The organism is Massilia psychrophila, assembly GCF_002760665.1.
Classification (GTDB): domain Bacteria; phylum Pseudomonadota; class Gammaproteobacteria; order Burkholderiales; family Burkholderiaceae_D; genus JAFCUW01.
In genome coordinates this window covers 337,819-394,580 of record NZ_PDOB01000001.1, presented here as the reverse complement: position 1 = coordinate 394,580, position 56,762 = coordinate 337,819, and the positions used below count along the sequence as shown (strand labels likewise).

General features: G+C 64.0%; 52 protein-coding genes and 1 pseudogene (2 of these 53 only partly in view). 17 read left to right on the top strand and 36 right to left on the bottom strand.

Annotated elements, in window-relative coordinates:
- The 4 genes in view from glyS to CR103_RS01850 are tightly spaced (at most 60 nt apart) and all read left to right on the top strand, a layout consistent with a single transcriptional unit that may run on beyond the window.
- Positions 1–458, top strand: partial view of a glycine--tRNA ligase subunit beta gene (gene glyS / locus CR103_RS01865; protein ID WP_099914274.1) — the 3' portion only. Its footprint begins 1,630 nt before the window's first position; the window shows 458 of its 2,088 coding nt (coding positions 1,631–2,088); the start codon falls outside the window, past its left edge; it ends in the stop codon at positions 456–458.
- A 60-nt stretch (positions 459–518) separates the two neighbouring features.
- Positions 519–1,070 (top strand): D-glycero-beta-D-manno-heptose 1,7-bisphosphate 7-phosphatase, encoded by a 552-nt coding sequence (gene gmhB / locus CR103_RS01860; protein WP_099914273.1) that lies wholly within the window; start codon positions 519–521, stop codon positions 1,068–1,070.
- Between the two features lie 45 nt (positions 1,071–1,115).
- A complete protein-coding gene (locus tag CR103_RS01855) occupies positions 1,116–1,856 on the top strand; it encodes a lysophospholipid acyltransferase family protein (protein ID WP_099914272.1) in 741 nt (246 codons plus the stop codon).
- Positions 1,857–1,900: 44 nt separating this feature from the next.
- On the top strand, positions 1,901–2,818 hold the full coding sequence (locus tag CR103_RS01850; RefSeq protein WP_099914335.1) for a M48 family metallopeptidase: 918 nt from the start codon (positions 1,901–1,903) through the stop codon (positions 2,816–2,818).
- Between the two features lie 14 nt (positions 2,819–2,832).
- Here CR103_RS01850 and CR103_RS01845 read toward each other — a convergent pair whose 3' ends face one another.
- The 7 genes and pseudogenes from CR103_RS01845 to rfbC all read right to left on the bottom strand — a co-directional run bounded on the left by CR103_RS01845 (position 2,833) and on the right by rfbC (position 9,752).
- Complete coding sequence (locus tag CR103_RS01845) at positions 2,833–3,399, bottom strand: YcxB family protein (RefSeq protein ID WP_099914271.1); 567 nt, start codon at positions 3,397–3,399, stop codon at positions 2,833–2,835.
- A 56-nt stretch (positions 3,400–3,455) separates the two neighbouring features.
- Entirely contained in the window at positions 3,456–4,736 is a 1,281-nt protein-coding gene (gene waaA, locus CR103_RS01840) for a lipid IV(A) 3-deoxy-D-manno-octulosonic acid transferase (protein WP_099914270.1), read from the bottom strand.
- The gene (gene waaC / locus CR103_RS01835; protein WP_099914334.1) at positions 4,733–5,743 is read right to left on the bottom strand and encodes a lipopolysaccharide heptosyltransferase I; all 1,011 of its coding nucleotides are present in this window, start codon (positions 5,741–5,743) and stop codon (positions 4,733–4,735) included. The genes waaA and waaC overlap by 4 nt, the downstream gene beginning before the upstream one ends.
- Before the next feature lie 75 nt (positions 5,744–5,818).
- Positions 5,819–7,210 carry a phosphomannomutase/phosphoglucomutase gene (locus CR103_RS01830; RefSeq protein ID WP_099914269.1) on the bottom strand — a complete coding sequence of 464 codons (1,392 nt, stop codon included), beginning with the start codon at positions 7,208–7,210 and terminating at the stop codon, positions 5,819–5,821.
- A gap of 199 nt (positions 7,211–7,409) precedes the next feature.
- Positions 7,410–7,718, bottom strand: coding sequence for an H-NS histone family protein (locus CR103_RS01825; protein ID WP_099914268.1), 309 nt, complete (start codon positions 7,716–7,718; stop codon positions 7,410–7,412).
- Between the two features lie 83 nt (positions 7,719–7,801).
- The gene (locus tag CR103_RS01820; protein ID WP_099914267.1) at positions 7,802–8,896 is read right to left on the bottom strand and encodes a glycosyltransferase family 4 protein; all 1,095 of its coding nucleotides are present in this window, start codon (positions 8,894–8,896) and stop codon (positions 7,802–7,804) included.
- 322 nt (positions 8,897–9,218) lie between these two features.
- A pseudogene (rfbC, locus tag CR103_RS01815) lies at positions 9,219–9,752 on the bottom strand (dTDP-4-dehydrorhamnose 3,5-epimerase).
- Positions 9,753–9,877: 125 nt separating this feature from the next.
- Here rfbC and CR103_RS01810 point away from each other — a divergent pair.
- Positions 9,878–10,750: a symmetrical bis(5'-nucleosyl)-tetraphosphatase gene (locus tag CR103_RS01810; protein ID WP_099914266.1), complete on the top strand. Its 873-nt coding sequence runs from the start codon at positions 9,878–9,880 to the stop codon at positions 10,748–10,750.
- 2 nt (positions 10,751–10,752) lie between these two features.
- Here the strand turns inward: CR103_RS01810 and CR103_RS01805 are convergent, their stop codons facing one another.
- The 6 genes from CR103_RS01805 to CR103_RS01780 form a co-directional block, all read right to left on the bottom strand.
- Positions 10,753–11,478, bottom strand: coding sequence for a lysophospholipid acyltransferase family protein (locus CR103_RS01805; protein WP_099914265.1), 726 nt, complete (start codon positions 11,476–11,478; stop codon positions 10,753–10,755).
- A gap of 121 nt (positions 11,479–11,599) precedes the next feature.
- Positions 11,600–12,928: a dihydroorotase gene (locus tag CR103_RS01800; RefSeq protein ID WP_099914264.1), complete on the bottom strand. Its 1,329-nt coding sequence runs from the start codon at positions 12,926–12,928 to the stop codon at positions 11,600–11,602.
- Positions 12,925–13,890 carry an aspartate carbamoyltransferase catalytic subunit gene (locus CR103_RS01795; RefSeq protein WP_099914333.1) on the bottom strand — a complete coding sequence of 322 codons (966 nt, stop codon included), beginning with the start codon at positions 13,888–13,890 and terminating at the stop codon, positions 12,925–12,927. The genes CR103_RS01800 and CR103_RS01795 overlap by 4 nt, the downstream gene beginning before the upstream one ends.
- Positions 13,883–14,425 carry a bifunctional pyr operon transcriptional regulator/uracil phosphoribosyltransferase PyrR gene (gene pyrR, locus CR103_RS01790; RefSeq protein WP_099914263.1) on the bottom strand — a complete coding sequence of 181 codons (543 nt, stop codon included), beginning with the start codon at positions 14,423–14,425 and terminating at the stop codon, positions 13,883–13,885. Before pyrR ends, CR103_RS01795 begins: the two co-directional genes overlap by 8 nt.
- A complete protein-coding gene (gene ruvX / locus CR103_RS01785; protein ID WP_099914262.1) occupies positions 14,409–14,804 on the bottom strand; it encodes a Holliday junction resolvase RuvX in 396 nt (131 codons plus the stop codon). The genes pyrR and ruvX overlap by 17 nt, the downstream gene beginning before the upstream one ends.
- Entirely contained in the window at positions 14,804–15,463 is a 660-nt protein-coding gene (locus tag CR103_RS01780; RefSeq protein WP_099914261.1) for a YqgE/AlgH family protein, read from the bottom strand. The genes ruvX and CR103_RS01780 overlap by 1 nt, the downstream gene beginning before the upstream one ends.
- Positions 15,464–15,670: 207 nt before the next feature.
- On the opposite strand from CR103_RS01780, the gene CR103_RS01775 reads away from it, so the two are divergent.
- A complete protein-coding gene (locus CR103_RS01775) occupies positions 15,671–17,140 on the top strand; it encodes a cryptochrome/photolyase family protein (RefSeq protein WP_099914260.1) in 1,470 nt (489 codons plus the stop codon).
- Here CR103_RS01775 and CR103_RS01770 read toward each other — a convergent pair.
- The 6 genes from CR103_RS01770 to CR103_RS01745 all read right to left on the bottom strand — a co-directional run bounded on the left by CR103_RS01770 (position 17,137) and on the right by CR103_RS01745 (position 26,576).
- On the bottom strand, positions 17,137–22,527 hold the full coding sequence (locus CR103_RS01770; RefSeq protein WP_099914259.1) for a hybrid sensor histidine kinase/response regulator: 5,391 nt from the start codon (positions 22,525–22,527) through the stop codon (positions 17,137–17,139). The two genes, CR103_RS01775 and CR103_RS01770, sit on opposite strands and share 4 nt — an antisense overlap.
- Positions 22,528–22,541: 14 nt before the next feature.
- Positions 22,542–24,893, bottom strand: a complete 2,352-nt coding sequence (locus tag CR103_RS01765; RefSeq protein ID WP_229442601.1) for a methyl-accepting chemotaxis protein — start codon at positions 24,891–24,893, stop codon at positions 22,542–22,544.
- A gap of 75 nt (positions 24,894–24,968) precedes the next feature.
- Positions 24,969–25,523 carry a chemotaxis protein CheW gene (locus tag CR103_RS01760; RefSeq protein ID WP_099914257.1) on the bottom strand — a complete coding sequence of 185 codons (555 nt, stop codon included), beginning with the start codon at positions 25,521–25,523 and terminating at the stop codon, positions 24,969–24,971.
- Between the two features lies 1 nt (position 25,524).
- Positions 25,525–25,896 (bottom strand): response regulator, encoded by a 372-nt coding sequence (locus CR103_RS01755; protein WP_099914256.1) that lies wholly within the window; start codon positions 25,894–25,896, stop codon positions 25,525–25,527.
- A 25-nt stretch (positions 25,897–25,921) separates the two neighbouring features.
- Positions 25,922–26,317, bottom strand: a complete 396-nt coding sequence (locus CR103_RS01750) for a response regulator (RefSeq protein WP_099914255.1) — start codon at positions 26,315–26,317, stop codon at positions 25,922–25,924.
- 106 nt (positions 26,318–26,423) lie between these two features.
- Entirely contained in the window at positions 26,424–26,576 is a 153-nt protein-coding gene (locus tag CR103_RS01745; protein ID WP_099914332.1) for a rubredoxin, read from the bottom strand.
- Between the two features lie 95 nt (positions 26,577–26,671).
- Between CR103_RS01745 and thiD the strand changes: the two genes are divergently transcribed.
- Together thiD and hemL are read left to right on the top strand one after the other, a co-directional pair.
- On the top strand, positions 26,672–27,502 hold the full coding sequence (gene thiD, locus CR103_RS01740) for a bifunctional hydroxymethylpyrimidine kinase/phosphomethylpyrimidine kinase (RefSeq protein ID WP_099914254.1): 831 nt from the start codon (positions 26,672–26,674) through the stop codon (positions 27,500–27,502).
- Between the two features lie 33 nt (positions 27,503–27,535).
- Positions 27,536–28,831 (top strand): glutamate-1-semialdehyde 2,1-aminomutase, encoded by a 1,296-nt coding sequence (hemL, locus tag CR103_RS01735; RefSeq protein WP_099914253.1) that lies wholly within the window; start codon positions 27,536–27,538, stop codon positions 28,829–28,831.
- 50 nt (positions 28,832–28,881) lie between these two features.
- On the opposite strand, the gene corA is transcribed toward hemL, so the two are convergent.
- From corA to mpl, 8 genes are all read right to left on the bottom strand, one after another.
- Positions 28,882–29,850 carry a magnesium/cobalt transporter CorA gene (gene corA / locus CR103_RS01730; protein WP_099914252.1) on the bottom strand — a complete coding sequence of 323 codons (969 nt, stop codon included), beginning with the start codon at positions 29,848–29,850 and terminating at the stop codon, positions 28,882–28,884.
- A gap of 193 nt (positions 29,851–30,043) precedes the next feature.
- Positions 30,044–30,787: a monofunctional biosynthetic peptidoglycan transglycosylase gene (gene mtgA / locus CR103_RS01725; RefSeq protein WP_099914331.1), complete on the bottom strand. Its 744-nt coding sequence runs from the start codon at positions 30,785–30,787 to the stop codon at positions 30,044–30,046.
- On the bottom strand, positions 30,784–31,617 hold the full coding sequence (aroE, locus tag CR103_RS01720) for a shikimate dehydrogenase (protein WP_099914251.1): 834 nt from the start codon (positions 31,615–31,617) through the stop codon (positions 30,784–30,786). Before aroE ends, mtgA begins: the two co-directional genes overlap by 4 nt.
- Positions 31,614–32,468 carry an energy transducer TonB gene (locus CR103_RS01715; RefSeq protein ID WP_099914330.1) on the bottom strand — a complete coding sequence of 285 codons (855 nt, stop codon included), beginning with the start codon at positions 32,466–32,468 and terminating at the stop codon, positions 31,614–31,616. The genes aroE and CR103_RS01715 overlap by 4 nt, the downstream gene beginning before the upstream one ends.
- 154 nt (positions 32,469–32,622) lie before the next feature.
- Positions 32,623–34,683: a ribonuclease catalytic domain-containing protein gene (locus CR103_RS01710; RefSeq protein ID WP_099914250.1), complete on the bottom strand. Its 2,061-nt coding sequence runs from the start codon at positions 34,681–34,683 to the stop codon at positions 32,623–32,625.
- A 3-nt stretch (positions 34,684–34,686) separates the two neighbouring features.
- Complete coding sequence (locus CR103_RS01705) at positions 34,687–35,280, bottom strand: chorismate--pyruvate lyase family protein (protein WP_099914249.1); 594 nt, start codon at positions 35,278–35,280, stop codon at positions 34,687–34,689.
- Positions 35,277–35,858 carry a YqiA/YcfP family alpha/beta fold hydrolase gene (locus CR103_RS01700; RefSeq protein WP_099914248.1) on the bottom strand — a complete coding sequence of 194 codons (582 nt, stop codon included), beginning with the start codon at positions 35,856–35,858 and terminating at the stop codon, positions 35,277–35,279. Before CR103_RS01700 ends, CR103_RS01705 begins: the two co-directional genes overlap by 4 nt.
- On the bottom strand, positions 35,855–37,243 hold the full coding sequence (gene mpl, locus CR103_RS01695) for a UDP-N-acetylmuramate:L-alanyl-gamma-D-glutamyl-meso-diaminopimelate ligase (protein ID WP_099914247.1): 1,389 nt from the start codon (positions 37,241–37,243) through the stop codon (positions 35,855–35,857). Before mpl ends, CR103_RS01700 begins: the two co-directional genes overlap by 4 nt.
- Positions 37,244–37,350: 107 nt before the next feature.
- Between mpl and CR103_RS01690 the strand changes: the two genes are divergently transcribed.
- From CR103_RS01690 to CR103_RS01655, 8 genes are all read left to right on the top strand, one after another.
- The gene (locus CR103_RS01690; protein ID WP_099914246.1) at positions 37,351–37,989 is read left to right on the top strand and encodes a hypothetical protein; all 639 of its coding nucleotides are present in this window, start codon (positions 37,351–37,353) and stop codon (positions 37,987–37,989) included.
- Positions 37,986–38,561, top strand: a complete 576-nt coding sequence (locus CR103_RS01685) for a TlpA family protein disulfide reductase (protein ID WP_099914245.1) — start codon at positions 37,986–37,988, stop codon at positions 38,559–38,561. The genes CR103_RS01690 and CR103_RS01685 overlap by 4 nt, the downstream gene beginning before the upstream one ends.
- A 128-nt stretch (positions 38,562–38,689) precedes the next feature.
- Positions 38,690–39,127 (top strand): type II 3-dehydroquinate dehydratase, encoded by a 438-nt coding sequence (aroQ, locus tag CR103_RS01680; RefSeq protein ID WP_099914244.1) that lies wholly within the window; start codon positions 38,690–38,692, stop codon positions 39,125–39,127.
- A gap of 89 nt (positions 39,128–39,216) precedes the next feature.
- Positions 39,217–39,675: an acetyl-CoA carboxylase biotin carboxyl carrier protein gene (accB, locus tag CR103_RS01675; RefSeq protein WP_099914243.1), complete on the top strand. Its 459-nt coding sequence runs from the start codon at positions 39,217–39,219 to the stop codon at positions 39,673–39,675.
- A gap of 122 nt (positions 39,676–39,797) precedes the next feature.
- Positions 39,798–41,198, top strand: coding sequence for an acetyl-CoA carboxylase biotin carboxylase subunit (gene accC / locus CR103_RS01670; RefSeq protein ID WP_099914242.1), 1,401 nt, complete (start codon positions 39,798–39,800; stop codon positions 41,196–41,198).
- The gene (gene prmA / locus CR103_RS01665) at positions 41,195–42,151 is read left to right on the top strand and encodes a 50S ribosomal protein L11 methyltransferase (protein WP_099914241.1); all 957 of its coding nucleotides are present in this window, start codon (positions 41,195–41,197) and stop codon (positions 42,149–42,151) included. The genes accC and prmA overlap by 4 nt, the downstream gene beginning before the upstream one ends.
- Positions 42,152–42,156: 5 nt before the next feature.
- On the top strand, positions 42,157–43,440 hold the full coding sequence (locus CR103_RS01660; protein ID WP_099914240.1) for a DUF3426 domain-containing protein: 1,284 nt from the start codon (positions 42,157–42,159) through the stop codon (positions 43,438–43,440).
- A 10-nt stretch (positions 43,441–43,450) separates the two neighbouring features.
- Positions 43,451–44,389 carry a carbohydrate kinase family protein gene (locus CR103_RS01655; RefSeq protein WP_099914239.1) on the top strand — a complete coding sequence of 313 codons (939 nt, stop codon included), beginning with the start codon at positions 43,451–43,453 and terminating at the stop codon, positions 44,387–44,389.
- Positions 44,390–44,436: 47 nt separating this feature from the next.
- On the opposite strand, the gene CR103_RS01650 is transcribed toward CR103_RS01655, so the two are convergent.
- Positions 44,437–44,736 carry a DUF167 domain-containing protein gene (locus CR103_RS01650; protein WP_099914238.1) on the bottom strand — a complete coding sequence of 100 codons (300 nt, stop codon included), beginning with the start codon at positions 44,734–44,736 and terminating at the stop codon, positions 44,437–44,439.
- A 28-nt stretch (positions 44,737–44,764) separates the two neighbouring features.
- The gene (locus CR103_RS01645; RefSeq protein ID WP_267873958.1) at positions 44,765–45,295 is read right to left on the bottom strand and encodes a YggT family protein; all 531 of its coding nucleotides are present in this window, start codon (positions 45,293–45,295) and stop codon (positions 44,765–44,767) included.
- Between the two features lie 57 nt (positions 45,296–45,352).
- Here CR103_RS01645 and CR103_RS22400 point away from each other — a divergent pair, with 57 nt between their 5' ends.
- The gene (locus CR103_RS22400) at positions 45,353–46,480 is read left to right on the top strand and encodes a hypothetical protein (protein ID WP_180279242.1); all 1,128 of its coding nucleotides are present in this window, start codon (positions 45,353–45,355) and stop codon (positions 46,478–46,480) included.
- 535 nt (positions 46,481–47,015) lie between these two features.
- On the opposite strand, the gene CR103_RS01635 is transcribed toward CR103_RS22400, so the two are convergent.
- From CR103_RS01635 to CR103_RS01605, 7 genes are all read right to left on the bottom strand, one after another.
- Complete coding sequence (locus tag CR103_RS01635) at positions 47,016–48,128, bottom strand: ribonucleotide-diphosphate reductase subunit beta (RefSeq protein WP_180279241.1); 1,113 nt, start codon at positions 48,126–48,128, stop codon at positions 47,016–47,018.
- Positions 48,129–48,216: 88 nt separating this feature from the next.
- Positions 48,217–51,156 (bottom strand): ribonucleoside-diphosphate reductase subunit alpha, encoded by a 2,940-nt coding sequence (locus CR103_RS01630; RefSeq protein ID WP_099914235.1) that lies wholly within the window; start codon positions 51,154–51,156, stop codon positions 48,217–48,219.
- A 549-nt stretch (positions 51,157–51,705) separates the two neighbouring features.
- Positions 51,706–53,163: a sigma-54-dependent transcriptional regulator gene (locus CR103_RS01625; RefSeq protein WP_099914234.1), complete on the bottom strand. Its 1,458-nt coding sequence runs from the start codon at positions 53,161–53,163 to the stop codon at positions 51,706–51,708.
- Positions 53,160–54,935, bottom strand: a complete 1,776-nt coding sequence (locus CR103_RS01620; protein ID WP_099914233.1) for a sensor histidine kinase — start codon at positions 54,933–54,935, stop codon at positions 53,160–53,162. Before CR103_RS01620 ends, CR103_RS01625 begins: the two co-directional genes overlap by 4 nt.
- Positions 54,936–54,941: 6 nt before the next feature.
- Positions 54,942–55,184, bottom strand: a complete 243-nt coding sequence (locus tag CR103_RS01615; RefSeq protein WP_099914232.1) for a PP0621 family protein — start codon at positions 55,182–55,184, stop codon at positions 54,942–54,944.
- Positions 55,181–55,984, bottom strand: a complete 804-nt coding sequence (locus CR103_RS01610) for a cytochrome C assembly family protein (RefSeq protein WP_099914231.1) — start codon at positions 55,982–55,984, stop codon at positions 55,181–55,183. Before CR103_RS01610 ends, CR103_RS01615 begins: the two co-directional genes overlap by 4 nt.
- Positions 55,985–56,080: 96 nt before the next feature.
- Positions 56,081–56,762, bottom strand: partial view of an ABC transporter ATP-binding protein gene (locus CR103_RS01605; RefSeq protein ID WP_099914230.1) — the 3' portion only. It continues 128 nt past the right edge of the window; the window shows 682 of its 810 coding nt (coding positions 129–810); its start codon lies beyond the right edge, outside the window; its stop codon occupies positions 56,081–56,083.

Sequence of the window (56,762 nt, the reverse complement as noted above, 5' to 3'; positions counted from 1 at the left end):
AGCGCGGCTTCTCGGCCAACGAAGTCGAAGCGGTGCTGGCGCAGAACCCGGACCGCCTCGACGACATCGTCCAACGCCTCGACGCCGTCAAGGCTTTCGCCGAATTGCCGGAAAGCGCGTCGCTGGCCGCCGCCAACAAGCGCATCACCAACATCCTGAAAAAAACCGATACCGCGATCGGCGCCGTTGCGGCCGACCTGCTGCGCGAAGACGCCGAGCTCACGCTGGCCGCCAGCGTGAGCCGCGTGCGGCCCCTCGTCGATGCGGCGTTCGAACGGGGTGATTTTACCGGCACCCTCAAGACGCTGGCCCAGCTGCGCGACGACGTCGACGGCTTCTTCAACGACGTGATGGTGATGGACGAGGACCCGGCATTGCGCCGCAACCGCCTGGCGCTGCTGTCGCAGCTGCACGCCATGATGAACCGGGTGGCCGATATCTCGAAGCTGGCTGCATGAGCGGGCTGAATAAGCAAGTGGATGCACAAATTGGCTGAATACAGCAAGAGGGAAGCTGGCATGTTAAAGATGATCATCCTTGACCGCGATGGCGTGATCAACCAGGATTCGCCGGCGTTCATCAAGTCACCGGCCGAGTGGATTCCGATCCCCGGCTCGCTCGAAGCGATCGCGCGCCTGAATCAGGCCGGCTACCGCGTGGTGATCGCCTCGAACCAGTCGGGCATCGCGCGCGAATTGTTCGACATGGGCAGCCTCAATGCGATCCACCAAAAGCTGCACAACCACGCGCAGCAGGTCGGCGCGGCGATCGACGCGATTTTCTTTTGCCCGCATGCGGCGATCGACAATTGCGACTGCCGCAAACCGAAAGCGGGCATGTTCGACGAAATCGGCAAGCGTTTCAAGGTCAGCCTGAAAGGCGTGCCGACCGTCGGCGACTCGCTGCGCGACCTGCAGGCCGGCTATGTCAGCGGCTGTTTGCCCTACCTGGTTCTGACCGGCAAGGGCCAGAAGACGTTCGACACCGGTGGCCTGCCGCCCGGCACCAAGGTGTTTCCCGACCTCGCCGCGATGGTCAGCCTGCTGCTCAAAACCCCCACGCCCGCCTGATACGCGCGTGCTCGAACGTTTCACTCGTTTTACCTGGAGACTGATTTGCGTAATTTTGGCCTGTTCCTGCGTTCCCTGCTGTTCACCATCGTGATGGTGCTTGCCACCGTGATCTGGGTCTGCGTCTGCCTGCTCGCCGCGCCGCTGCCCTACAACCAGCGGTTCTGGATCACATCGCGCTGGAACGTGTTCGTCATCTGGGCTGCCCGCGTCATTTGCGGCATCCGTTACGAATTCAAAGGTGTCGAGAACCAGCCCAACGCACCGGCCATCGTGCTCTCGAAGCACCAGTCGGCATGGGAAACCATCTTCCTTTTGCCGAACCTGAAACGCCCGCTGGTGTATGTCTTCAAGAAGGAAATCCTGTACATCCCGTTCTTTGGCTGGGGCATGGCGCTGCTGCGCATGATCCCGATCGACCGCAAGCAGGGCAAGAATGCCTTCCGCCACGTAGTCACCCAGGGCAAGCGGCGGCTGGCCGACGGCCAATGGATTATCATGTTCCCGGAAGGGACCCGGATCCCGGTCGGCAAAACTGGAAAATACAAGAGCGGGGGCACCCGGCTTGCGGTCGAAACGAATACGGTGGTGGTGCCGATCGCGCATAATTCAGGTGAGTGCTGGCCCAAGAACTCGTTCCTGAAACGTCCAGGTGTGATCACCGTCTCGATCGGCAAACCGATTTCGCCCGACAATCACACTCCCGACAGCATGATGCAAGAGGTGGAAAATTGGATAGAATCAGAAATGCGCGTCATTTCGCCCCACGCCTACAGCGCTGGTTGAGCGGAGTCGGCGCCTTGATCCGGGACTTTGCGCCACAAACGGCCATGACGTCCCCCAAAATCACCGGCTCCCAACTCGAACTGTTCGCGCTCGACTTCTTCGCCGCGCTGGAACCGACTGCGCCGACGGCGCCATCGGCACCGCCGCGCGCGCTGTTCAAAACGCCGCCGCCCCTGCCCACCCCGCCGCGCTCGATCCTCCCAGCTCCGCCCCGCTTGCCCGATGCACCGCCGCTGCGCCGCATCCAGCTAGGACCCCACGCGCTCGACTACGAGCTGCGCCGCTCTGCGCGCCGCTCGATCGGCTTCATGATCGACGACGACGGCCTGCGCGTCACCGCCCCCAGGCGCATCACGCTGGCTGAAATCGACAACGCCATCCGCGCCAAGCAGCGCTGGATCCTGACCAAGCTGCACGAACGCGGCGAGCGGCGCGCGCTGCGCCAGGAAAAGCCGCCGATGCAATGGATCGACGGCGCCGCCCTGCCCTACATGGGCGGCAATATCACGCTGCGCCTGCGGCCGGCGCAGCGCAGCCATTGCGTGTTCGAGCCGGCGCTGGGGGAACTGAGCATCGGCGTGGTGGCCGGCCTGGCCGAATGGCAGCTGCAGGAGCGCGTACGCATCTGGCTGCGGACGGAAGCGACGCGCGTGTTTACCGAGCGGCTGGCAGTGTACGCGGCGCGGCTAGGGGTGAGCTACAGTTCGATGACGCTGTCGTCGGCCGGCACCCGCTGGGGCTCGTGCACGGTGGACGGCAGTATCCGCCTGAACTGGCGACTGATCCATTTTTCGCTGCCGCTGATCGATTACGTGGTGGCGCATGAACTGGCACACCTGTTGGAAATGAACCACAGCCCGCGCTTCTGGGCCAAGGTGGAATCGGTGTATCCCGATTACGACGGCGCCAAGGCGGCGCTGCGCAAGCGCTCGCAGGAGCTGCCGGTGCTGTTCCCGGATTAGCCGCACCGCATTCCTTAGTGGATGACCGCGACCTTTAGTTGCGCTGCATATGCCGCCAGGCTGTCCGACTGCTGGCGGTCCAGGCAGCGCGCCGGGATCGGCAAGGTGCCGCGTTTAAGTACCAGCAGGCACCCGCGCGAATAGCTGCGGATCGCGCTGACGTCTTGCCAGCCGATCAAGGTGACCCCGCCCGGGCCGGTGCGTACAATGCCGTGCTGGTCGATGGTGAAGCCGTAGGTATGCCGCGCACGGCCCTGCAGCACGAAATGAAAACCGGCCGACCAGGTGCTCTTGACCAGCATGTACCAGCTGGTCAGCACGCCGATGCGGCGCCGGCGGATCAGGTAGCGCGCGTGCTGCCACATGAAACTGACATATTCCCCCAGCGAGTAGCGCACCGAGAATTCGAGCGGCAACGCGACCGCATTGCCGCTGCCATGCAAGCTCGGCAGGTCCGGCGCGGGAGTGTCCGGCAACGGGGTAGCGATCGAAGCGGTATTCGGAAGATCGATGTGCTGCTGCACCAGGACGGCGACGGGTTTGCGGCTGCCGACCGGCTTTGGATGGTTGAACCACAACATGCGACCCTCCGTGCGCCCGCTATGCCGGGCTGAAAAGAGAACATGGTAACAAATTGCTAGTAAATCAATCGTCTCAGCAATTCAACAGTGCGCGCGGTGGCGCCGCGGTGGCGGCCGGCGAACGCCGATGCGCATTGCCCCATCCGTGCGCGCTCTGGCGCGTCCTGCAACAGGGCGCAGGCCAGCTGCAGCATGTGGCCGGCATCGCGCGCGCGCCAGGCGGCGCCGGCGGCGACCGCTTCATCGCTCGCCTGCGCGAAATTGAACGTGTGTTTGCCGATCAGCACCGGCTTACCGAGCGCGCACGCTTCGATCAGGTTTTGCCCGCCCAGCGGCAGCAGGCTGCCGCCGATGAAGGCGCAGTCGCAAGCGGCATAATAGGCGAACATCTCGCCCATCGAGTCGCCCAGCAGGACGTCGACGTTCGCCTCGACCTGCGGCCCCGGCCCTGCCAGCTGCGAGCGGCGCGCCAGCGTCAGCCCCCGCGACTGCACCAGCCGGGCGACGTCGTCGAAACGCTGCGGGTGGCGCGGCACGATCAACAGCAGCATGCCGGCGGGCTTTGACGCCAGCCGTTGGTAGGCGTCGAGGATCAGTGCCTCTTCGCCATCGCGGGTGCTGGCGCACAGCAGTACCGGCCGCGCGCCGGTGCGCGCGCGCAAGGCCGCGCCGACGGTCATCGCGGCTTGCGGCACCACCACGTCGAACTTGATGCTGCCGGTGACGGCGACGTGGCTCACGCCGAGCGAACGGACGCGCTCGGCGTCGGCTTCGGTCTGCGCGGCGACCAGCGAAATGGCGCGCGCGGCGTCGGTCATCAGATCGCCGAAGCGGCCGGCGCGCCGTAGCGAGCGCTCCGACAGGCGCGCATTGACCAGCGCGACGGCGACGCCGCGCTCGCCGCATACCGCGATCAGATTCGGCCACACTTCGGTCTCCATCAGGATGCAGATGCGCGGCGTGAAGTATTTCATGAAGCGCCTGACCATCGATCTGGTGTCGTACGGCAGGTAGGACTGCACCAGGCGTTCGCCGTGGCGCGCGAACAGGTCGCGGCCGGCGGCGCGTCCGGTCGGCGTCATGTGGGTCAGCACGATGCGGCTATGCGGATAGGCCAGCATCAAGGCGTCAACCAGTGGTTCGCAAGCGCGCGTCTCGCCCACCGACACCGCGTGGATCCAGATGGTGTGCCAGCCGGCGCCGCGCTCGCCGTAAAAGCCGAGCCGCTCGCCCCAGTGCGCGCGGTAGCCAGGTTCGCGCAGCCCGCGCCACAACAGGCGCGCCAGCACCAGCGGTAGCGCGATCCACCAGAGCAGGGAATACGTGGTGCGGCTCACGCTGGCCCCGGCGGCGCTGTCACCGGGGCTGCCAGCAGGCGCGCACAGGCGAGCGTCACTTCGGCCACCGTTGGTGGCGCGCCAAGCTCGCCTAGATTGACGATCCGCGGCGACCAGTTGCCCTCGGTCTTCCACTTCGGCGAATCACAATACAGTTCGATGGTCGGACGCACGAAGGCCGCCGCGATGTGGGTCAGGCCGGTATCGACGCCGATCGCCAGCGCCGCGTTGCGCGCCAGGGTCACCGCTTCGTCCATCGACAGCTTCGGCAGCACGACGGCATGTGCCAGGCCGGCGGCGATCAGTTCGGCCTCGCGCTTTTCGCCTTCCGATCCCCACGCCAGCAACACCGGCATCGGTGCCAGCGCCAGGCCGGTAGCGATCCAGTTGGCCGCCGGCCACTTCTTGGCGGCGCGGGCGGTACCATGGAAAAACACCGCGTACGGCGCGGCCGGCATCCATTGCGGGCGCGTCGCCAAGTCGGGCAGCGGCGCCGGCAAGCCGAAGTCGGGTGCGCTGTCGACCTGGTAGCCGAGCGCGGCGGCGGCCACCAGCCGGCCGCGCGCGACTGCATGGGTGCGCGGGTCGAGGTGGACGCTGTCGGTGTGGAAGATGCGCGAGACGGCTTCGTAGCCTGAACCTTCGCTGCCGTTGGCCAAACCGACCTTGCGCCCGCCCGGCGCCAGCCGCGCGGCGCCCATGATGACGCCGGTCTTGAGCAAGCCCTGGGTGTCGAACACGAAGTCGTAGCGCTCGGCGCGCAAGGCGCGCAGGAACGCGGCGATTTCGGCGCGCGTCGGTTTGGCCGTCAGGCTCTTGCGCCAGCGCCGCAGGGCGAACGGGATGATGGTGCGTACGTGCGGGTTAAGGCGGACCAGGCTGACGTAGCCTTCTTCCACCACCCAGTCGATCAGCGCGCCGGGATGGTGGCGCAGGATATCGGCCACCATCGGCAGGTTGTGCAGCACGTCGCCCAGCGACGACACGCGCACCAACAGGATTTTCAGTTGCTTCAACTGGTTCAACTGGTTCAACGGGATTGACCGGCTTGGCTGCGTCGCTTGCGTCAAATGCGGCTCACGTCAGAACGGCAGCTTGGCGTCTGGCTTGGCGGCGACGATGACGCGCTTGAACTCGGCCTGGATGCGCGCCAGTGCCTGCGGCGTTTCGGCCTCGAAACGCATCACCACCACCGGCGTGGTGTTGGACGAACGCGCCAGCCCGAAACCGTCCGGGTATTCGACACGCAGGCCGTCGATCGTGATGATGCGCTCGTGGCCGGGGAACTGGGCGTGGCGCAGCTTGTCGATCAGCACGACGTTTTCACCCTCAAGCAGTTCGAGGTGCAGCTCGGGCGTGCTGTCCGATTGCGGCAAGGCGTTCAGCAGCGCCGACGGATCGCCCACACGGGTCAACAGTTCGAGCAGGCGGGCGCCCGCATAAAGGCCGTCGTCGAAACCGTACCAGCGGTCCGAGAAGAAAATATGACCGCTCATTTCGCCGCCCAGCGGGGCGCCGGTCTCGCGCAGCTTGGCCTTGACCAGCGAGTGCCCGGTCTTCCACATCAGCGGCACGCCGCCGTGGCTGGCGATATATGGTGCCAGGTGGCGCGTGCACTTGACGTCGTACAAGATCTGCGCGCCCGGGTGGCGCGTCAGCACGTCGGCGGCGAACAGCATCATCTGGCGGTCCGGATAGATGATCTGGCCGTCCTTGGTAACCACGCCAAGGCGGTCGCCGTCGCCGTCGAAGGCGATGCCGATCTCGGCGTCGGTCTCGCGCAGGCTCCGAATCAGGTCCTGCAGGTTTTCAGGGTGGGCCGGGTCCGGATGGTGGTTCGGGAAATTGCCGTCGACTTCGCAGAAAAGTTCGACCACGTCGCAGCCCATGCCGCGGAACAGGTCGCCCGCGAACGCGCCGGCCACGCCGTTGCCGCAATCGACGGCGAGCTTGATCGGACGAGCGAGCTTGACGTCGCCAATGATGCGCGCAAGGTAGTCGGCGCGGATGTCGTGGGTGCTGTAGGCGCCCTGCCGCTGTCCCGGCTCGCTGTGCGCGCCCCTGTCGTGCGCGGCGATGCTGTCGTACAGCGCGGTGATCGTCGCGCCATGGATCGCTTCGCCCGCCAGCACCATCTTGAAGCCGTTATAGTCAGGCGGATTGTGGCTGCCGGTGACCATGATGCCGGACGTTGCGCCGAGTACCTTGGTGCCGTAGTAGACCATCGGCGTAGCGACCACCCCGAGGTCGATCACGTCGACGCCGGCCGCCTGCAGTCCCCGCGCCAGCGCGCTGGCCAGTTCCGGCCCGGACAGGCGGCCATCGCGGCCGATCACGGCGCGCTGCTCGCCTTTGGCCAATACCGCCATCCCGAACGCCTGCCCGATCTGGTGCGCCACACCGGCATCGAGCGTCGTGCCGACAACGCCGCGGATATCATAGGCTTTGAAAATCGATTTTGAAAGCGCGACCATATATTGTCTACCTTGAATGATGTCGAAACGGGATTGCGGGCGCAACAGCTGGCATTGGGGCCTGGTCAAAGTCGCCGTCGGGAAGCAGGAAGGGTATTGTAGCGGCAAGCGGGGTCATTGTGAATTGCGGACCCGCCGTTCTTGCCGCTACGGACATGAAACAGTATAAAAATGTACTGCGAACCGTACTGCGGCTGGCTTACACGCGCAGTTTGTCGATCGATTTGCCGCCTTCGACCCATTCTTTTACCCACTTAGGCTGGCGGCCACGGCCGGTCCACTGCAGGGATGAATTGTCCGGATGGCGAAAACGCACAGCGACGGTTCCGGTTTTGGCCCGAATGCCGGTGCCGATCAGGTCTTTCAATGGCACGCCGACGCTCTGGGCGATTGCCAGGATTTGTTCGCGCGCTTTTGCCACTTCCTGGTGCTCGCGTTTTTTCATTTCCTGCTTAACTTGGTCCTGCAGATTACGTAAATCACCTACCGACAAATTTGACAGATCCATCATCGTTCCTTAAAAATAGTGGTTAAAACAAGTTCAGTGAATTATCACCAATTGTCGCAATATACTACATCCGTATTTAAATGCTAGTCCTTCTTGCGCCAGATTAGCCAACGCGGCGCCTTGAATCGAACAATACGCGCATACAACCACACATAGCTGACAATAAACAATAAACAGAAAAATATCAAGACCCCTGTATTTCGCCAGAATACCGTAGCCGGAATAACCGCCATCAACGAAAACATCCACAAATACGGCGAGGTCAGCGCATTGCGTCGCATCAGTGCGCGCGCGTCCTTGCGACCGACTGTCCATTGCACGATGCGGCGGAAAATCAGGCTGTGCAAATGGATACCATCCGGCATTGTCGGCGATTTACCGCGTACAAACATGCGCCGATAAGCCGAGAATATGGTTTCGAACGCGGGATAAATCAGCAGCAAGACCGCATACCAGGTCGATACCTGCGGGTTGCGCACCACCAGCAGCAGCGCCAGCTCACCGAGCATGAAGCCAAGGAAGTAGGCGCCGCCATCGCCGAGGAATATCAGGCCGACCGGGTAATTCCAGATCAGAAAGCCGGCGGTTGCGCCCGCCACCATCAGCGCAGCCACCACCACGAACACATCGCCGACCTGGGCCGCCACATAAGCGAGCGATATCAGCATGCAGATGCTCACCACGCTGGCCAACCCATTAAAGCCGTCGATAATATTGACGGCATTGGCAATCCCCGCCACTGCCAGCACCGTCAGCGGCAGTACCAGCCATACATACTGCAGCGGCAACGAACCGAACGGAAAATCGATACGGGTCAGCTTGGCGTCGATCAGGAAATAACCCAACAACGCCGCCGCCATGGTTAACAGCAGCCGCCAGCTGGCGCTGACCTTGCCGGTATAGTCTTCCAGTATGCCGCCCAAAAAGGCGATCGAGGAACACAGCAGCAACGATAAAAGCCACAGCGCGATCGTCGGCACCCGCCACATCGAAATGGCGGCGGTAAGTACTACCGCGAGGAAAATCGGCAGCCCGCCGATGCGCGCCACATTATGCGAGTGGACTTTTTGGACGGCCGCGAAATCGGCATCCAGCGCCGGCCCGTGCAAGCCCACCTGCTTGATCACAAGCAGGGTCAGCAGGGCAGAGAAAGCGAAGCTTACAAGAAATGAAAACATTATTACTTTATATATACAAGACAGGAGGCGGAGTATCCCGTCCGCACGCTGCAGTCGGCGATATTATCGTACTGGTGACGTCGGTATCGAAACGGCAAGCCCGGATTGTACCGGATTACCGCCCGCCAAAATGCCGACAATTCAGTGTAAATGGGAGCGGTTGTATCCGATTGCGCAATATCGCCATTCCGGCGGAATCCAGCACTTTGCATCATTGAAGACCCAGCCGCGGGGCGCGAATGACTTCGCCCTGCGGTGACCGGCTGCGCGAGCCGTAGGTGTGGCCGTAGCCGACCTGGCCGCTGGCTTGTCACCAGGATGTTCAGGGGAACACGTCGGCGTGCGCCAGCAGTGCGCCGCGCTATCGCTGGCCGATACGATCGACGCGCCGCTGATCGGCCATTCGATTGCCAATGCCGGATCGCTCCACAGGATCGAGCGTTCATGCTCGGGAGCCCGGTAGTCGGTGGTTTTGTACAGGCATTCGGCGCTGTCGCTGGTAACCACGAAGCCGGGCGCGAAGCCGGGCGGCACCCGACAGCAGGACTCCGACCCAGCGGCCGAAAAACGGCGAGGCCGCGCGTAAATCGACCGCCACGTCGAATACTGCGCCGGCGCTTACGCGCACCAATTTGCCTTGCGGCTGCTTGATCTGGTAATGCAAGCCGCGCAGGACATTCTTCGCCGAGCGGTTGTGGTTGTGGTTGTGGTTATGCTGGACAACATTGACGCGCTGGCCGGTCAGTTCGTCCAAACTGCGCGCATTGAAACTTTCGAAGAAGAAGCCGCGCTCGTCGCCAATCACGCGCGGCTCCAATATCAGCACGTCCCGAATTGCAGTAGGAGCAACTTTGATTGAAACCTTGTCGAGTAAGACGTGCGAAGCTCCCGGGCCAGCGATTCGACGTATGGTCTAAAGCTCAATTCTATGTGAAACTGCCAGCCACTTCTTATTTAATCGCCGCGGCAGCCACCACGCTCATGAAAACCTACGCCATCGGCGACCTGCAGGGATGCATCCACGAAACCGAAGTTCTGCTCGATCAGATCGCCAGGGATGCCGGCGGCCCGGCCGACATCATCTTTGTCGGCGACCTGGTCAACCGCGGCCCCGCGTCGCTCGAGGCCTTGCGCCGTGTTCGCGCGCTGTGCGAGGCGAGCGAGGGCCGTATCGACGCGCTGCTTGGCAACCACGACCTGCACCTGCTGGCGGTGGCCTGCGGCGCGCAGCCGGCTTCGAAGTCCGATACGTTCGACGCGATCCTCGCCGCTCCCGACTGCGGCGCGCTGATGGAATGGCTGCGCCGGCGCCCGCTGGCCAAGCTGGTCAAGGGTCACCTGCTGGTACATGCCGGCGTGCTCCCGCAATGGACTGCCTTTGAGACGATCGCGCTGGCAGCCGAGGTCGAAGCCGTGCTGCGTGGCCCTGGCTGGATCGACTTCCTCGGCCAGATGTACGGCAACCTGCCGGACCGCTGGGACGACAGCCTGGCCGGCATTTCCCGATTGCGCTGCATCGTCAACGCACTTACCCGCATGCGGTTTTGTGCGCCGGGCGGGGTGATGGAGTTCGGCCATAAGGAAAGCGCCGGCGCACCAAGCGGATCAAACCTGGTGCCATGGTTCGATCTTCCCGGCCGCCGCAGCGTTGATGTCACGGTGGTGTTCGGCCATTGGTCGGCGCTCGGCCTGTTGCTGCGCGCCGACGCAATTGGACTCGACAGCGGCTGCGTCTGGGGCGGCAAGCTGAGTGCGGTATGCCTGGACGATCGCGCGCTGCTTCAGGTCGACTGCCCTGAATACAAGCCGCACGCCGGCAAGAGCAAAAAAGTGAAAGAAAAAAAGCGGGAATAATACTAGCGCGCCAGCGCCGCCGCCACCGCTTCGGCGGCGTCCGCGGCCAGTTCGCGCCGGTGCGCGCCACGCGCCTCCAACGCCGGCAGGCACACCAGCCGCGCGTGCACTGCGGCGCCGGACAGGATGGCGATCGTGCTGGCCGCAAAAGTAATGTCGCCGGTGAAGTCGACTGTCGGATGCAGGGCGCCCTTGGTGTCGAGGTACTGAAGCGCGTACGGCTGCACCATTACCCCGGCGTCGATCGCCGCCTCGAACAGATTGGCGTGGAACGGCATCAAAGCGCCTTGCGCGGCGGTGGTCCCTTCGGGGAAAAATGCGACCCGCTCGCCCTGTTCGAGGCTGTGCACCAGGCCTTTGAACGCGTGGCGCAGGTCGCGCCGGTTGCCGCGCGCGATGAACACAGTGCCGGCCTGCGCCACCAGCCAGCCCAGTACCGGCCAGGCGCGGATCTCCGACTTGGCGACGAAGCGGCACGGGTGCAGCGAATTGATGACGAAAATGTCGAGCCAGGACACGTGGTTGGCGACCACCAGCGCATGCGCCAGCGGCTCGCCCTGCGGCTCCAGAATGACGCCGCAGATGCCGAGCAGGCGGCGCGACCAGCGGCGGATCGACTGGTCGCGGCGCGCGGCGCCGGCCCATGGGAACACCAGAGCGCAAATGGCGAGCCCAAAAACGAGGTGGAAGAAGACGCGCGACAGGCGAACAGCAAGCTTGATATTCAAATGGCACCAAAGAAAACGGCTGGTGCAGTCATGGCGCTGCTCAGCAGCAGGATTCTACCGTCATGCGCGGCGGCGCGCGAACAAAACCGCCGCGCGCCGTCGTAACTGTGGTTTTAAGCGCTTAGCCGCGCACCGGTCCGCTCTTGCGCTGGTAGGCCACGCGGCCGGCGACGATGGTAACCACTACCTGCCCTGTCATTTCGTAGCCGACAAACGGCGTGTGCTTGCCCTGGCTGGCCAGCGCTTGCGCGTCGACCGTCCAGCGCGCGGCCGGATCGAACAGCACGATGTCGGCCGCCGCGCCAGGCGCCAGCTGGCCGGCCGCCAGCCCTGCCACCCGGGCGGCATCGCAGGTGACCTTGGCCAGCGCGCGCGACAGCGGCCCGGCGCCGGCGCCCCCTGAACGATACTGGCCGGCGGCGTAGTCGTCGGCCCACTTGAGCGCCAGCGACAGCAGCAGTTCGAGTCCGGTGGCGCCGGGCGAGGCTTCGCCGAACGGCAGCAGCTTCTCGTCGGCGTCGACCGGCGTGTGGTCCGAACAGATCGCATCGATGACGCCGTCGTACAGGCCGGCGCGGATCGCTTCGCGATCGCGTTGGCCGCGAAACGGCGGCGTCACGCGCGCGTTCGAATCGAAAAAGCCGATGTCGGCGTCGGTCATGTGGATGTGGTGTGCGCCGACGTCGCAGGTGACCGGCAGGCCTTCCTTCTTGGCCGCGCGCACCAGTTCGATGCCGGCCGCCGACGACACGCGGCACAGGTGAACGCGGGCGCCGGTAGCGCGCACCAGTTCGAAAATAGTATGCAGCGCGATCGTCTCGGACATCACCGGCACGCCGGCCAGGCCGAGGCGCGAAGCGAGCGGGCCTGCATGGGCGATGCCGCCGCGGCCGATGTGCGCGTCCTGCGGGCGCAGCCACACGGTATATTCGAACGTCTTCGCATACTGCAGCGCGCGCAGCAGTACGTTGGTGTCTTCGACCGGTTCCTCGGCCTGCGCAAAGCCGATGCAGCCCGCTTCGGTCAATTCCGCCATCTCGGTCAGCGCACGGCCCTTCAGGCCCATGGTCAGCGCGCCGAGCGGATGCACGTGGGCCTGGTTCAGGCTGCGCGCGCGGTGCTTGAGCATCTCAACCAGGCCCGGTTCGTCGAGCACCGGATCGGTGTCGGGCGGGCACACCAGGCTGGTCACGCCGCCCTGCATCGCCGCCTGCATTTCGGACTCCAGCGTGGCCTTGTATTCGTAGCCGGGTTCGCGCAGCCGGGCCGACAGGTCGACCAGCCCCGGCGCGACCACCAGGCCGGCGGCGTCGATGGTACGATCGGCGACAAAACCGGCAGGCGCCTCGCCCGCCGCGGCAACCACGCCGTCGACGATGAACAGGTCGCGCAGCGCATCGATGTTATTTTTCGGGTCGACCAGGCGCCCGTTCTTGATATGCAGTTTCATCCGTGGGTTCCCGCCAATATGCTCATTACCGCCATCCGCACCGCAATCCCGAACGTCACTTGCGGCAGGATCACCGCCTGCGCGCCGTCGGCCACCGCCGAATCAATTTCGACCCCGCGGTTCATTGGCCCCGGGTGCATCACGATCGCGTCCGGCTTTGCCAGCGCCAGCCGCTCCGGCGTCAGGCCGTAGCTCTTGAAGTATTCCTGCGCCGACGGCAGCAGCGCACCGCTCATCCGCTCGCTTTGCAGGCGCAGCATGATGATCACGTCGACGCCCTTGAGGCCCTCGTCCATGTTGGTAAACACCCGCACGCCCATCTGCTCCAGGCCGCCTGGCAGCAGCGTGTGCGGCCCGATCGCCCGCACTTCCGGCACGCCCAGCGTGGTCAATGCATGGATGTCCGAGCGCGCCACCCGGCTGTGCAAAATGTCGCCGACGATCGCCACCGTCAGGTTGGTGAAGTCCTTCTTGTAGTGGCGGATGGTGTACATGTCGAGCAGGCCCTGGGTCGGGTGCGCGTGGCGGCCGTCACCGGCATTGACGACGTGGACGTGCGACTGCCGGGTGTCGATCAGGTGCTTGGCGATCAGGTAGGGCGCGCCGGACTGCGCGTGGCGCACCACGAACATATCGGCGTGCATCGCGGCCAGGTTGTCGATGGTGTCGAGCAGCGACTCGCCCTTGCTGGCCGACGATGCCGAAATGTTCAGGTTGATGACGTCGGCCGACAGCCGCTTGGAGGCGATTTCGAACGTGGTGCGGGTGCGCGTCGAGTTTTCGAAAAACAGGTTGAACACGCTTTTGCCGCGCATCAGCGGTACTTTCTTTACTTCGCGGTCGGAGATGCTGACGAATGAGGATGCGGTGTCGAGGATATGGTTGACGATCGCCTTGGGCAGTCCTTCGATCGTCAACAGGTGCTGTAGTTCGCCGTTCTTGTTCAGTTGCGGATTAAGCATGGTCATCTTCAATGGTAAGCGAGAGGGTGCCGTCGGCGCCACGCGCAAGCACCAGCGCCTGGGTTGACTCGAGCGGCACATGGGCGGCGACGAAATCGGCCGCCACCGGCAGTTCGCGCCCGCTACGGTCTGCCAGTGCCGCGAGCATGATGCGGGCCGGCCGGCCGTAGTCGAACAGCACGTTGATCGCGGCGCGCGTGGTGCGCCCGGTGTAGAGCACGTCGTCGACCAGCAAGATGGCGGCGCCGTCGACGTTGAAGCCGATCTGGGTCGGCTTGACGTCGGGGTGCAAGCCTTTTTTGGCATAATCGTCGCGGTAGAACGAGACGTCGATGAAGCCGAGCCGGCCGCCCAATTCGGGGCCGAGGTCGGCCGCCAGCCGTTCGGCCAGCCACGCGCCGCCCGAGTGGATGCCGACAATGGCGAGGGCGGGCGCATCGGCGACATTGGTCAGGTCGGAAAGCCCGGCTCGCACCTGCTGTAGCAGGTCGCGGTACAGGGCTTCGGCGTTAAATTGCTTAACAGAGGTTGGCATGGTCGTCGAAGTATTGTTGCAAAATGATAGAGGCGGCTTTGTCGTCGATGACTTCGCCGCGTTTGGCCTGGATCACGGCCGACGAGTAGCGTTCGTCGACCAGTTGGACCGGCAGGCCGAAGCGGCCGTGCAGCTGGTTGGCGAAGCGGCGGCAGCGCAGCGTCATCTCGTGCTCGGCGCCGTCGGGGTGAAACGGTTCGCCGACCACCAGTTTGGATGGGCGCCATTCGTCGATCAGCGCGCCGATTTGGGTAAAGCGGGCGGCGTTGTCGATCGCCTTGACCACGGCCAGCGGTTGCGCCTGGCCGGTCAGGGTGTTGCCCATGGCGATGCCGACGCGTTTGATGCCGAAGTCGAAACCGAAAACAATCTCGACCATCAGGCGTGGCCGGCCTCGGGGGCGAGCATCATCGGATCGATGCCCAGCAATTTGATGGCGGCGTTATAACGTTCCTCGATCGGCAGGTCGAACAGCACGTGGGCGTCGGCACCTACCGTGAGCCAGCCGTTGCGGCCGATTTCTTCCTCCAGCTGCCCCGGGCTCCAGCCCGAATAACCGATCGATACCAGCATGCGCTGCGGCCCATCGCCGGCGGCGACCGCCTCGAGCACGTCGATCGAGGTGGTAAACGCGACGTCGTCGGTCACCGTCAGCGACGACGAGTATTGTGCACCCGGCGTGTGCAGCACGAAGCCGCGGTCGTCCTGCACCGGACCGCCAAACATGATCGGCTCGTTGACGACGGTGGTGCGCAGCCCTTCGGACAGCTTCAGGTCGATCCGCTCGAACAGGATCTCCATCGTCATGTCGGTCGGCTTGTTGATGACGACGCCGAGCACGCCGTTGTCGTTGTGCTCGCAGACGTACACCACGGTGCCGCCGAAAATCGGGTCTTGCATCGACGGCATCGCAATCAGGAAGTGATTGGCCAGGTTGAACCCCGAGGACGAGGGCGCGGCGCTGCTGCCGGGCTCGCCGTTGTGGTCAGGTGGCAGCGCCGGCATCGATAGAGTCTGGTCGACTTTGCTTTTCTTCATACACGTCACTCTCTCTCGTCTCGCTTGGGATTGACCGCCATTGGGCATCGACTGGGCATTGACTGTTTTACTATCCTAGGAACAACACGGCGGCTTTCGCTAGTTTACACCGATTTGCGTCGACCACCATCGGAAGCGCCGTGTCGCACGCAGCCAACCCGACGCTAGCTAGTAAAATGGGACTTTTCCTTGAAGTCAAACACTAGAATGACACTGAACAAATCCCTCGTCTGGTTCCGCCGCGACCTGCGCGCTTTCGACCACGCGGCGCTCCATCTGGCGCTGACATCGTCGAACCAGGTCTATTGCGCCTTCATCTACGACACGGAGATTTTGGCGCCGCTGCCGCGCGCGGACCGCCGCGTCGAATTCATCCACGGCTGCCTGGAAGAACTCGACGCCGTATTGCGTAAATTGGGCGGCCACCTGGTTGTGCGCCATGGCGTTGCCGCCGATGAGATCGCGCGCCTGGCGGCCGAACTGGAAGTGGACGCGGTGTTTGTCAACGGCGATTACGAACCGCAGGCAATCGCGCGCGACGAGCTCGTTGCGGCCAGCCTGGAGCAAGCCGGGCGCCAGCTCTTCAGTTCAAAAGATCAGGTCATCTTCGAAAAAAACGAGGTATTGACACTGAGTGAGAAGACTTTTACCGTTTTCACGCCATACAAGAACGCCTGGCTCAGGCAGATGGTGGCCGATCCGGAGTGCCTGGCGCCCTACCCGATCGAACCGCACGCGGCGCGCCTGGCGCCCGCTCCGCCCGGCCACCGTTTGCCTTCCTTGAGCGACATCGGCTTTGAACCGACCAACCTGCGCGAACTGGGGATTGTGCCCGGAATGTCGGGCGGCGCCGCCTTGTTCCAAGACTTCGTCAACCGCATCGGCGCCTACGATGAGGCGCGCAACTTCCCGGCGGTGAACGGTGCGTCGGCGCTGTCGGTGCACCTGCGCTTTGGCACCGTGTCGGTGCGCGATCTGGTGCGCAGCGTGAATGCGCTGGTTGCCGCCGGCAACGGCGGGGCCGGCGCACCGGTATGGCTGTCGGAACTGATCTGGCGCGATTTCTACGCGATGATCCTGTTTCACCATCCACGCGTGGCCGGCCACGCCTTCAAGCCGGCGTTCGATGCGATCGAATGGGAAACCGGCGCAGGCGCCGATGCCGCTTTCGAAGCCTGGTGCCTGGGCCGCACCGGCTACCCGTTGGTGGACGCCGCCATGGCGCAGCTGAACCAGACCGGGTACATGCATAACCGCCTGCGCATGGTGTCCGCCTGTTTCCTGGTCAAAGACCTGGGCGTCGACTGGCGTCGGGGCGAGCGCTATTTCGCGCTGAAGCTGAACGACTACGACCTGGCGTCGAACAATGGCGGCTGGCAATGGGCGGCATCGACCGGCTGCGACGCGCAGCCCTACTTCCGCATCTTCAACCCGGTGACGCAATCGGAAAAATTCGACGCGCAGGGACGTTTCATCCGGCGCTACCTGCCGCAACTGGCGATGCTGTCGGACAAAGAAATTCACGCACCGTGGACGGTGCCGGCGATGCTGCTCGAGCAGCACGGCTTCCGGCTCGGGCGCGATTATCCCGCGCCGATCGTCGACCACGCCGTAGCGCGCCAGCACACGCTGGCGCGCTACGGCGTGGTGAAACCTTCGGGCGGCTTGATTCCCTAGGCCTGCATTTCGCGCTTGAGCAAGCCAGCGATCGCCGCCAGCAGCATGTCTTCCTGGAACGGCTTGCCGAAATAAGCATTCACACCCAGGTCGAGCGCGTAGTTGCGGTGCTTGTCGGCAGTGCGTGAGGTGATCATGATGATCGGGACCGCCTGCGTGCTGGCATTGCCGCGGATATTGCGGGTCAGGTCGAAACCGTCCATGCGCGGCATCTCGATATCGACCAGCATCAGGTCGGGGATGGTTTCCTGCAGGTGTTCGAGCGCATCGACGCCGTCCTTGGCCAGGATCACCCGGTAGCCTTCGCGCTCAAGCAGGCGCTGGGTGACTTTTCTTACCGTCAGCGAATCGTCGACTACCATGATGACGGTGTCGCGCTTGAGCGGTTGAACGCTGCCGCTGCGGGCGCCCGCGCCGGCACCGGCATCTCCTTGAACTACCGGATGGTGCGCGACATGCAGCGACAGCGCTACCGGATTGAGGATCAGGACGATTTCGCCCGAACCGAGTACGGTGGCGCCCGAAATGCCGATCATGCGCGAGAGCTGCGGCCCGATGTTCTTGATCACCACCTCGCGGTTGCCCATCACGTCGTCGACCTGCACGGCGAGCCGGTCGGCGCCGCTTTTGAGGATCATCACCGGACTCGAACGCTGGGCCAGCGGACGCGCATCGCGTTCGCCGAGCAGGGTCGGCAGGTAATGCAGGGCCACCTGCTGGCCCTGGAACTGCAGCGAGCCTGTTGATCGCGCCTCGCTCAACGCCGCTTCTTTCAACTGCAGCACCTGTTCGACCAGGATCGACGGCAGCGCGTAGGTCTTGCCGGCGCTGGCGGTCAGCACTACCTGCGTCACCGCCAGCGTGAGCGGCAGGTGGATCGTGAAGCGCGCGCCCTTGCCCGCTTCGGAGGCGATCGCCACCCTGCCGCCAAGCGCTTGCGCTTCCGCGCGCACCACGTCCATGCCGACGCCGCGCCCGGCCAGTTCGGTCAACGTATCGGCGGTCGAAAAACCCGCTTCGAAAATCAGGTCGGCCGCTTCAGCATCGGTGATGTCGATGCCGGCTTTGATCACGCCGGCGGCGCGCGCCTTGGCGCGGATCTTGGCCAGGTCGAGTCCGGCGCCATCGTCGCTGAACTCGATGACCATTTCGTTACCCTGCTGGCTGACCTGGACCAGCAGTTCGCCCGTTTCGGCCTTGCCGGACGCAGCGCGCCGCTCGCGCGGCTCGATGCCGTGCACAATGGCGTTGCGCAGCAGGTGTTCGAACGGCGCCGCCATCTGTTCCAGCACGCTACGGTCGATTTCGACGGCGCTGCCGCGGATATCGAGGTTGACGCGTTTGTCGAGTTCCTTGGCGCTCTGGCGGGCGACCCGGAACAGGCGTTCGGACAGGCTCGAAAACGGCACCATCCGCACCCCCATCAGGTCGCGCTGCAGGTCACGCGTCAGGCGCGACTGCTGCACCAGGTCGGCACTGGCCGCCTCCACCGTGCGGCCCAGGCTTTCATGGAAGGAAGCGATGTCGTTGACGCTTTCAGCCATCATGCGCGTCAGTTCTTGCAAGCGCGTGAAGCGGTCGAATTCAAGCGGGTCGAATTCGCGCTCGCTTGAAATCGACATGCGCGAGGCAATCTGCGATTCGGCCTGCATCTCGACTTCGCGCAATTGGCGAGACAGGCGCGCCAGGTTGTCCGAGAAATCGAACAGCGACGACTTCAGCGTGCCAACCTGGTTTTCCAGCTTCGAACGGGTGATCGACACTTCGCCGGCCTGGTTGACCAGTCGGTCAAGGATGTCGGCGCGCACCCGCACCAGCGCAGTGCGGGCCGGGGCGGGAGCCGCGGCCCGCACTGGTACCACAGCTCCGGCGGCAGCGAGCTCGGCCTGCACAGCTAAGCCAGCCAAACCGGCACCGTCGATCGGCGCCGGCTGCTGCAGCTGCTCCAGCAGCAGCAAGGCGTGATCGTAGTTGGCCAGCAGCTCGTCGAACGCGGCCGGGGTCGAGGTCCCCGCATGCACCATGTTCTCGATCTGGGTCTCGATGCCGTGGGTGTGCTGGCCGAGGCGCATCGCGCCGGCCATCCGCGCGCTGCCCTTGACGGTGTGCAGGATGCGCAACAGGTTCTGGGCCGGGCCGGTGTCGGCCGGGTTCTGCTGCCACTGGCGCAAGAGCTTGCCGATTGCCGGCAACAGGTCTGCCGCCTCTTCCAAAAACACCGGCAACAGGTCGGCATCGAGGTCGTCGCGGTAATGGGTGCCGACCGGCGCGGAGATGGCGTCGAGCGCAGGTTCCGGCTGAAGCTCGGGCGCGGACCCAGGCTCAGGCACGGCCTCGGCTTGCCGTTGCGGCGCGTGTTGCGGCATCAGCGCCGGCGCGACCGGGTCGGGCGCGGGCGCCGCCTGCAACAGCGTCGGCTCGTCGAATCCATCGCCGAAGCCGGCGTCGAACTGGTGCTCGTGCGCTGGTTCGTGCACTGGTTGATCCGCATCGGCAGCGTCCAGACTGCCGTTCGCCAGCTCCCGGTGCGCGCCTTCTTCGCCGCTGCCGAGCTGCTCGCGCAACTCGGTCAGCTGTGCGACCAGCGCCGGCTGCGCTGGCGCCAGTTCGCCCAGCGCAAAGCGCTGCAGCATCGTGCGCGCGCACACGAGCGCGGCATCAAGCAGGTCGCGCTGGGAGTCAAGCAGCAGCGGCGCCGGTTCGGCCAGCGTTTCGAGCGCCATCTCGAGCGCATGCGCGACTTCGCGCAGCGCCTTGAAACCGACCGTGGCCGAGGTGCCGGCCAGCGTGTGCGCCGCCTTCAGCGCGGCCGGCGTCACGGCGCGCAACGGCTCGTGGCGCCATTCGCCGAAGTCCTGCGTCAGCACGCGCATCAGCTCATCGGTTTCGGCAAGGTAAATGTTATATAGCGGCAGCGCAATTTCAAGGTCGCCGAAGCGCCGCATGTTGTCGTCAGCCGGCGCGGCGGTTGGCTCCGGCCCGACGATGCCATGCGGCTCTTGCGGCGCATCTTCGTCGACGATGGCGGGGCCGGCCGGGCGGGCCTCTCCCGGTTGCTGCTCCAGCGCCTGTATCGTTTCAGCGTCGGCCGGCAGCGTGAACACGCCGCCGTCCTGCACCGCGTCTGCCGCCGTCATGATCGCCGCGCTGCTGCGCCTTGAGGCGCCGTGCGCCGCCAGTTCGTCGACCCAGGCCGCCATCTCGGCAGCGGCAAAATCGAGCAGCGCCAGCAAGGCGGGGGTAGCGCTGCGGCTTTCTGCCAGCCAGGCGTTCATCACGCGTTCGAGGGCCGCGCCGCCATCGGCAAACTGCATCAGGCCGACCATCCGGCCGCTGCCCTTGAGCGTGTGGAAGGAGCGCCGCAGCATCGTCAACGTTTCCTGGTTGGACGGCTCGGCATGCGCGGCCGGCAAGGTCGCGGCGACAAAGGCGAGCACTTCCTGCGCTTCCGAAATGAAGATCTCGAGCAGTTCGGCTTCGACTTCATCTGCGCCGCCGGCCATCGGCGCGGGCGGCTGTGCGGGCTGTGCGGGCTGTGCGGGCTGTTCGGGCTGTGCGGCAGCCGGCGCCCCACGCTCGGTGTCGGCAGGTTCGACCGGCTCGACGTCAAACGGCGTATCGCCGGCAACCGTCTTCTCGAACGGCACTTCGCGGAACATGCTATCGGCCTGGTTGAACCTGAAGCGGTTCTTGGCGGCGTCGAAATTATGCGCCAACATGTCGATGAAAAAGCCGAGCGCGCCAACGTTTTGCGCGATGTTGCGCAGCGACGCCGCCTGGGCGCTTGCAGCGCCGTCACCTGAGGCCAGCGCGCGCACCGCGTCTTTCACATGCAGCGTGGCGCGCATCGCCTGGTCCTGGTCGAGGATTGCCAGCGCGCCTTGCAACTGGTGCAGCAGCGGGTCGATCTGGGCCAGCGCGGGACGGCGTGCCGGGTCCGCATAGTAGTCGTCGAGCACTTTTTCGACCTGGCGCAGACCCGCTTTCATTTCTCCGGCCAGCACTGCCACGGTCTGGCCCTGCTGGATCTGGCGCGACAGCTCGCCCTGCCATTGCGGCGCGTCGGCAGGCGTTTCGCCGGCGGCAAGCGCCAGCAGGCGCGCACCGACGACTTCGGCGTGTTCTTCAAAATCGGCCGGCAGCTGGCGCACCTGGTCAAGGCCGTGCTCGACGAACAGCATCGCGGTGGCCATCTCCATGCTGAACTGGTCGCTGCGACCGGACGCGATCGAATCGCTGGCGGCGCGGCCAAGTTCGCGCAACAACTGCGCCAGGGCCGGCGCGCCCAATTCATCGCTGGCGCCGGCCAAGGTGGCCAGCGCCTGATTAAAGCCTGCTTCGAGGTCGACGCCGCCGCTCGATGCAATGTGGTCCCAGCCCGTCTTGGTCTGGGCCAGCGCGTCCTTGGCCGTTCTCAACGCCGCGGCGTCGATGCGGCCGTAGCGGCGGCTGTCGTAATCGGCCGGCACCATGCCAGCCAGTCCATACGCGCGGCGCAGCAGTTGCGCGCCGGCGTTCGGCGCGCTTGCCGCGGCGATGAAAAACAGCGCGTCGCGCAGCATCGCCTCGGGCAACCCGCCCTGGCCTTGCGACAGGCGGCGGATCTGCAGGTTGATCAGGCCGAACAACTGTTTCGCGTACAGGTCGCTGGCCAATTGGCCGCTTGCCACCAGCTCGGCGAAACAGCGCATCGCCAGCCAGAAGGTGCGGGCGGGCGGCTCGTTCTGCGCCCGTTCGACCAGCGCGATCGCCTCTGCCAGCGAGAGCGCGTGGGTGCGCTGCGCCTCCGGCTCGGCGCTTTTCAGGAACGGCAGCAAGGATTTTTCGAAACGGGCGCGGCAGGCTGCGTAATCGGGCGTGGCCGTGGTGACCGGTGTAGCCGACATGGCAGCGGGCGGCAGGTCGACCGTGACCGACAGGTCGACGAACAGCAGGTCGGACGGATGGATGCGGGCGGCGCCCAGCGACTCCTGCAGCGTGCGGTAATACGGGAACAGGCGGACCGGCTGCGGCGCCGCGCCAGCGACCAGCTCGTCGAGGTATTCGATGACGGCCTGGTAGGCATCGGCCACCGCCGCGCAAAGCGCCGGGCTGCACTCGAGACTGCCGTCGCGCATCCGTTCGAGCGCCTGCTCGGCCGCCTCGGTCATCAGGCCGACGCCTTCGACGTCTACCATCTGGAGAGCGCCGTGCGCCTGGTGCAGATGGGTTTTCGCATGCTGCAGGCAGGTTGCACGGGCGTCCGCGCCCCGCACTGCCGCTTCGTCGAGCGCGGCCCGCGAACGCCCAAGCGCCTCGCGGATTTCACCGATCACCCAGGACAGCGGCCCGGTGTCGAATTGGGCGAATTGCGGCCGGCGCGAAACTTCAGGCGAAAATTCAGTCATGTTCAGGCCGTCCTTCAGGCGCCAACGCGAAAGCGCGATACCGAGTTTTTCAGTTCCTGCGCCAGCTTCGACAGTTGGCGAATCGATTCGGCGGTTTGCATGGTGCCGTCCTGGGTATGCTCGGTTACCGACAGGATGTGCTGGATATTTTGCGCCACCCCATTGGCCGACGTCGCCTGCAGTTCGGTGGCGAACGAGATCCCCTGGATCAGCTCCGCGAGCCGGTTCGACACACCCGAAATGTCCGACAGCGCAGCTCCCGCGGCGTCCGACAGGCGGGCCCCTTCAACCACGCCCTGGGTCGATTTTTCCATCGCCGCGACGGCGTCGTGGGTGTCGGTCTGGATGGTGCGCACCAGCGCGCCGATCTGTTTGGCCGCTTGGGCCGAGCGTTCGGCCAGGCGCTGCACCTCTTCCGCCACCACCGAGAAGCCGCGCCCGGCTTCGCCAGCAGACGCGGCCTGGATCGCCGCGTTCAGCGCCAGCACGTTGGTCTGTTCGGTAATGTCTGAAATGAGCTCGGTGATTTCACCAATCTCCTGCGACGATTCGCCCAGGCGCTTGATGCGCTTGGAAGTTTCCTGGATCTGCTCGCGGATTTCGTGCATGCCCTTGATGGCGTTCTCCACCGCGGTCGAACCCTGATGGGCCGCCGCTACCGACTGCCGCGCCACCTCGGCCGACTCGTTGGCCGATTTCGATACGTCGTTGATTTCGCTGGCCATTTTCAGCACCGTAGCGGAGGCGTCTTCGATCTCGCGCGACTGCTGCTGCGTCGCCGTCAGCAGGTTGCTCGAGATGTTCTGCGCGTGGGTCGACGCCGCCGTCACCTGCTCGGCGGTAGTGGTTACCCGTTCGACCAGCCCGCGCAATTCCTCGACCGTGTAATTGACCGAGTCGGCGATGGCGCCGGTGATGTCTTCCGACACGGTGGCATGCACCGTCAGGTCGCCGTCCGCCACTTCCTGCAATTCGTTCATCAGGCGCAGAATCGCCGCCTGGTTCTGGTCGTTGGTCGCCTTGGCTTCTTCTTCCTTCGTTTGCGACAGCAGGCGCAGCGCCTCCGCCTCTTGGCGCCGGCTGTCGGCGCCGCGGGTGCGGTTGCGCGAATCCTGCAGCATCACGCGGCTGATGCTGCCGGCCACGGCGAGGGTGAAAACCGACGACACCACCATCAGCCAGAACCACGAATCGGTCGAATCCTGATTGCTGCGGTAGGTCGCCTGCACGTTCGAGAGCAGCTTTTTGATCTCCTCGTTTTCGAAGAAAATCGATTGCTCGGCACCTTTCGCCGCGGTGAATCGCGGCAGGTTGTCCAGGATCGAAGCAACCAGCTTTTGATAGACGTCGAAGCGGGCCTTGATGGCGACGAGCTTTTCGCGCATGCCAGGGTCACTCACCGCGGCCAGGCCAAGGCTGGCGCTGCCGTTCAAAAAGCCGTCGATGGTGGCGCGCACGGAGCCGGTGTCGCGGCCGAGCTGGAACGCGGTGTCGGCGCGGATACCGCCGGAGGTAAAAAATTCGCTGGCACTGCGCGACAGGCGCTGGGTCAGCATCATCATGCGGCCAATCGCCGCCAGTTCGCGCGCGCTGCCGCCGCGCGCCACTTTCTGGGTCAGCAGCTCGTCGGTCATCGACAGCAGTTCCGGCGACAGCGTATCGAGCTGCCTGAGGGTGTTTTTGAAACCGGCCAGTTCGGTTTTCATCTTCAGGATGGTGCCGGCGGCGTTGTCGGAGCTGACCCACTTGGCGCGCGCTTCGGCCAGCGCTTTGGCCATGCCGGCCGACGGCGTCGGGATGCGGTGGCCGGCGAAAACGCCGCCACGCGACAGCAAATTGAGGTCCCCGGTGAGGGCAATGCGGCTTTCGTCGAGCTGGATAAAGGCGTCAAGGCTGCCCTGGATCGCGTTTGGCGCCGCCTTGCCGACCCGCTGTGAGTGCATCAGGGCGTCACTGGCGATCTGGGTCTGGGCCGAGGCGATCACGTTGGCGGCCGAGTTCTGCCACAACGCCACGATGGTCAGGAGGATGCCGACGGCAAACGTCACCAGGAGGATGCGCAGTTGGCGCGCCAGCGACAGGTGACCGATCAGCGGCAGCTGCAAGTCCTCGCTGGTTTCAGCCTGGGCGCTGTCGGCGCGCTTGCCGCGCATGATGCCGCCCAGGCTGAGCGGACTGGCGGCATCGTCGTCGTCGGCTGCAAGGGAGGCCAACGAAGCGCTGGGCGCCGCAGCGGCGCCCAGCGTCACCGGCTCCAGCCGCAGCCGGGCGGTCGTTGCACTGGCGGTCGGGCCGAATTCGGTGTCCGGCGAAGCCAGTGCAACCTCATGCTCCGGCTTGGCTTTTAACGCAAACCCCAAAGACATCTTCGACGCGATTCCCATTCCAGCTCCCAGTCCTGATGTAAGACCATTGATATGGCCATTGATGCGTTAATTGGATTACCCGCCGGCGTGCATAAGGCCGACGTGCAGGAAGCGCTCGTCGGCGACCAGCGCCGCCAGGTCGAGCGGTGTCCATTGATTGCCGTCGGTGTCGCGCAGCTGCGCACCAGACACTTCCATGCCGGCGCCGTCGCGCAAGCCGTACACGCGCGCCACCAGCAGCGCGCAGTTGAAGCCGAGCGCGCCGGCAAAGGTGACGATACGGCTGTCGGGTCCAGGCGGCGTGTCGCCCAACCCGAGGTAACGCGCCAGGTCGACGATGCCGACCAGGTTGCCGCGGACGTTGACCAGTCCAAGGTACCAGGGCGCGGTCAGCGGCACTGCGGTGAGCGCCGTCAGCGCCACGATTTCACCGGCCTGGGTCAGGTCCAGCAGGTAGCGCCCGGCGCCGATCTGCACGCCAAGCTGGTTGACGCTGGCGCCGGTGTTGGCGCGCGCCGCCTGCATCCGCTCGAGCAGCTGGACCTGGTACTGGCGCAGCCGGGTGCGGCGGCCGGCCGCGTCGCCCCGGGTTGGCGCCAACCCGGGAGCGGCAGGCTCGATGAGCGGCATATCAGGCCGCGCCGAGGGTAGCGATTTTTTCCAGCAGGGCCTGCGGGTCGACCGGCTTGACCAGGTAGCCGCGGGCGCCCTGGCGCAGGCCCCAGATGCGGTCGGTCTCCTGGTTCTTGCTGCTGCAGATAATGATCGGCACGTTAGCCAGCTCCGGGTCGCGCGCGATCGAGCGCGTCACCTGGAAGCCGTTCGCGCCCGGCATTACCACATCCATCAGGATCAGTTCGGGTTTCTGGGCCTTGATCTTGGCCAGCGCTTGCTCGCCGTTTTCGGCAGTGGTAACGTTAAAGCCGTTCTTGACCAGGATATCGGTCAGGTAGTAGCGCTCGGTGGGGGAGTCGTCGACGATGAGTATGTTATGAATGGCCACGTGGCGCTCCGGGTTGTTGTTTGAATCAGGCCAGGCTGGCCGTGTGTTCGCGCACTGCCGCCAGCAAGCTGTCTTTGCTGAACGGTTTGGTGAGGTAGGCTGACGATCCGACCATGGCGCCGCGCGCACGGTCGAACAGGCCGTCCTTGGACGACAGCATCAACACGGGGGTGGTATGGAAACGGGCGCTTTTTTTGATCAGCGCGCAGGTTTGATAACCGTCGAGGCGCGGCATCAGGATGTCGCAAAAAACCAACGCCGGGTGGTGGTCGTTGATCTTTGCCAGCGCATCGAAGCCGTCGTCGGCCAGCACAACCTGGTAGCCGGCCTGGGTCAGGAATATCTCGGCGGAGCGACGAATCGTGCTGCTATCGTCGATCACCATGATCTTCAAACCGGGGGGGTGCTGCAAGTTCGTCATAGTCAGTTCACTTCAACATGAATCATCACGATACCATAGAGCAAGACATCTGTGCGCTAAATGTTGCAATAAATCAACTACGACGTCAACTCTTATTTCGGAGCCATCAGATCGCGGTCATTTCGAAGTCGTCCTTGCGGGCGCCGCACTCTGGGCAGGTCCAGTTCATCGGCACGTCGGCCCAGCGGGTGCCGGGCGCGATGCCTTCTTCGGGCAGGCCGGCCGCCTCGTCGTACACCCATCCGCAGATCAGGCACATCCAGGTCTGGAACGGGATGGTTGTTTCATTGCTACTCACGTTATGGATCCTTCTATCTAGTAAAATGCTGAATCAGGTATATTAATCCAACCGCCGTGCAAAACCAAACAACTCCCCTCATATTAACGTTCGGCGTTTCCGATCCGGTTGGCGCTACCGGCATCCAGGCCGACCTGGCGGCGTTTTCCGCGCTGCGCTGCCATGGCCTGTCGGTGCTCACGGGCCTGCTCATCGCCGATACCGCCCGCGTCGAGGACATCGACGAAGTCGACGCCGACTGGGTCGTCGACCAGGCCAGGGGGCTGCTCGAAGACATGCAGGTGGCCGCCTTCAAGGTCGGCGTGCTGACCAACATCGAACAAGCGTCGGCGATCGCCGAAATCATTTCCGACTATCCGGACGTGCCGCTGATCTTCGACCCATTTTTGTCGAGCCTTCCGGATTCCGGCCTGGCCGACGACGACATGCTGATGGCGATCCGCCAGATCCTGGTGCCGCAAACGACAGTGCTGCTGCTGTCGCAGGTCGAGTTGGCGCGCATGGCCGAGACGTGGCGCGAAGGCGGCGCCGACATGCTGGCGCAAGACGTTGCCGAACTGACCGGCATGGGCTGCGCAATGGTGCTGGTGACCGGCACCGGCACCAAGGGCAAGGGCGACAGCGCTACCATGTCGAACACGCTGTACGACGAATCTGGCGTGCTTGAGACATTCAGCTGGCCGCATCTGCCTGGCCGCTTCGTCGGCGCCGGCAGCACCATGTCGGCGGCGCTGGCGGCAATGCTGGCGCAGGGATTGGCGCCGGCTGCGGCAGTGCGCGCGGCCCAGCAGTACACCCACGGCGCGCTGGCCAATGCGCAGCGCTTCGGCATGGGCAAGCTGGTACCGAACAAATTTTTCCAAGCCGCCCGATTTGGCGCCGCCTGAGCTCACTCATTTCAACACGCATCGATCGCCACCATGACAACTGCACCCACCTCCCACAACGACACCTTGTTCGCCCGCGCCCAGCTGACCACTCCCGGCGGCGTCAACTCGCCGGTCAGGGCGTTTAAATCGGTCGGCGGCACGCCGCGCTTCATCACGCGCGCCGAGGGCCCCTACTTCTGGGACGCCGACGGCAAACGCTACATCGACTACATCAACTCATGGGGCCCGGCGATCGTCGGCCACGCCCATCCGCAAGTAGTCAAGGCGGTACAGGATGCGGCCGCGCGCGGCCTGTCGTTCGGCGCGCCGACCTTGGGCGAGATCGAAATGGCGGAGGAAATCTGCAAGCTGATGCCGTCGATCGAGCAGGTGCGGCTGGTGTCGTCCGGCACCGAGGCGACCATGAGCGCGCTACGCCTGGCGCGCGGCGCCACCGGGCGCGACAAGATCGTCAAGTTCGAGGGCTGCTACCACGGTCACGCCGACTCGCTGCTGGTAAAAGCCGGCAGCGGCCTGCTCACCTTTGGCAATCCGACCTCGGCCGGCGTGCCGGAAGACTTCATCAAGCACACCCTGGTGCTGGACTATAACAACGTCGCCCAACTCGAAGACGCGTTCGAATCGATGGGCGACACCATCGCCTGCGTGATCGTCGAGCCGGTGGCCGGCAACATGAACCTGATCCGCGCCACGCCGGAATTCCTCGGCGCCATGCGCGCGCTGTGCACGCAACATGGCGCCGTCCTGATTTTCGACGAAGTGATGTCCGGCTTTCGCGTCGGCCTGGGCGGCGCCCAGGAACTGTACGGCATTCAGCCGGACCTGACGGCGCTGGGCAAGGTGATTGGCGGCGGCATGCCGGTGGCGGCCTTTGGCGGCAGCGCGGAGCTGATGCAAAACATGGCGCCGATCGGCGCGGTCTACCAGGCCGGCACCTTGTCGGGCAATCCGGTGGCGGTGGCCGCCGGTATGGCCACCCTGGCGCTGGTGCAGCAGCCGGGGTTTTACGAGAAATTGTCAAGCCAGACGGCCAAGCTGGTGACGGGATTGTGCGCCGCCGCCAAGGACGCCGGCATCACCTTCTGCGCCGATTCGGTCGGCGGCATGTTCGGCATATACTTCAGCGCCCACGTCCCGGCCAGCTACGGCCAGATGATGGCAGGCGACAAATCGCGCTTCAACGCCTTCTTCCACGCCATGCTCGACGAGGGCGTGTACTTCGCCCCGGCCGCCTTCGAAGCCGGCTTCGTCTCGGCGATGCACGACGACGCCGTGATCGAAGAGACCTTGGCGGCGGCGCGGCGGGTATTTGCAAACCTGGCCTGAAGCGAAACGCAGGTCCCGTTCCGCGACCGGCGATCGGTTGGCCGTGGTTGCTACCTCAGCCAGCCGCGCCGGCGGAAGTACCAGAACGGCGCGATCGCGCTGGTGAGCATCAGCGCCAGCGCGAACGGGTAGCCGAGCGTCCACTCGAGTTCGGGGAACCAGCGCTTGAAGTTCATGCCGTAGATGCTGGCGATCAGGGTCGGCGGCAGGAACGCGACCGAGGCCACCGAAAATATCTTGATGATCTTGTTCTGGTTGATGTTGATGAAGCCGACGGTGGCGTCCATCAGGAAGTTGATCTTGTCGAACAGGAAAGAAGTGTGGCCGTCGAGCGACTCGATGTCGCGCAAAATCTGGCGCGCTTCTTCGAACTGCTCGGTGTTGAGCAGGCGTCCGCGCATCAGGAAGCTGACCGCGCGCCGCGTGTCCATCATGTTGCGGCGGATCCGGCTGTTCAAGTCCTCTTCATGGGCGATCGAGTTCAGCGCCGCGGCCGCGTCCTGGTCGGTGAATTCTTTCTGCAGCACGCGGCCCGACACTTCTTCGAGGTTCTGGTAGACGCCCTCCAAGGCATCGGCCGAATATTCGGCGTCGGTGGCGTACAGGTCGAGCAGCACGTCCATGTAGTCGGCAATCGAGCCGGGGCGCGAGCGCGCGCGCATGCGCACCAGGCGGAACACCGGCAGGTCGTCGGTATGCACCGAGAACAGCATCTTGCGCGCCAGGATGAAGGCGACGGTGACGACGCGCGACGGGCCTTCGTCCTCTTCGAGCAAAAAATCGGTGCGCAGGTGCAGATCGCCGTTTTCGGCTTCGTAGTAGCGCGCCGACGCCTCGATGTCCTTGACTTCGTCCTCGCCTGGCAGGATCACGCCATAGATCGCCTTGACCCACGAGCGCTCGTCGTCGTTGGGGTCGGTCAGGTCGACCCAGACCGGCTCGACGTTTTCGAGATCCTCCCGGGACTCGATCGGAACCTGATTGAGCCGGCCATTTTGTAGGACAAATACGTTGATCATGCTTGTTTCTCGGCCGGATTCAAAACAGCGCAAGTGTACCTGCAAGGAGGCGCGAAAGTCACCTTGATACGACAATTTCGCTTCGGCGCAGCTGTTTTTCGGTGATTTTATCGGTCAACCGCTGCGGCGCCGGCGCCGCCGGCCATTTTTAAGCTGCCGAAGCGGCGCAAATCGCCAGGCAGGTGCAGCCAGCCTAAGGCAGCTCCGCCGAATTCATGCGATTCATGATCAGGCCGGTGCGGCGCGCCAGGTAGTTCGAGTCGCGATGGCGGTCGTAAAACCGCGGATTGGGCAGCATCACCGCCAGCCTGGCTGCCTGCGCCGCGTTCAGGCTGGCCGCTGGCACGCGAAAATAATGGCGCGCCGCCGCTTCCGCGCCAAACACGCCGCGGCCGAATTCAACCACGTTCAGGTAGATTTCGAGAATCCGCTCCTTGCTCATCACCGTCTCCAACATGAAGGCGATGATCATTTCCTGGCCCTTGCGCAGGTAGCTGCGCGAGCCGGTCAAAAACAGGTTCTTGGCCAGTTGCTGGGTGATGGTGGAACCGCCGCCGACCACCCGGTGGCGCGTGTTGTTGCGAGCAAAGGCCTTTTCGAGGGCGACCCAGTCGACGCCGTCGTGTTCGGCGAAGTTGGCGTCTTCCGAGGCGATCACCGCCCGCTTCAGCTTGGCCGAGATGGCGGCGTACGGCACCCATTTATGCGCCAGTGCCGCCTTTGGATTGGACTCGCGCATCGCGCTCAACTGCGCGCTCATGAAACTGGTCATCGACGGGTTGAAGCGCACCCACCAGCAGATCTGCAGGAAAAAATACAACTGCACCAGCAGCACCAGCAAAATCGGACCGAGCAAGATCCACCTGACCCACTTGATTTTTTTGGTCGACTTGGCCGACCTGGAAGTGCCACGGCCGGCTGTGCCCGCGCCCTTCATGCGGGTGGGCGCATCGCCGCCAGCAGCGCGCAGGTCTGCGGGCGCACGCCGCGCCACACGAAGAACGCTTCGGCGGCCTGCTCGACGAGCATGCCGAGGCCGTCGCGCATGCTCGCGCCGTGCGCCGCGGCGAAGCGCATGAACGGGGTTGGATCGGCGGCGTACATCATGTCGAGCGCCAAGGTGCCGGCGCCGAAGACGGCCGGCGGCAGCGGCGGCAAATCTCCCGCCAGGCTGGCCGAAGTGGCGTTGACGACAATGTCGAAACGGCCATCGAGGTCAGCGAAGGTGCAAGCCTCGACCGGCACGCCGTGGCTATTGAAGCTGGCCGCCAGGTTCTCTGCGGTGGCGGCGGTGCGGTTGGCGATGACCAGCTGGCGCGGGCCTTGCTGCAGCAACGGCAGAATCGCCCCGCGCGCGGCGCCGCCGGCGCCCACCAGCAGCACGCGCCGGCCGGCGATGGCGACGCCGGCGTTGTGCAAGATGTCGCCCACCAGACCGGCGCCGTCGGTGTTGTCGCCGGCGATGCCGGAAGGCGTGAAGCTGAGAGTGTTCACCGCCCCGGCGGCGCGGGCGCGCTCGCTTAACGTTGTGGCCAGCGCCGCCGCCTCCAGCTTGAACGGCACCGTCACGTTGGCGCCGCTGTAGCCGGACGCCACCAGCTGCCGCACGATGGCGGCGAAACCGTCGACCGGCGCCAGGCAGCGCTCATAGACGATGCCCTGGCCGGTCTGCAGCGCAAAGGCGGCGTGGATCGTCGGCGACTTGCTGTGCGCGACAGGATTGCCGATCACGCAATAGCGCGCGTTCACTCCCACTGTCACCGTCATTGGGCGCCCCCCCTCAGGTTCGTCTCTAACTTTTCGTCGCGGGTGAACTTGAAGCGGGTGATGATCACCCATAAATCATCCTTGTCCGCCGACAGCATGTTGGGCGGGAAGCGGCCGAACGGCGCAGCGCGGCGCACGATCGCCAGGGCCGCGTTGTCGAGCGCCGGATTGCCCGAGGTTTTTTCGATCCGCACGCCGCCGTCCTTCACATAAATGCTGCCATCCTGGAAAATCGGGATATACACCACCAGTTCGCCGTACATTTTGCGCCCCTCCACCTGCGGAAAATTAAGGGTGCCGATTTCCTCGACGCGCTTTTGCATTGCCTTGTAATACATGGCGTAGCCAACTTCCTGGGTGCTCGGCGAGATGTAGGTTTTCTTCGGGCGCTTGTTCTGGTCCTCGATCAGCGTGCTGATTTCGGCGGTGGCGCGGGCGATCGCCTTGCTCGACTCGAGCAGATCGGCGCCGGTGCGGGTCGGGTCCGGCTTGTCTTTTTCGGTAACCGGCGGCGCCTTGTAGTTCGACTTGCGCGCTTGCGTGAGCAGGTTTTTCTGCACTTCCTCGTATTGCGCGATCTTGCGCTGCATCGCTTTCAGGCTGTCGCCGTTTTCCGTCTTGCGCATGTCCGGCAGGGGCGACTTCGAGCGGCCCGCATCGGCCTGGCCGCCGCCGTCGAGGTTGGCCTGGGCCAGCGCATCGGCCTTAAGCGGGCGCTTGGCGTGCTTGGCGTTTACCAGGATCACCTCGAGACCGGGATCGGCAGGCTCGATCTTGAACGCATCGGGCGCGACGAACCGTACCGCCAGCAGGGCTGCATGCGCCGCCACCGAAAAGGCGACGGCGACCATCATGGAACGGTTATCTAATAAGGACTTCACGCGGGGCCGGCTTCGAAACTATTGAATTGCAGAATGCTGAATTCTACCCCGCCCCTTGAGCTCAGTGCCGACAATCGGATATTTTGTCTCGCCAGACCGACGAAAGCCTGGTGTTCACCCCACTTTATCCGGCTGCCGGCTCGGCGGTGACGACCGTCACGGCCGCTTCGGCTTCGACCGCTTCTCTGGCGGCGGCCTCGCCGCTGTCGACGCTATCTGCTTCTTCCCTTTCTTCTCCTTCGTCGCCGTAGTCGGTCCGGGCGTCAGCCGGGATGCCGGCAGCCGCCGGCACTTCCAGCAGCCGCGCTTCGATCGACAAGTCGACTTCGTCCCAGCGCAAAATGTCGAGCTTGACAAGGGCGCCGCGCGCCACCGGCGGCATGCCCGGCAGCTTGATGACGAGCGGGATATCGACCAGCCGCAGCACGTCGTCCTTGAGCACCACCGCCTCGACGTGCCGCGTATTTTCCTGGCCCAGCCAGCGCAGGCACCAGTAGCGCTCCATGTTCTGCTGGTGCTCGTTGTAGGCGGCGTAGGCGGCGTCGAACGCCGACACGATGGCGAACAGGCTGGCGTCGCGCGGCTTGAAGGGCGCTACCAGCGGCGCCGTCACGCCGTGCTCGGCGCAGGCGAGGATCTGCCACTGGTTGACCAGGTCGGTGTAGCGCCGCAGCGGCGACGTACTCCAGGCGTATTGATCGACGCCGAGTCCCTGGTGGGGTGCGGCGTGCGTCACCATCCGCACCTGCATCTTGGCGGCCCAGCCGGCGCCGCTGCCGGCCCCTTGCGAGCGGTAGATGCCGGGCACGCCGCTGTCGTGCAGCAGCTTGCCCCAGGTGCTGTTAGCAAAAATCATCAGCTCGGCGACGATCTTGTCGAGCGGCGCTCCGCGTTTGCGGCGCACCACCGAGACGACGTCGTCGTCGACGTAAAAATTAAAATCCATCCGGTTGTTCTGCTCGGGCTTGAGGCCGAACTCTTCGCGCTTTTTCATGCGCCCCGCTTCCAGCCGCAGCGCCCATTGCCACAGCTGCAGCATCTCGGCCTTGTGCGGATACTCGCCTTCTGCGCTGGCCAGGGTTTCTTCGTTGACCAGCGCGTCGAGGTCGTTGTGGCGCAGGTTGCTCTTGATCGGCACCATCTCGGCGCGCGTGACGGTCGACAGCAAAGTCCAGTCGGCTGGATTCAAGGTGGCGTAGAGCGACACCGCCGGGCAGGTTTTGCCTTCGGCCAGCGTAAACGCGGCGACGACGTCATCCGGCAGCATGGTGATTTTGTCACCCGGCATGTAGACGGTCGACATGCGCGCGCGCGCCATCTTGTCGACGGCGTCGTCCGGACGAATGCCCAGGCCTGGCGCGGCGATGTGGATGCCGATTCTGACCATGCCGTCGGCCTGCACCGTCACTGAGAAGGCATCGTCGATTTCGGTGGTGGTGACGTCGTCGATCGAGAACGCGGCGACGTCGGCCAGCGGCAAGCCGCGCGGGGTAGCCGGCACCGGCACGGCTGGAAAGCCGGCGCCGCGCGGGAAGTTTTCGAACAGGAAGCGCGCCATGTGCAGCGCTTTTGGCGAACTTACGCCGCCGGTGGCCAGCATCAGCCGCTGCGGCGTGCTGTGCAGTTCAATGCAGGCCGCGTCCAGCGCCTTGTATTCGATCGAATTCTTGTCCGGCTTGAACAGCAGTTGCTGCACCAGCGGCTGCAACGCTGGCGGCAGGCGGCCGGCCTTCATTTCGTCGACGTAGCCGGCCTGGATGACGGCCTGCTGCTTTTTCTTTTCGATGCCGGCCTGGGCGGCACGCAGCGATTGCTCCGGCGCCGCCTTGTAGCGTCCGCGGCCCTTCTTGTAAAAATAGATCGGCGCGCCGTGCAGCGCCAGCACCAGCCCGGCCGCCTCGAAGGGCAGCGGCGGATGGCCGAAATACTCGGCGCCGAGTTCGGCGAAACCGAACTCTTCCTCGCCGGCGACTTCCCATAAAAATTCGAAATCGATGTCGACGGCGATCGCCTTGGCAAGTTCGAGCAATTCGGCCGGGGCCGGCTTTTCGTACTGCAGCAGCACGTCCTTGACCTTGACCTTGGTGCGTTTGCCGCTCGGGGTGTCCACGTGGTAGGCCTCGCCGGCCTGCGACAGCACCGCGCCGACCTTGAAATCGCCGGATTCTTCAAAAAATAAATTCATTGGTCAGTTCAGGTTCGTTGTGTTTATTGTTGATGACGCTGCTATCAAGTCCATTACCGCAGGCAAGAATACCTCGGTGACCAGCAGCGTGCCTTGATGGCGCCGGTAGAGGCAGCGGCGCGCATAATAAATAGTGTGTAAGCTGGTGTCGCCCAGTGCGGCGCGGGCCCGCCGCGCCAGCGGGTGGCCAGGGCGCAGGCGGGCAAATTCGAGTTCGCCGCGGCTTACCTGCGGGTCGCCGAACAGCGTGCTGCCCAGCGAGCGTTCGCCCAGCGCGTTAAACATCGGCCAGTCGGTGGCGTTGGCTGCCATCGGCACCACGGTGTGGGCAAACACCACCGGCCGCCCATCGCAGCGCAGCAGTACTTCGCGCGCCCATACGCGGCCCACTCGCACCATGCCAATCGCGTGCGCCTCGTCGGCCAGGCACAGCGCGGTGCGCTGGTGCAGCCGCTGCACCCGGAAAGCGCTGCTATGGGCGATCAGGCGCGCCGTCAGTGAACCGCCGGCGCCCAGCCAGGGCAGGAAAGCGGCGGGCGCGGCCAGCGCATTGACGTGGCGGTGCCAGAGTGCCTGGCGTAGCGACGCCACCCTCACCGCGGCGCCGCTTCTGCCAGACAGAAGGCCAGCACGTCGTCGACATGGTCGGCAAATTCGGCGAGCGCATGGTCGCTGCCGTCGATCACCAGCTGGCGCGCACCGGCGTAGTGGGCCACCATATCGCGGTAGTCGAGCACTTCGTCGCCGCTGGCGGCCATCAAAAAATAGCGTTCCGGCAGGGTGATGTGCTCGACTTTGAGCGCACGCAATTGGTCGATGTACTCGTGCTTGAATTCGAACGGCTGGTCCGAATGCCAGGCGGTGGTGACGCCGACGTGGCGCTCGAGGTCTGCCAACGGATTGACCGCCGGATTGAGCAACACGGCGCGGCAGCCGAAGCGCTCGGCCAGCCAGGTCGCGTAATAGCCGCCCAGCGACGAGCCGACGATCGCCAACTCGGCCGGCGCGGTGTCGCCGACCAGCGCCACCGCCAACGCCATCGCCTCGCGCGGCGAAGCCGGCAACTGCGGGCAGACCAGTTCGTGCAAACGCCCCAGTTCGGCCATCTTGCGCGCCACTACCTGCGCCTTGAACGAATTCGGCGACGAGCGAAACCCGTGCAGATACAAGATCATTTTGCCAGCGCCTCGAGCAGTTGCTGGTGGATGCCGCCGAAGCCGCCATTGCTCATGACCAGGATATGGTCGCCCGGCTGGGCCGCCCGGACGATGGCATTGACCAGGAAATCGAGCTGGTCGAAGCTGTGGGCGATGGCGCCGAGCGGACGCAGGGCGTCGGCCAGGCTCCAGCCGAGCGCCTGCTGGCTGCCGAAGCCGAACACCAGGTCGGCGTCCTTCAGGCTGCCCGGCAATGCGTCTTTCATGGCGCCCAGCTTCATCGTGTTCGAGCGCGGCTCGAGCACGGCCAGGATGCGCCCGGTGGCGCCGATCTTCTGGCGCAGGCCGCCGACGGTGGTGGCGATCGCGGTCGGGTGGTGGGCGAAGTCGTCATAGACGGTGACGCCTTTCACCACGCCGCGCACTTCCATGCGCCGCTTGACGCTGTCGAAGCGCGCCAGCGACGCCGCTGCCTGCGCCATCGGCACGCCGACGTGGCGCGCCGCGGCGATCGCCGCCAGCGCGTTGAGGCGGTTGTGGCGCCCGGTCAGGCCCCATTGCACACGGCCGACGACGGCATGGTTAAAAACGACGTCGAAGTCGCCGCCCTGGTGCTCGACCATGCTCCAGTTGGCAGGCGCATTTGCGTTGATTGCGGCGCCGAAGCTTTCCAGCTCGCTCCAGCAGCCGCGTTTCATCACGCGCGCCAGCGACTGCTCGTCGCCATTGACGATCAGCCGGCCAATCCCCGGCACGGTGCGCACCAGGTGATGGAACTGGGTTTCGATGGCGCCGATGTCGGGAAAAATGTCGGCATGGTCGTATTCGAGGTTGTTCATCACCGCCGTCTTGGCGTGGTAGTGAACGAATTTGCTGCGCTTGTCGAAGAAGGCGGTATCGTATTCGTCCGCTTCGATGACAAAGAAGTCGGACCCCGCGCCGGCGCTGTCGCCCGACAGCCGCGCCGAAATGCCGAAGTTCATCGGCACGCCGCCGATCAGGAAGCCCGGCGCGTAGCCGGCGTCCTCCAGTATCCAGGCCAGCATCGCCGACGTCGTCGTCTTGCCGTGGGTCCCAGCCACGGCCAGTACCCATTTATTACGCAGGATGTGTTCGCCGATCCACTGCGGCCCGGAGGTGTATGGCAGGCTGCGGCTGAGGATTTCCTCGACCAGCGGATTACCGCGCGAGACGACGTTGCCGATCACGTACAGGTCCGGCTTGAGCGCCGTCTGCTCGGGCCCGAAACCCTGGATCAATTCAATGCCCTGGGCTTCCAGCTGGGTGCTCATCGGCGGATAGACGTTAGCGTCGCAACCCGTCACGCGGTGGCCGGCCTCCTTGGCGAGGACGGCGAGGCCGCCCATGAAGGTGCCGCAGATGCCGAGGATATGAATATGCATGGTGGGATAACCGGCGCCGAGCGATGCTTGGACGCACTTTCTAAAAGTCGAATACGCGATTTTACCTGACGTGCCGGCATTTACCGTTCCAGAGTATTATCTATCTCATGATGGCTACCCCGAACCACGATCTGGCCCTGTTGCGCGCGCAAATCGCCGCGCAGGCTGCGCGCATGATTGCCGAGGACGGCGCCGACTATGCCGGCGCCAAGCGCCGCGCGCTGCGCCTCGTGCTGGGCAATGCCCAGCACCAGCCGGCGTCGAACCTGTTGCCCGACAACGCCGAAGTCGAAGAAGAAGTGCGCCGGTACCAGGCGCTGTTCCAGGCCGACAGCCAGCCGCAGAAGTTGCACGCCTTGCGCCTGCTGGCCGCCGAAGCGATGCAGCAGCTCGAACAGTTCCGCCCTTACCTGACCGGCGCGGTGCTGAACGGCACCGCTGGCGAACACGACGACATCCACCTGCAGTTGTTCGCCGACAGCGCCAAGGACGTGATCATGTTTTTTCTCGACCGCGACGTCAATGTCGAGATTTCCGAAACGGCGCACTTCAAGGGCGGCCGCCACGCCTCGGTGGAAACGGTCAGCTTTTATTGGCGCAAGCAGCAGGTGCATGCCGAACTGTATGAAATGAACGATTTGCGCGGCGCACTCAAGCCGCGTCCCGATGGCCGGGCCCAGCGTGCCGACCTCAACGCCGTGCGCGCCCTCCTGGGCGCGGCGGACGACAACCCAGGAATTAAATGAATAAAAAGAAAATAGCCACCATCGGCGCTGTGGCGCTGGCCTTTGGCGCACTTGGCGCAGTGGTCGGCACTTACAAGAGTACGCCTGCAAATCCGCCGGCGCCGGCGTTGGCCGACTTGCCTATGCAACGTTCCGGCGCCGTGCCGTCCAGTTCTCCCGTTGCGGATCTCTACGCCCAATCGATGAACGATGCAGCCGGTACGCCGCACGCCTTGTCGCAATGGAAAGGCAAGGCGCTGGTGGTCAATTTCTGGGCGCCGTGGTGCGCTCCCTGCGTCAAGGAAATGCCGGAACTGGCGGCGCTGGCCACCGATAGCGCGGCGAAAAACATTAACGTGATCGGCATTGGCATCGATTCGCCGACCAACATCGCCGAGTTCGCCACTAAGGTCAAAGTGAGCTACCCGCTGTACGTCGCCGGCATGAGCGGCACCGAATTGTCGCGCAGCTTCGGCAACACCAGCGGCAGCCTGCCCTACACCGTGCTGATCGGCGCCGACGGCAAGGTACGCAAGACCTACCTCGGCCAACTCAAGTTCGACGAGTTAAAGAAAGATATGGCAGCTTTATAAGGCCGACAAGCCGACTTCACAAAGATGCGAACGACCGTTCGTTTCGTTGCGCCGTACTTTTTTCCCTTGCCAATCAGCGATGTTGGCGGCAGAATGCCTGACTTTCGCGTCATCCTATACCGTCAACCATGGCAAAAAAGCTACTGCTGCTCAACGGTCCCAACCTGAATTTGCTGGGGACCCGGGAGCCTGCGGTGTACGGCTCCGAGACGCTGGCCGACATCGAATACGCCGCCACAGCCCAGGCTGTGGCGGCGGGCGCGACGCTGTCCTGCTTTCAGAGCAACCATGAAGGCGCCCTGATCGACCGCATCCACGCCGCCCGTACCGAGGGCGTCGAGGCGATCGTCATCAATCCAGGTGGCTTGACCCACACCAGCGTCGCCTTGCGCGACGCGCTGGCCGGCGTGGCGATACCGTTTGTCGAGGTACACATCTCGAATATTCATCAACGCGAGGCGTTTCGCCACCATTCCTTCCTGTCCGCCATCGCCCTCGGGACGATCTGCGGCCTCGGCACGGACGGCTATCGCTTTGCCATCGACTTCGCGCTCAAAAAGCGTTAATCTTCGTCAACTTCATGCATTTTGTGCGACTGCCCTTATCCCGGTGCATCGCTTACCTTTACATACACAATAATTCCAAGGGGTTTCACATGGATTTACGAAAACTCAAAACGCTGATCGACCTTGTCGCCGAATCCGATATCGCTGAACTTGAAGTGACCGAAGGCGAAAGCAAGGTACGCATCGTCAAATCGTCGGCCATGCCGCAAGGCCAGATGATGATGATGCAGCCGCAGGGCATGCACCAGCAGTACGCCGCGCCTGCCGCCGCCCCGGCCGCAGTGGTGGAACCGCTGGTCGTCGCCGAGCCAACCGGCCACATCGTCAAGTCGCCGATGGTCGGCACGTTTTACCGTTCGTCGTCGCCAGGTTCACCCGCTTTCGTCGAGGTCGGCTCGACCATCCGCGAAGGCGAAACCGTATGCATCATCGAAGCGATGAAGCTGCTCAACGAGATCGACGCGGAGGTGTCGGGCGTCGTCACCAAGATCCTGGTCGAGAATGGCCAACCGGTCGAATTCGGTCAACCATTGTTCGTGATCGGTTAAGCAGGTAACAAGTAACCGTAGTGGCGCCGCCAGGAAGCCGCGCCACCGCGGTGTTCCATACGGCTTACTCTATATAGGTAGTTCCCGGCTCGCGCCGGCCCTCACAGAAACACCGAACCCACATGTTTGAAAAAATTCTCATCGCCAATCGTGGTGAAATCGCGCTCCGGATTCAACGCGCTTGCCGCGAAATGGGCATCAAAACCGTTGTCGTCCACTCCGAAGCGGACAAGGACGCGAAGTACGTGAAGCTGGCCGACGAATCGGTCTGCATCGGCCCGGCGCAGTCTTCGCTCAGCTACCTGAACATGCCGGCCATTATCAGCGCCGCCGAAGTGACGGATGCCGAAGCGATCCACCCTGGTTACGGCTTTCTGTCGGAGAACGCCGATTTTGCCGAACGCGTGGAAAAATCGGGCTTCGTCTTCATCGGCCCGCGTTCCGAGTCGATCCGGCTGATGGGCGACAAGGTGTCGGCCAAGCAAGCGATGATTCGCGCCGGCGTGCCCTGCGTGCCCGGCTCGGAAGGCGCGTTGACGGACGACCCGAAAGAAATCATCCAGACCGGCCGCAAGGTTGGCTATCCCGTCATCATCAAGGCGGCCGGCGGCGGCGGCGGGCGCGGCATGCGCGTGGTGCACACGGAAGCGGCCTTGCTCAATGCGGTCGCGATGACCAAGACGGAAGCCGGCACCGCCTTCGGCAATCCGGAAGTGTACATGGAAAAGTACCTGGAAAATCCGCGCCACATCGAGATCCAGATCCTCGCCGACGAGCACAAGAATGCGGTCTGGCTGGGTGAGCGCGACTGCTCGATGCAGCGCCGTCACCAGAAAGTGATCGAGGAAGCGCCGGCGCCCGGCATCCCGCGCAAACTGATCGAAAAAATCGGCGACCGTTGCGCCGAAGCGTGCCGCAAGATCGGCTACCGCGGCGCCGGCACCTTCGAGTTCCTGTTCGAAAATGGCGAGTTCTACTTCATCGAGATGAATACCCGCGTCCAGGTCGAGCATCCGGTCACTGAAATGATCACCGGCATCGACATCGTGCAAGAGCAGATCCGCATCGCCTTTGGCGAAAAGCTGCGCTTCCGCCAGCGCGACATCATGCTGTCGGGCCACGCCGTCGAGTGCCGCATCAACGCCGAAGACCCGTTCAAATTCACCCCGTCACCGGGACGCATCGTCTCCTGGCACGCGCCGGGCGGCCCCGGCATCCGCGTCGATTCGCATGCGTACGCCGGCTATTATGTGCCGCCGCATTACGATTCGATGATCGGCAAGGTCATCGCTTACGGCGCCACCCGCGACCAGGCGATTCGCCGCATGCAGATCGCGCTGTCGGAAATGGTGGTTGAGGGTATCCTGACCAATATCCCGCTGCACCGTGAACTGATGATCGATGCGCGCTTCATCGAAGGCGGCACCAACATCCATTACCTCGAGCAGAAACTGGCCGCCAAGCCGGACCTGCCGAAGGGCGGCGCGCTGGGCGCCAAAATGGAAGCAAAGGCCGGACAATGAGCTGGACCGAAGTTATCATCGAAATTGCCCGCGACAACGCCGAAGCCCTGTCGGACGCGTTGATGGAAGCGGGCGCGCTGTCGGTGTCGGTGGAAGACGCCGACGAAGGCACCGACCAGGAAAAGCCGTTGTTTGGCGAGCCTGGCATGGAGCCGGCGCAAGCTGCGTGGGAACACAGCCGCGTGGTGGCACTCACCGATGTCGATGCCGACCAGGGGGCCATCGTGGCGCAAGCGGCCAGCAGCATCGGCCTGTTGACGCCGCCGGCGTTCACTACCCGCTTTGTCGCCGACGAGGACTGGGTGCGCCTGACCCAGTCGCAGTTCGCCCCTATTCATATCGGAAAAAACATCTGGGTCGTGCCGAGCTGGCATGAAGCGCCGGATCCTGCCGGGCTGATCCTCGAACTCGATCCGGGCCTGGCGTTCGGCACCGGCAGCCATCCGACCACCCGGCTATGCATGGAATGGCTCGAAGCGCACCCGGCGCCAGCCAAGTCGGTGCTCGACTACGGCTGCGGTTCCGGCATCCTGGCGATGGTGGCCAAAAAGCTCGGCGCGGGCGACGTCGCCGGCGTCGACATCGACCCGCAAGCGATCGAATCGGCGCGCGACAATGCCGCGCGCAATAACTGCGAGATCGACTACTACCTGCCGGACAACTTCGCCGTATCGGCCAAACCGCAGCACGCCAGCGGCAAGTTCGACATCGTCGTCGCCAATATCCTGTCGAGTCCCTTGAAGCTGATGGCGCCGATGCTCTCGAGCCGCGTGGCGCCAGGGGGCGCCTTGATCCTGTCGGGCGTGCTGGCGCGCCAGGCCGAGGAAGTCGCTGCAGCCTACGCCCCGTTCATCAAGCTCGGCGTGTGGGCTGAGCAGGACGGCTGGGTCGCGCTGCACGGCGTCGCCGGCAGCGACAGCATTCCACCGGCACGCTCGGCAAGCGAGCAGTAAAAGGCATGGCGCTCGCCACTATTTGCCCCCACTGCAACACGACGTTCCGGGTCGCTTCGGACCAGTTGAAGCTGCGTGGGGGCATAGTGCGTTGCGGCGCCTGCAATGAAGTTTTCGACGGCAATGCCGCGCTGCTCGACCTTGCCGCTGCCGCTGCCGTTGCCGCAACCGCAACCGCAACCGTTCCAGCCAGCGCGCCGTCCGCTACGCCGCCAAGCGACGATGCGCATGCGCTGAACGCGCCAGGGCCATCGGCGAGCGCCGCCTTCGATGCCGAAGTAGCGGCCATCGACGCCAGGCACAGCGGCGCAGTAGCGCACGAAAAGCCGGTGCCGCAAGCGCCGACGCATGATGAGCCCACGCAGCAAGAGCCGATCCACACGCTCGACTTCGACACTACCTTCGATCCGTTCGGCATCCTGCCGAAGTCGCTGCACCCTACGGCGGAACCGCTGCCTGCACCTGCACCAGAACCAGAGTCCCCGCAAATGGGGTCTGACCCGGTTTTGGGGCAACCAGTCGACCAGGAAATTCTGGCCCTCCCGGTGCTGGACGACGACATCGATCAAGCCGCGGCAACATCGGAGCCTGGGCCATCGCCCACGCGCGCGGCATTCGTCGATTTTCAGCCGCCGCTGCTGATGCGCGCTTCGGCCACGGCCGCGCCGGCGCCTCTTTCCATGCCAAGGCCAGCGGTCGACGCCGCCAGGAAAAGAAAAGCGGAAGCGCACGTGGCGGCGATCGCGCCGACACCCGAGCCGGGCGAACATGAACCCGAATTCGTCAAGATCAGCCGGCACAAAGCGCGAACCGGCGGCCGCCGGCGCCTTGTGCTGGGCGCCGCTTGCGCCCTGTTGGTGCTGGCACTGGCCGCCCAGGGCGTGATCTCGTTTCGCAACGTGCTGGCGGCCCGTCATCCGCAGGCAAAGGCGCTGCTGACGGGCGCCTGCGCCGTGTTCGGCTGCAAGGTCGAGCTGCCGGCCCAGATCGACGCCCTCAGCGTCGAAACCGGCGAACTGCAGTCGCTCGGCGCCAATACCTTTTCGTTCACCACCTTGCTGCGCAACCAGGCCAGCCTGGTGCAGGCCTGGCCGCACCTCGAACTGGCATTGACCGACGCCAACGACAAACCGCTGGTGCGGCGGGTATTCACGCCGGCCGAATACCTGCCGCAAGGCGTGGCGCCGGCCATGGGCATCGCGCCGCGCTCGGAGCAGGCAGTCAAACTCGCTTTCGAGCTGAATCAGGTCAAGGCTTCCGGCTATCATATCGCCATCTTCTATCCATAAGGCTGAACCCATGAACAAAACCACCCTGATCTGCGGATCGCTCGCCTTCGACAAGATCATGCAGTTCCACGGCCGCTTCGCCGAAACCCTGATGGCCGAGCACATGCACAAGGTCAACGTGTCGTTCCTGGTGCCGACCCTGCGCACCGAGTTCGGCGGCTGCTCGGCGAACATCGCCTACAACCTGAAGATGCTGGGCGGCGACCCGTTGATCATGGCCACCATCGGTCAGGACGGCGGCGACTACCTCGAGCGCTTCGAGCGGCTCGGCATCCCGACGCGCGCGATCCGGAAAATCGCCGACGCCTACACTGCCCAATGCTTCGTCACGGCCGACCTCGACAACAATCAGATCAACGCTTTCCACCCGGGCGCCATGCAGTTCTCGCATGAGAACAACGTCGCCGACTGCGGGCCGCTGGCGGTGGCGATCATCGCACCGGACGGCCGCGACGGCATGCTCAAGCACGCCACCGACTGCGCCGCCCAGAACGTGCCGTTCATGTTCGACCCGGGCCAGCAGTTGCCGATGTTCAGCGGCGCCGAATTGATCGACTTCATCGACAAGGCCAGCTACCTGGCCGCCAACGACTACGAATTCGAGATGCTGATGGACCGCACCGGCTTGACCTTGGCCGACATCGCCGGCAGGCTCGATGCGCTGATCGTCACCCGCAGCGAAAACGGCTCGGAAATTCATGCGGGCGGAAAGCGCTTCGATATCCCATGCGTCGCGGCGCCAAGCGTGGTCGACCCGACCGGTTGCGGCGACGCCTACCGCGCCGGCCTGCTATACGGCATCGCCAACGGCTTCGACTGGCCGACCACCGGCCGCCTGGCCAGCCTGCTCGGTTCGATCAAGATCGGCCACCAGGGCGGTCAGAACCACGTCTTCACCGCCACTGACATCGCCGAGCGGTTCGACAAAGAATTCAATTACCGGTTTTAGGGCAAATTGGGTCGTCGCGAACGCGGGGACCCAATGTCAACCTCAGCTCACGGCACCAGCAGCCGTTCGACCTCTGCCACCGTCAGCACGCCCGACATCACTTCAACCAGCTTGCGCTTGCAGCGCAAGCCTTGCGTGATGGTGACCGCGCTTTTCGGCATCGACAGGGCCGCCGCCAGAAACTTGGCCAGCGCTTCGTTCGCCCTGCCCTCGATCGGCTGCGCCTGCAGTTTGAGCTTGAGGGCATCGTCCTGCACGCCCACCACTTCGGTCTTCTTCGCGTTCGGGGTTATCTGCACCGCAATGCGCACGCCGCCCGGCAGTGCGCAGCACCAGGGACGGCTCATCGATGGCTCACCGACGGCTTACCGCGGGTCACCGAAAACCGAACGCCATGCCCAATAGCAGATGTGCAATCTGCAGCAGGATCAGCGCCACCAGCATCGACAGGTCGAGCCCGCCGAGCAGCGGCACGACCTTGCGCAGCGGACGCAGCAGCGGGTCGTTCAGGGCCCTTACCAGCGGCGCCAACGGCGCATGCGGGTTAACCCAGCTAAAAATCGCCTCGACGACCAGCAAGGCCATGAAACCGTACAGGATCCAGCTGAGGAAGCGGTAGAGCGCCATCAGGAACACCGTCGTACCCGACAAGCCGGACAGGAACAATACCGAGCTCGCCAGGAACACCACCAGGAAGGCGCCGATCAGGCTGGCCCAGTCATAGCCGCCCACACCCGGCACAAGGCGGCGCAAGGGACGCACCAGCCAGTCGGACAAGGTAAAGGTGAATTGTGCCACTGAAGCGGGTGGCCGGACACGAATCGCCTGCATCCAGAAACGAAGCAGCAAGACGCCGCCGAGCACGGTGGCGATGGCGTCCACGATCAACTGGAGAATACTGAGCACGACGACTCCTTAAACTTAAAAAAAACCGCTGTGTGAGACTTGTCACACAGCGGTATTTTGCCTGATCCAGGCGCAGCTGGCTATTACGGACGGCTGCTGGTCGGGAAAGGCCATGCTGCTGCCGGCGCTAACACGGTTTTAGCCGCTGGCGCCGGTGCTGTCGGCGCAGCTGGTGCTGGTGCCGCCGCCGCAGGTGCTGCTGCCGGTGCCGCCTTTGGTGCAGCCGCCTTTTTAGGCGCAGCTGGCTTTTTCACCGCTGGTTTGGCTGCTGCCGCTGGCGCCGCTGGAGCCGCAGCGGCTGCTGCCGGCTTGGCTGCTGCCGGCTTTGCCGCTACTGCTGGCTTGGCTGCCGGCTTAGCTGCTGGCTTGGCTGCTACTGCTGGCTTGGCTGCTGGCTTTGCCGCAGCCTTAACCGGCTTTTTTGCTGCTGGCTTAGCCGCCACCTTTTTTGCTGCTGGCTGCGGCACCTTGGTGGCCATTTTTTTTGCTGCTGGCTGCGTCACCTTGGTGGCGGCTTTGGTTACTGCTGTTTTCTTCGCTGCTGGCTGGGTCGCTTTAACAGCCGCTTTTTTAACGATCGGCTTGGCTGCCGCTTTCGGCGCTGCTTTTTTCGCCGCTGATTTTGGCGCAGCTTTCTTCGCCGCTGGTGCTGTCGCCTTGGTAGCGGCCTTCTTTGCTACTGGCTTGGCAGCTGCTTTTGGAGCCGCTTTTTTGGCGACTGGCTTGGCCGCTGCTTTTGGAGCCGCTTTTTTGGCTACTGGCTTGGCTGCTGCTTTTGCAGACGCTTTTTTGGCTGCAGGTTTAGCTACAGGTTTAGCCGCAGCTTTTGGCGCTGCCTTCTTCGCTACTGGCTTGGCTGCGGCTTTTGGAGCCGCTTTTTTGGCAACTGGCTTGGCGGCTGCCTTTGGAGCTGCTTTCTTGACTGCCGGCTTGGCCGCGGCTTTTTTCGCAACTGGCTTCGCGGCCGCTTTTGGTGCGGCTTTCTTGGCTGCGGCCGGCTTGACTGCTGCGGCTTTTTTCGCCACTGGCTTGGCGGCTACCTTGGTTGCTACCTTGGTTGCTGCCTTTGGCGCTGCTTTCTTCGCTGCTGCCACTTTCAACGCCGTCTTGGCGACTGGTTTCTCGGCGGCGGCTTTAGCGACCGGTTTTTTTGCTACTGATTTCTTTGCGGCTGTTGCCATTTGAGTTCTCCTTCATCTGCGATGGGAAAAATACGCTACAAGGTTAAAACCCGTCCGACCCGTATAGGTGATCGAGCGAATTATTCATCGGCACAAACGCGTTCGTTGTTTATGCTAATGAATTCGGCACCAGCTAAACTGCTGCACCTCCTCACGGGTGCAGCAGTTCAGCCATAGTCATCGGTATCTCGCGACGACAAAATCGGTGTTACCAGTGCGCTGTTCACATCAAGTACGTTGACCACGAAAAGAAAAAGCCGCCATGCCTGAACAAAATCAGGCAGGGCGGCTTAATTTTTGCGATGAGGTCAAGTGCATATCTGGTTGAATCAGCGTCCCATTTTTGATCGGGTTTGCGTCGACGTCCGCGCAAAAAAATCGGCGCGTTCACGTTTCGACAAATTCAATCACGTAAAGTACACGATAACCTTGTCAGTGCGCAACTGGCGCACTAACTTTTTCGCATCCTTTTTCTCAACGGGACGCGCGCGATGCACCGCGCGCGTTTTGCAGGCGCGCCAACGAGGCGCTTATTCTCACTATTCCCAGTTCAATGCGCCACCGGTTTGGTACTCGGTCACGCGCGTCTCGAAGAAGTTTCGCTCCTTCTTCATGTCGATCATTTCGCTCATCCACGGGAACGGATTTTCTTCGTGCGGGAACAGCGGTTCGAGCCCGATTTGCACCGAGCGGCGATTGGCGATGAAGCGCAAATAGCCCTTGAACATGGAGGCATTCAAACCGAGCACGCCGCGCGGCATCGTGTCTTCCGCGTACGCGTATTCGAGGTCGACCGCCTTGAGGAAAAGGGCCTTGATCTCTTCGCGGAAAGCAGGCGTCCACAGCAGCGGATTTTCCATCTTGATCGTGTTGATCAAATCGATCCCGAAATTGCAATGCATTGATTCGTCACGCAAAATATACTGATACTGTTCCGCCGCTCCCATCATTTTGTTCTGCCGGCCGAGCGCCAGTATCTGGGTAAAGCCGACGTAAAAGAACAGCCCTTCCATCAGGCAGGCAAACACGATCAGCGACTTCAGCAAGGTCTGGTCGCTCTCGGTGGTGCCGGTGGTGAAGGCCGGATTGGTCAGCGTATTAATGAAAGGAATCAGGAATTCGTCCTTTTCGCGGATCGACTTGATCTCGTTGTAGGCATTGAAAATCTCCGCTTCATCCAGGCCCAGCGACTCCACGATGTACTGGTAAGCGTGGGTGTGGATCGCCTCTTCGAACGCCTGGCGCAGCATGTATTGGCGGCATTCGGGGGCTGTGATGTGGCGATAAACGCCGAGCACGATGTTGTTGGCGGCGAGCGAATCGGCGGTCACGAAGAAGCCCAGGTTTCTTTTCACCAGGCGACGCTCGTCGTCGGTCAAACCGTTGGGATTTTTCCACAATTCGATGTCACGCTGCATGTTGACCTCTTGCGGCATCCAGTGATTCGCGCAACCTGCCAGGTATTTATCCCATGCCCATTTGTATTTGAATGGGACCAGCTGGTTGACGTCGGTCTTGCCGTTGATAATGCGCTTGTCGTCGCTGTTGACGCGCTTGGCAACGAGCGCGGCGTCGGCCGGCGCTTCGGTGGCGGCCGCCGTCGGCAAGCCGGCGGCAGGCAGGCTGGAAGTATCTTCGTCCCATGACAACATAATGAATTTCCTTCTTGATGGTGTGACGTTAACGCGCCGACCAAGCGGCGCGTGTTTCAATGTGCAGATTTCAATGTATGTGTCTATTTTACTGACAAGCTTCGCACTCTTCAAACCCGTCGTCACCCGGGCGCAGGTAGCAGGCTGCGCCGTCGGCTTCGGCTTCGGCGTCGGCCGCGGCCGAAGCCGCCGACACATCGGCTGCCGTGCTGCGGGCGCTGGCCGACATGCCGCCGTCGACCGCCACCGCGTTCAGCGCGCCGGTCTTCGAGGTCGACTTCTCCATGTGGGTGGCAGCGATGGTACGCAAGTAGTACGTGGTCTTGAGGCCGCGCAGCCACGCCAGCTTGTAGGTCTCGTCTAATTTCTTGCCCGACGCGCCGGCCATATAGATGTTCAGCGACTGCGCCTGGTCGATCCACTTCTGGCGGCGCGATGCCGCTTCCACCAGCCAGGTCGGCGACACTTCGAAGGCGGTAGCGTAAAGGTCGCGCAGGTCTTGCGGGATGCGGTCGATCTTGGCCAGCGAACCATCGAAGTACTTCAGGTCGGCGATCATGACTTCGTCCCACAGGTCGCGCGCCTTGAGGTCGCGCACCAGGTAGGCGTTGATCTCGGTGAACTCGCCCGACAGGTTCGATTTCACATACAGGTTCTGGAACGTCGGTTCGATGCAGGCCGACACGCCGATGATGTTCGAGATCGTCGCCGTCGGGGCGATCGCCACGCAATTCGAGTTGCGCATGCCGAACTGCTTGATACGCTCGCGCACCGGGGTCCAGTCCATTGCCGACGACGAATCGACTTCCAGGTAACCGCCGCGCTCGGCGGCCAGCAAGGCGACCGAATCCTGCGGCAGGATGCCGCGGTCCCACAGCGAACCTTCGTACGAGGCGTAACGGCCGCGCTCTTCGGCCAGTTCGGTCGACGCCAGGTAGGCGTAATAGCACACCGCTTCCATCGAGCGATCGGCAAATTCGACCGCTTGGTTCGAAGCGAACGGTAAGCGCATCACGTGCAGGCAATCCTGGAAACCCATGATGCCCATGCCGACCGGGCGATGGCGCAGGTTCGAGTTGCGTGCTTTTTCGACGGCGTAGTAATTGATATCGATGACGTTGTCGAGCATGCGCATGGCGGTGCGGACCGTTTTCTGCAACTTGACATGGTCGAGCTTGCCCTCTTTCATGTGGGCCGGCATGTTCACCGAACCGAGATTGCAGACGGCGATTTCATCGGCGCTGGTGTTGAGGGTGATCTCGGTGCACAGGTTCGAGCTGTGGACCACGCCGACGTGCGACTGCGGCGAACGGATGTTGCACGGATCCTTGAAAGTGATCCACGGGTGGCCGGTCTCGAACAGCATCGACAGCATCTTGCGCCACAGGTCGAGCGCGGCGACCTTCTTGAACACGCGCAGCTCGCCGGCCGCCGCTTTCGCTTCGTAGCCGAGGTAGGCCGCCTCGAAGGCACGGCCGACCTTGTCGTGCAGGTCCGGCGCCTCGGACGGCGTAAACAACGTCCAGTCGCCTTTTTCCATCACCCGCTTCATGAACATGTCCGGGATCCAGTTGGCGGTGTTCATGTCGTGGGTGCGGCGGCGGTCGTCGCCGGTGTTTTTGCGCAGGTCGAGGAATTCCTCGATATCCATGTGCCAGGTTTCGAGGTAGGCGCATACCGCGCCCTTGCGCTTGCCGCCCTGGTTGACCGCGACGGCGGTGTCGTTGACCACTTTCAGGAACGGCACCACGCCTTGCGACTTGCCGTTGGTGCCCTTGATGTGGGCGCCAAGCGCGCGCACCGGGGTCCAGTCGTTACCCAGGCCGCCGGCAAACTTGGCCAGCAGCGCGTTTTCCTTGATGGCGTCGAAGATGCCCTCCAAGTCGTCCGACACCGTCGTCAGATAGCACGACGACAACTGCGAGCGCAAGGTGCCCGAGTTGAACAGGGTCGGGGTCGAACTCATGAAGTCGAACGACGACAGCAGGTTGTAAAACTCGATGGCGCGCGCCTCGCGATTTTCTTCGCGCAACGACAAGCCCATCGCCACGCGCATGTAGAACGCCTGCGGCATTTCGATGCGGACGTCGCGCACGTGCAGGAAGTAGCGGTCGTACAGGGTCTGCAAGCCGATGTAACCGAACTGCAGGTCGCGGTCGGCGACCAGCGCCTTCGCCAGCTTGGCCAGGTCGTAGGTTGCCAGCACCGGATCGAGCAAGTCGTTGGCGATGCCGTTGGCGATGTATTGCGGGAAGTACTCTACATAGTGGGCCGCCGCTTTTGCCTGCGGCACTTCCTGGCCGAACACCTCTTTGCGGATCGTGTGCAGCAGGATGCGGGCGGTCACTTGCGAATAGGCCGGGTCTTTTTCCATCAGGGCTCTAGCGGCCAGGATGGCCGACTTGTGCAGCTCTTCGACCGGCACGCCGTCGTACAGGTTGCGCACCGTTTCGGCCAGGATGGCGTCGGCGTCGACGTGCTTTTCCAGGCCGACGCAGGCGGCAGCGATCAGGTCGCGGACCTGGTTCATGTCAAGCAGGCGGCGCACGCCGTTTTCCAGCACGTGGAGTTGTGGCGAAGTAGCTTGGCCGGAGCCGCCGAGCGCCTCCTTTGCCAGCCTGCGCTCTTCCATGTGCTTGGCGCGGTACAGCACGTAGGCGCGCGCGACGTCGTGCTCGCCTGAACGCATCAGCGACAATTCCACCTGGTCCTGCACGTCTTCGATATGGAAGGTGCCGCCGCCCGGATGACGGCGCACCAGCGCGGCCACCACGTTGGCGGTCAGCTGCTCGACCAGTTCGCGCACGCGCGACGAGGCGGCGCCCTGCCCGCCGGTGACGGCGAGGAAAGCCTTGGTGACGGCGATGGCGATTTTCGACGGTTCGAAGGCGACCACGGCGCCGTTGCGGCGGATGATGCGGTAGTCGCCGTGAGCGGCGATATCGGCAGCGCTACCCGGGCCGGCGGTAGCGGCCTGACCTGGGGTGACGTGCAGCGAATTGGTGGAAATGTCTTGTAATGTTTGCATTGAAGCTCCCAGGGGCGGCATGCAGTCGTGCTGCTGCCATTGTTATCAAGTGGACCGCCTGATGGGCGGATCCGCCAACAAATAAAAAGCGAAAGAGTACCCTGCCAACCGTTGCAGCCTGTTGGCAAACGACGTTGAAGCATGGGTCGATCCGTTGGTTCGATACCGCTCCGATTGATGCCGGGCGGGTAAAATTGTGTCAGGTGCGTGCCGCGAGTGGCTTGGCCAAATACCAGGCCGACCCGCCTCTGCACCACTACATCTAGTCATAAGCGTCAAAGTAAGACTAATTGTAGTACCTGGCCGATAGGCATGCAATACCTTTCCGGCACCATTGGGGACTATATATTTGCTAGTTTCTTAGCGTATGGGCATTGACATTTATTAAACTGGAAAGCGCGCCGACCAGCCGGTGAGCGACCACTAACTTTGCCCTGTTTGCGGAAGCCAGGAAGGTTGATTTCGACAGATTTCAACATCGATTCGGCAAGGTTTTGTCAGCCAAAAAAAGCGCCAGCCGTCGGCGCCGATCGCCGCATAAGTAAGCGTTTATGACTGCTCCGGCTCCTGGATGCCGAGTTTTTGCATCTGGTAGCGCAACTGGCGAAAACTGATGCCGAGCAGCTGGGCGGCCTGGGTGCGGTTGAACTGGGTCTGGGCCAGCGCGCGCAGGATGATGTCGCGCTCGACCTGTTCGAGGTATTCCGGCAGGCTGTTGGGCAATGCGGCGGGGCCGCTCACCGGCGCGCCGGCGCTCGGCCCGGGGGCAGGAGCAGCAAGAGCAACGGCGGCGGCGGCGGCGGCGGCGGCGGCGGCGGCGGCGGCAGTAGAGGATATCGGCTCGGCCGCGCGCGCGCTCTTGAGCGACAGGTCGGCCACTTCGATCACGCCGTCGTTGGCGAATGCCAGTGCGCGTTCGAGCACGTTTTCCAGCTCGCGCACATTGCCCGGGAAGGAATACGCGCACAGGGTCTCGAGCACGCCCGCGCCAAGTGCCGCCTTTTGCCCGGCCCCGGCCGCTGCCAACCTGGTCAGGATCGCCGCGGTCAGCACCCCGAGGTCGCTCAAGCGTTCGCGCAGCGGCGGCAACCCCAGTTCGATCACGTTCAGGCGGTAAAACAGGTCTTGCCGGAATTTGCCCGTTTCGACGCAATGGGCCAAATCCTGGTGGGTGGCGCTGATGATGCGCACGTCGACCGGCTCTTCAGCTGTGGCGCCGATCTTGCGCACGCGCCGCTCCTGGATCGCGCGCAGCAGCTTGACCTGCATCGCCAGCGGCAGGTCGGCCACCTCGTCGAGCATCAAAGTGCCGCCATTGGCCGCCTGAAAAAAACCATCGCGCTCGTCGGCGGCGCCGGTGAAGGCGCCCTTGCGGTAGCCGAAAAACTCGGCCTCCATCAGCGCTTCGGGAATCGCGCCGCAGTTGACGGCGATGAAGGGGCGCGCCGCGCGCGCGCTTTGGGCATGGATCTCGCGCGCCGCAAGTTCCTTGCCGCTGCCCGATTCGCCCGTGATGGCGATCGGCGCCATCGAGCGCGCCAGCCGGCCGATCTGCGCGCGCAGCGCCTGCATCGCGGCCGAATCGCCGATCAGCCGGCTGGGAGTGGCAGCGCCCGCGGCCGACAGGTCCGGTCCCGGGTGCGATACCCGCAGCGCCGAGCGCACCATCACCCGCAGGTCGTCCAGCACCACCGGCTTGGAGACGTAATCGAAGGCACCCGCTTTCAGCGCCACCACCGCGTTGTCGGCGCTGCCGTAAGCGGTGACGACCGCAATCGGCGTGCCCTTGCCGCTGGCGGCGACGTCGCGTACCAGTTCGAGCCCGAGGCCGTCAGGCAGGCGCATGTCGGTCAGCACCAGCGCGTATTCGTTGGCCGCCCACAGCGCGCGCGCCTGGCCGAGCGTCGCCGCGCAATCGACGTCGAGCCCCATGCGTACCAGCGTGATGTCGAGCAGTTCGCGCAGGTCGGCTTCGTCGTCGACGACCAGGATACGGGGTGAGGTCATGGCAGTATCTTCGCGTTATCTGGATTGCGCATCAGGGGAAGGGAAAGGGGCACAGCAGGTTGGGCGAACGTGATCACAAACCTGCCGCTGGCCTTTCGCGGGGCGAATGCGCCGGGATCGATGCGGTATTCGTAGTCGAGCATGGCGTCGTTGTTCAGGCACAGTTCGCGCGCCAGGTACAGGCCAAGGCCGGTGCCCTTGCTCGAAGTGGTGTAGAACGGCTCGAACAGGTGAGCGCGCACTTGCGGCGTGATGCCCGGGCCGTCGTCCTGCACGTGCAGCTCCATCCGGCCGGGCGCGGCGCTGACGACGAACAGCCGGATCGAACCGGCGGTGGCGCTGGCGTAGCGGATCGCATTGGTGAGCAGGTTGACGACCACCTCGCGCAGGTGCAGCGCATCGAAGCGCACCGGGGCGGCGCCGGCGCCGGCGAGCGAGATCATGTCGTCGGCCAACGCATGGGTTTGCTGGAATTCGTGGCGCAGCTCGGCCAGGAAACCGCCCAGCAGCAGCGGTTCGGAATGCGGCTGCACCTTGCGCGAGAGCTGCAAGATGTCTTCGACCATGCGATTGACCCGCGCCACGTTGTCGCTGACGATCTTGAGCAGGCGCGCCTGCGGCGGCTCGGCCAGGTCCTCGGCCAGCAGCGCGGTGGCGTGGCCGATGGCCGACAACGGATTGCGCACCTCATGGGCAATGCTGGCGGTGAGCCGGCCCATCGAGGCCAGCTTGAGCTGCTGCGCCTGGTTTTCGATCGCCGTGACGTCTTGCATGAAAATCACGCAGCGCCCGGTTTCGTGGCCGGCCGTGTCGACCCGCGCGAAGCGCAGCTTCAAGTGGGCGGCAAGATCGGGCCGCGCGCTGCGCATCACCGGCCCCGGCCCCGGGCCGATGCCGTCGTCCTCGCCGGGCTTGATCGTCACAAACGCACCCTGGCCATTCGGCACTGCACTGTCCGGTGCGGCACTGTCCGGTGCGGCACTGTCCGGTGCCCATCCCTGCCAGGCGCTGAAGGCCTGGGCGATCGGCGCCAGCGCCGCCGAGTCGGCCAACCTGAAATCGACGCCCTCCCCGCTCAGTGCCAGCATGCGCTGGGCCGCCGGATTGCTGGTCAATACATGACCGTCGGACCCGACTACGAGGATGCCGTCGCCGACGTCGGCCATGACGATGCGGTTGACCGCCTGCTCGATCTTGAGCTCGGCGCCGCGCCGCGCCGCCAGTTCCTCCTGGCCGATCAGCTTGGCGGCCAGCCGGCTCACCAGCAGCACCATGGCGAAAAACGACGCGCCGTACACGCCCGACTGCGTCAAGGACGCTTCGCCGCGCCAGAAAACCACCTGCCATGCGCTCTCGCCGATCAGGATCAGCGTCACCAGCGACGCCGAGAACAACGCCAGCATCAGCGGCGCCAGGATCGCCGCGCCGGCCAGCGGAAACAGGTACAGGATGGCCAGGCCGCTGCGAACGCCGCCGGCGCTGACGTACAGCAGCGAAATGACGGCGATGTCGCAGGCGATTTGAAGGGACAACTGGGCCAGGAAGCGGCGCCGCCACCAGAGCGTCACCATGGCGAACACCACCGCCGTGGCCAGGTAGGCGATGCAGGTTTCGGCATACAGCTGCGGGCCCTGCGCGCGCGCGCCCATGGCGTCGAAGCCCAGATACAGCAGCAGCACCAGCGCGATGACGATGCGGCTGGCGTTGAGGGTTTTCAGCGAGCGCCAGAAGGTCTCGCGCGATTCGGCCGATAGCGTTTGCCAGCGTGCCATCGGCGCTTACTTCGCCGGCAGGCGGACGTGGGCCGGGCTGCAGTACTCCAGGCCGTCGGCGTGCACCGCTTCCGAAGCGGGGAAATGCACGCCGCAATGGGCGCAGCAAGCCATCGATTCCACTGCCGCCGGCCCGGCTTCGGGCTCCCGCCGCCCGGCGCGCGGCGGCTTGGCGGACGCGCGCAGCTTGCTGCGGATCGCCATCACGATCAGTATCGCCAGCGCCAGCCAGAACAGCAGGCGGCTCATGCGACCGCCCGGTGCAGCATCACTTCGAGCACGAAGCGGCTGCCGACATAGGCCAGCACCAGCGTGGCGAAGCCGGCCAGGGTGAAGCGCAAGGCGGTCTTGCCGCGCCAGCCGCGCCACCTGCGCCCGGCCAGCAGCGCCGCGAACAGGACCCACGACAACAGCGCGAAGACGCTCTTGTGGTCCAGTTTCAGCACGGCGCCGAACAGTTGCTCAGAAAACACGATGCCCGACAACACGGTCAGGCTGAGCAAGACAAAGCCGATGCCAATCAGGCGAAACAGCAATTTTTCCATCGTCAGCAGCGCCGGCAGCTGGTCGAGCGCGCCGCCGAGCCAGCCGGCGGCCGGGCTGCGCGTGTGCAGGCGCGACTCCTGCAGCGCCATCAGCACCGCGTGGAAGGCGGCAATGGTGAGGATGCTGTAGGCGAGGATGGCGACGGCGATATGCCAGCCGAACGCGCTCGACTGGCCGGCAAGCTGGAACACGCTGCCGGGGAACAGCACCGGCAGCACCGCGGCGGCGGCGGCGCACGGCATCACCAGCCGGCGCAGGCCGTCAAGCGCGAAGTTGCGGTTTTCGAACCAGTAGGCCAGCACCGACACCCACAGCGCGGCCGACAGCATGATGGCGAAGCCAAACCGCAAGCCGCCGGGGGCGCGCATGTCGGACCACAGCGCGGCGCCATGCAGCAGCCAGCCGAAGGCGGTGAAGGCCGAAATGAGCGCACCCTGTCGCACCGCGAGCAAGGCACAGCCGGCGTAGGTCAGCGCGGCGGCAAGAAATAGGTAAGTCTGCATGGGGTGAGTTTACACCATCGAAGTCAAAGCTGAAGGCTGGCGGGTTAAAGCATGAAAGCAGCATGAAAGCAGCACGAAAGCAGCATGAACACTTTCTTAATCGACGGCGGCCATGCGCAGTTCATCGCGGTGGTGGCGTTGCTGTTCTTCCATCACCAGCTGGCCCAGTTCGCGCTTGAGGGCATTGAACTCGGGCGAGGCCGGATCGCGCTCGCGCGGCAGATCGACGATGATGTCGCGCTTGACCGTGCCCGGCCGGTACGTCATGACGACAATCCGGTCGGCCAGGTAGATCGCCTCTTCGATACTGTGGGTAACAAAAATGATGGTTTTCTTCAGCTCGGCCCAGATGCGCAGCAGCTCGTCCTGCAGGTTGCGCCGGGTCAGCGCGTCGAGCGCGCCGAATGGCTCGTCCATCAGCATGATGGGCGAGTCGATCGCCAGCACGCGGGCGATTGCCACCCGCTGCCGCATGCCGCCCGACAGGTCCTTCGGGAAGCGCTGACGGAAGTCCGACAGCGACAGCATCGCCAGCAGGGCGTCGACGCGCTGGCCGATCTCGGCCTTGCCGATGCCCTTGATCTGCAGGCCGAAGCCGATGTTGTCCTCGACCGTCATCCATGGGAACAGCGCGTATTCCTGGAACACCATGCCGCGGTCCGGCCCCGGCTCGGTGACCGGCTTGCCGTCGGCCGTGATGGTGCCGGAAGTGGGCGGCGAGAAGCCGGCCACCGCGTTGAGCAGGGTCGACTTGCCGCAGCCGGAGGGGCCCAGCAGG

What these genes read in the sequence shown, in the direction of transcription:
- accC (WP_099914242.1), top strand. Translation starts at nt 39,798, where the DNA reads ATGTTTGAAAAAATTCTCATCGCCAATCGTGGTGAAATCGCGCTCCGG.
- CR103_RS01850 (WP_099914335.1), top strand. Translation starts at nt 1,901, where the DNA reads ATGACGTCCCCCAAAATCACCGGCTCCCAACTCGAACTGTTCGCGCTC.
- CR103_RS01620 (WP_099914233.1), bottom strand. Translation starts at nt 54,935, where the DNA reads ATGGCACGCTGGCAAACGCTATCGGCCGAATCGCGCGAGACCTTCTGG.
- CR103_RS01655 (WP_099914239.1), top strand. Translation starts at nt 43,451, where the DNA reads ATGAACAAAACCACCCTGATCTGCGGATCGCTCGCCTTCGACAAGATC.
- CR103_RS01770 (WP_099914259.1), bottom strand. Translation starts at nt 22,527, where the DNA reads ATGACTGAATTTTCGCCTGAAGTTTCGCGCCGGCCGCAATTCGCCCAA.
- CR103_RS01760 (WP_099914257.1), bottom strand. Translation starts at nt 25,523, where the DNA reads ATGCCGCTCATCGAGCCTGCCGCTCCCGGGTTGGCGCCAACCCGGGGC.
- CR103_RS01810 (WP_099914266.1), top strand. Translation starts at nt 9,878, where the DNA reads ATGAAAACCTACGCCATCGGCGACCTGCAGGGATGCATCCACGAAACC.
- ruvX (WP_099914262.1), bottom strand. Translation starts at nt 14,804, where the DNA reads ATGGTCGAGATTGTTTTCGGTTTCGACTTCGGCATCAAACGCGTCGGC.
- CR103_RS01825 (WP_099914268.1), bottom strand. Translation starts at nt 7,718, where the DNA reads ATGGATCTGTCAAATTTGTCGGTAGGTGATTTACGTAATCTGCAGGAC.
- CR103_RS01765 (WP_229442601.1), bottom strand. Translation starts at nt 24,893, where the DNA reads ATGTCTTTGGGGTTTGCGTTAAAAGCCAAGCCGGAGCATGAGGTTGCA.
- CR103_RS01615 (WP_099914232.1), bottom strand. Translation starts at nt 55,184, where the DNA reads ATGAGCCGCCTGCTGTTCTGGCTGGCGCTGGCGATACTGATCGTGATG.
- CR103_RS01775 (WP_099914260.1), top strand. Translation starts at nt 15,671, where the DNA reads ATGACACTGAACAAATCCCTCGTCTGGTTCCGCCGCGACCTGCGCGCT.
- CR103_RS01845 (WP_099914271.1), bottom strand. Translation starts at nt 3,399, where the DNA reads ATGTTGTGGTTCAACCATCCAAAGCCGGTCGGCAGCCGCAAACCCGTC.
- accB (WP_099914243.1), top strand. Translation starts at nt 39,217, where the DNA reads ATGGATTTACGAAAACTCAAAACGCTGATCGACCTTGTCGCCGAATCC.
- CR103_RS01780 (WP_099914261.1), bottom strand. Translation starts at nt 15,463, where the DNA reads ATGAAGAAAAGCAAAGTCGACCAGACTCTATCGATGCCGGCGCTGCCA.
- hemL (WP_099914253.1), top strand. Translation starts at nt 27,536, where the DNA reads ATGACAACTGCACCCACCTCCCACAACGACACCTTGTTCGCCCGCGCC.
- CR103_RS01690 (WP_099914246.1), top strand. Translation starts at nt 37,351, where the DNA reads ATGATGGCTACCCCGAACCACGATCTGGCCCTGTTGCGCGCGCAAATC.
- CR103_RS01660 (WP_099914240.1), top strand. Translation starts at nt 42,157, where the DNA reads ATGGCGCTCGCCACTATTTGCCCCCACTGCAACACGACGTTCCGGGTC.
- CR103_RS01795 (WP_099914333.1), bottom strand. Translation starts at nt 13,890, where the DNA reads ATGCTTAATCCGCAACTGAACAAGAACGGCGAACTACAGCACCTGTTG.
- CR103_RS01715 (WP_099914330.1), bottom strand. Translation starts at nt 32,468, where the DNA reads ATGGTCGCCGTCGCCTTTTCGGTGGCGGCGCATGCAGCCCTGCTGGCG.
- aroE (WP_099914251.1), bottom strand. Translation starts at nt 31,617, where the DNA reads ATGACGGTGACAGTGGGAGTGAACGCGCGCTATTGCGTGATCGGCAAT.
- CR103_RS01625 (WP_099914234.1), bottom strand. Translation starts at nt 53,163, where the DNA reads ATGACCTCACCCCGTATCCTGGTCGTCGACGACGAAGCCGACCTGCGC.
- CR103_RS01700 (WP_099914248.1), bottom strand. Translation starts at nt 35,858, where the DNA reads ATGATCTTGTATCTGCACGGGTTTCGCTCGTCGCCGAATTCGTTCAAG.
- CR103_RS01635 (WP_180279241.1), bottom strand. Translation starts at nt 48,128, where the DNA reads ATGTTGTCATGGGACGAAGATACTTCCAGCCTGCCTGCCGCCGGCTTG.
- CR103_RS01750 (WP_099914255.1), bottom strand. Translation starts at nt 26,317, where the DNA reads ATGACGAACTTGCAGCACCCCCCCGGTTTGAAGATCATGGTGATCGAC.
- CR103_RS01610 (WP_099914231.1), bottom strand. Translation starts at nt 55,984, where the DNA reads ATGCAGACTTACCTATTTCTTGCCGCCGCGCTGACCTACGCCGGCTGT.
- CR103_RS01800 (WP_099914264.1), bottom strand. Translation starts at nt 12,928, where the DNA reads ATGAAACTGCATATCAAGAACGGGCGCCTGGTCGACCCGAAAAATAAC.
- corA (WP_099914252.1), bottom strand. Translation starts at nt 29,850, where the DNA reads ATGATCAACGTATTTGTCCTACAAAATGGCCGGCTCAATCAGGTTCCG.
- CR103_RS01630 (WP_099914235.1), bottom strand. Translation starts at nt 51,156, where the DNA reads ATGCAAACATTACAAGACATTTCCACCAATTCGCTGCACGTCACCCCA.
- prmA (WP_099914241.1), top strand. Translation starts at nt 41,195, where the DNA reads ATGAGCTGGACCGAAGTTATCATCGAAATTGCCCGCGACAACGCCGAA.
- aroQ (WP_099914244.1), top strand. Translation starts at nt 38,690, where the DNA reads ATGGCAAAAAAGCTACTGCTGCTCAACGGTCCCAACCTGAATTTGCTG.
- CR103_RS01650 (WP_099914238.1), bottom strand. Translation starts at nt 44,736, where the DNA reads ATGAGCCGTCCCTGGTGCTGCGCACTGCCGGGCGGCGTGCGCATTGCG.
- mtgA (WP_099914331.1), bottom strand. Translation starts at nt 30,787, where the DNA reads ATGAAGGGCGCGGGCACAGCCGGCCGTGGCACTTCCAGGTCGGCCAAG.
- gmhB (WP_099914273.1), top strand. Translation starts at nt 519, where the DNA reads ATGTTAAAGATGATCATCCTTGACCGCGATGGCGTGATCAACCAGGAT.
- CR103_RS01830 (WP_099914269.1), bottom strand. Translation starts at nt 7,210, where the DNA reads ATGGTCGCGCTTTCAAAATCGATTTTCAAAGCCTATGATATCCGCGGC.
- CR103_RS01820 (WP_099914267.1), bottom strand. Translation starts at nt 8,896, where the DNA reads ATGTTTTCATTTCTTGTAAGCTTCGCTTTCTCTGCCCTGCTGACCCTG.
- pyrR (WP_099914263.1), bottom strand. Translation starts at nt 14,425, where the DNA reads ATGCCAACCTCTGTTAAGCAATTTAACGCCGAAGCCCTGTACCGCGAC.
- CR103_RS01685 (WP_099914245.1), top strand. Translation starts at nt 37,986, where the DNA reads ATGAATAAAAAGAAAATAGCCACCATCGGCGCTGTGGCGCTGGCCTTT.
- CR103_RS01710 (WP_099914250.1), bottom strand. Translation starts at nt 34,683, where the DNA reads ATGAATTTATTTTTTGAAGAATCCGGCGATTTCAAGGTCGGCGCGGTG.
- mpl (WP_099914247.1), bottom strand. Translation starts at nt 37,243, where the DNA reads ATGCATATTCATATCCTCGGCATCTGCGGCACCTTCATGGGCGGCCTC.
- CR103_RS01745 (WP_099914332.1), bottom strand. Translation starts at nt 26,576, where the DNA reads ATGTGCCTGATCTGCGGATGGGTGTACGACGAGGCGGCCGGCCTGCCC.